The following is a 54,691-nucleotide window of genomic DNA, read 5'->3' as shown; positions in this document are numbered from 1 at the left end:
CCGACCTCGATTTCCGGGTGCAGCCCCGGAAGGATCTTGCGCAGCACCTTGAGGACCATGCGCTCGCCGAAGCGGATCGAGCTGTTGGACTGCTCCACCGAGAACGGCAGGACGTCTTCGTCGGCGATGTCGTCCATTTCCGCCAGTCCCGCCGCCGGGATGAACTGGATCTCGCCGTCGCCGTGGGCGATCACCGCCTCGGCGCGGAGTTGCGCGAGGACCTTGCGGGCGAACAGCGGCAGGCTGGCGGCGTCGGTCAGCAGGCCGACCTTGCGACCGCGCCGCAGGCGCGCCAGGGCCAGCAACTGAGGCAGGCTGTCGCCGCGCTGGTCGGCGTCGAGGAAGCCCAGCGGCAACTGGTAGCGCAGCCCGTCGATCTCCACTTCGCACAACGCACAGCGCGGCTCCGCCTCGTCCAGCGGAACGATGTAGCAGAGCCGTGGCTGGCCTTTCTCGCCGGCGAACCAGCGGCGCTTCGGCAGGTAGGCCGGCAGCGTCTCGCCTTCCAGGATGTTCCGCGATGCGCCCTGCAGCAGCTCGCCGAGGCGCTGCTTGACCACCAGGGTCGGCAGTTCCGGCAGGCGCTCGTCGGCGGCCACGTGCCAGCTCGGCATCTGCGTCGCGTCGGCCAGGTAGAACCAGTAGAAGCCGTAGGGCGGCAGGGTCAGCAGGTAGGTCAGCTCGCCGATCGGCGGGAACGACATGCCGCCGATCATCTCCACCGGCACCTTGCCGGCATGGCTGGCGAGGTCCAGTTCCACCGCCTGGGCCGCGCGCGACAGGTTGGCCACGCAGAGGATGCTGTCCTGCCGTTCGCCCTCGGCGTATTCGCGCAGGTAGGCGAGGATCCGTCGGTTGCTCGGCGCGAGCATCTTCAGGCTGCCGCGGCCGAAGGCCTTCTGCTGGCTGCGCACGGCGAGCAGGCGGCGCATCCAGTTGAGCAGCGAATGCGGGTCGCGCGCCTGCGCCTCGACGTTGATCGTCTGGTAGCCGTACAGCGGGTCGAGGATCGGCGGCAGCACCAGCTTCGCCGGGTCGGCGCGGGAGAAGCCGCCGTTGCGGTCCACCGACCACTGCATCGGGGTCCGCACGCCGTCGCGGTCGCCGAGGTAGATGTTGTCGCCCATGCCGATCTCGTCGCCGTAGTACAGGGTCGGCGTGCCCGGCATCGACAACAGCAGGCTGTGCAGCAGCTCGATGCGCCGCCGGTCACGCTCCACCAGCGGCGCCAGGCGCCGGCGGATGCCCAGGTTGAGGCGCGCGCGGCGGTCGGCGGCATAGTGGTTCCAGAGATAGTCGCGCTCGTCGTCGGTGACCATCTCCAGGGTCAGCTCGTCGTGGTTGCGCAGGAAGATCGCCCATTGGCAATTGGCCGGGATGTCCGGGGTCTGGCGCAGGATGTCGGTGATCGGATAGCGATCCTCCTGGGCGATGGCCATGTACATGCGCGGCATCAGCGGGAAGTGGAAGGCCATGTGGCATTCGTCGCCCTCGCCGCCATCCTCGCCGCCGAAGTACGGCCGGGTGTCTTCCGGCCACTGGTTGGCCTCGGCCAGCAGCATGCGGTCGGGATAGTGCGCGTCCAGCTCGGCGCGGATGCGCTTGAGCACCTGGTGGGTCTCCGGCAGGTTCTCGCTGCTGGTGCCGTCGCGTTCGATCAGGTAGGGAATCGCGTCCAGGCGCAGGCCGTCGACGCCCATGTCCAGCCAGTAGCGCATCACCCCGAGCACCTCGCGCAGGACCTGCGGGTTGTCGAAGTTCAGGTCCGGCTGGTGGGAATAGAAGCGGTGCCAGTAGTACTGTTGGGCTACCGGGTCCCAGGTCCAGTTGGACTGCTCGGTGTCGATGAAGATGATCCGCGTACCCTGGTATTTCTCGTCGCTGTCCGACCAGACGTAGTAGTCGCGGGCGCGCGACCCCTTCTTCGCGTGGCGGGCGCGGATGAACCAGGGATGCTGGTCGGAGGTGTGGTTGATCACCAGCTCGGTAATCACCCGCAGACCGCGTCGATGGGCCTCGGCGATGAACCGGCGGGCGTCGGCGAGGCTGCCGTAGTCGCTGTGCACGCCACGGTACTGGGCGATGTCGTAGCCGTCGTCGCGGCGTGGCGACGGGTAGAACGGCAGCAGCCAGAGAGTGTTCACGCCGAGGTCGGCGATGTAGTCGAGCTTCTCGATCAGCCCGGCGAAGTCGCCGATGCCATCGTTGTTGGCGTCGTAGAAGGATTTCACGTGGACCTGGTAGATCACCGCGTCCTTGTACCATTGCGGGTCGTTGAGAAAGACCGGTTTCTCGCGTCTGGCCATGGGTTTCTCCTTATGCGTCGACGCGCCGCACGCGCCAGATGCCGAACGGCAGGTGCCAGGGTTCGATGCGCATCCACTGGACCTTGCCGTGCCAGACCCAGCGATGCCCGTTCATCAGGTCCTCGCCCTGGAGGCTGGCGTCGTCGGGCAGGCCGAACTCCCACAGCGGCAGTTCGAAATGCGCCTCCTGGGCTTCGTGCGGGTCCAGGCAGACCGCCACCAGGACGAAGTTGGCGAGGTCCGCGGTGCGCTTGCCGAAATACAGGATGCGGTCGTTCCAGGCGTTGTAGGCCTGGAACCCGAGGTGCGTCTGCAATGCCGGGTTTTCCCGGCGGATGCGGTTGAGCCGGGCGATCTCGGCGACGATGTTGCCCGGCGCCTGGTAGTCGCGCGGACGCAACTGGTATTTCTCCGAGTCGAGGTACTCCTCCTTGCCCGGCAAGGCCGCCGCCTCGCACAGCTCGAAGCCGGAGTACATGCCCCACAGCCCCGACCCCATGGTCGCCAGGGCGGCACGGATGAGGAAGCCGGGGCGGCCGGAGCGTTGCAGGAACCAGGGATTGATGTCCGGGGTGTTGACGAAGAAGTTCGGCCGGTAGCAGTCGCGCCAGGGTGGCTGGTTGAGTTCGGCGAAGTACTCCGCCAGTTCCTGCTTGTCGTTGCGCCAGGTGAAATAGGTGTAGCTCTGGCTGAAGCCGACCTTGCCCAGGCGCGCCATCATCGCCGGGCGGGTGAACGCCTCGGAAAGGAAGATCACCTGCGGATGGCGGCCGCGCACCTCGGCGATCAGCCACTCCCAGAACGGCAGTGGCTTGGTGTGCGGGTTGTCGACGCGAAACAGCGTCACGCCCTGCTCGACCCAGCCCAGCACCACGTCGCGCAAGGCTTCCCACAGGCTCGGCAGGGCCTGTTCGGCGTAGAAGTCGACGTTGACGATGTCCTCGTACTTCTTCGGCGGGTTCTCCGCGTAGCGCAAGCTACCGTCCGGACGCCAGGCGAACCAGCCGGGATGCTCGCGCAGCCAGGGGTGGTCGGGGGAGCACTGGATGGCGAAGTCCAGCGCCAGTTCCATGCCGTGCTCGCGCACCGCAACGAGCAGCCGGCGGAAATCCTCGCGGTCGCCCAGTTCGGGATGGATCGCCTCGTGGCCGCCCTCCTCGCTGCCGATCGCATACGGGCTGCCGGGGTCGCCGGCCTCGGCACGCAAGGAATTGTTGCGGCCCTTGCGATGGGTGCGGCCGATGGGGTGGATCGGCGGGAAATAGAGAACGTCGAAGCCCATCGCGGCGATCTGCGGCAGGCGCCGGATCACGTCGTCGAAGGTACCGTGGCGTGTCGGGTCGCCGCTTTCCGAGCGAGGAAACAGCTCGTACCAACTGGCGAAGCGCGCCAGCGGTCGCTCCACCTCCACCGGGTATTCGCGGCTGCGCACCAGGTGCTCGCGCGGGCCGACCAGACGCAACAGTTCGCCGGTCTGCGCCGCCAGCCACAGCGCCACCCGCTCCTCGACGCTCTGGCAGGCCTGCAGGCGTTCGGCCAGCGGCGCACAGGCGGCGGCGATCTCCGGACCGCCGCGCTCGGCGCAGCGCTGCAGCAGTTCGTCGCCCTCGCGCAGCTCCAGGTCCAGCGGCAGGCGTGCGCCATGCTTGGCACGCAATTCGCGGCGGTAGCCGGCAAAACGGTCGATCCAGGCCTCGATACGGAAGTACAGGCGGCCGCAGGGCGGCGTGCGCAACTGCGCGCTCCAGAAATCGTTGCCTTCGGGCAGCAGCGGCAGGCGCCGCTCCGCGGTTTCCCCGACACGCCGCCAGACCACCTCGGCACCGAGTACCTCATGGCCATCGGCGAAGATTCGCGCGGCCAGGCGCAGGTCGCGGTCGCTCTCGGTCTTCGCGGGATAGGCACCCTCTTCCACCACAGGGCTGACCGACTCGATGGCGATACGGGGCTGCTGGATGGCGATGACCAGCGGATCATCGTCGCTGTTGCGGACAATCGAACTCATCGAGGCGCGCTCCTCCGGGACGTGGGTTCGGCGATGGGTCGCGAGGCTTCCGCCGGCCTCGAATGGCCGGCGGCGCGGACGGTCATTGATTCCGAGCCCGCCGGCGACCGATTGGTTCAGGTTGATTTACCCAGCGGCTCGCCTCAGGCCTTGCGCCGCGAACGCGAGGCACCGGACTTGGCGCGACCCTTCGCGTCGGCCCCGGCCTTTTCGCTGCCCTTGTCCTTGCCGCCGCCGGCGCGGGAACGCAGGCTGCGCTTGAGCAGGTCGGTGAGATCGATGATGTCGGCGCCCTTGCCAGCCACCTCCTCCTCTTCCTCCACCGCGTGCAGCTGGCCCTTGGCGGCCTTTTCCTCGACCAGCTTCATGATCTTGTCGCTGAAGCTGTCCTTGTATTCGTCCGGCTCCCAGTGGGAGGCCATGTCCTCCACCAGGCGCTTGGCCATCTCCAGCTCGCGCTTGTCGAGTTTCGCCTCGGTGACGCTTTCGTCCAGCTCCAGGCCATCCAGGCTGCGCACCTGCGACGGCCAGCGCAGGGTGATCAGCACCAGGGCGTCCTGCAGAGGCCGCAGGAGCGCCAGGTGCTGGCGGGTGTGCAGGACGACGTTGGCCAGGGCGACCTTGCCGGTGCGCTCCAGGGTCTCCCGGAGCAGCGCGTAGACCTTGCCTCCGCGCCGGTCGGGGGCCAGGTAGTACGGGGTATCGAAGTGCTGCAGGGGAATTTCCTGGCTATCGACGAAAGCGAAGATCTCGATGGTCTGGGTCGACTTGGGATGCGCCGCGCGGATTTCTTCCTCGCTCAGCACCACGTAGCGGCCCTTTTCGTACTCCACGCCCTTGACGATGTTCTCGCGCTCGATCTCCTTGCCGGTGACCTTGTTCACCCGCTTGTAGCCGACCGGCTCCATGCTGCGCTGGTCGAGCCAGTCGAAATCGATGCCCTGCGACGAGGTCGCCGCCGACAGGCTCACCGGTATATGCACCAGGCCGAAGCTGATCGCGCCTTTCCAGATCGCACGCGCCATGCCGGTTTCCTCCTCTTGATGGTTACAGCGTGCCGCCGTCCGCGTAACGCACGCGGCCGTCGGCGGCGATGTCGGTGATGCGCTGGAGCAGGTTGTCGGCGGCGGTCTCGGCGTCGCTCAGGCAACTGCAACCCGGGGTCACTACCCACAGCATGCGTACCGCCGCGCCACGCCGCTTGGGCTGATAGAGGATCAGGCCGACCGGCTGGCAGCGCTCCTGCATCGCGTCGGTCCAGGCGGTACAGGCGTCGAAGTCCTTGAACATGACGGAACTCTCCTCAATGGCTATCGGAAGATGGCGGCGAACGGTTCAGGCAGGCCAGGACATGCAGCACCAGTAGCGCCAGGACCGTCCCGAGCACCGCGGTACCCTGGTGACCGAGTCCGACCGCGACGCCTATGGCGGTGCTGGCCCAGAGACCCGCCGCGGTGGTCAGGCCCCTGACCCGGCTTTCCCGACCTGCCTTGAGGATGGTGCCGGCGCAGAGGAAGCCGATGCCGGCGACGGTGCCCTGGATCACCCGGCTCAGCGCGTCCGCCCCGCCACCCTGCAATTGCAGCGGCATGACGAACAGCGCCGCGCCGAGGGTTACCAGCATGTGCGTGCGCAGGCCGGCGGCCTTGCCGCTCTGCTCGCGCTCGTAGCCGAGTACCGCGCCGAGCGCCGCCGCCAGCAGCAGGCGCAACGCGGCGCGGGCGGTCTGCTCGAAGTCGGCGAGATCGGCGAACTCCTCGCCGAGGATCTTCCACAGCGTCTCCCAGGCGCTCATCGGCGTTGTATCCCGCTGTAGCGCAGGGCACCGCAACGCAGGCAGCGCTCGCAGTCGAAGGTTTCCTCACCCAGTCGCAACGCCGGTTGCCGGCACCAGTCGCAACCGCCGATCAGGCAACGCAAGGTCATCCGGGTCCTCCCGCCGAATCGCTCGGCCAGCCGCCCTTTCCAGCTGTGACCGACGAGACGACGGGAAGGTGCGATCGGATTCGCCAGCGGCGCTCCTCAGGCGGGGATCGCCTTGGTCGCCGCCTCGCGCTGCCAGATCCGGTGCTGCATCAATGCCTGGCGCAGACCGGGGAAGACATCGGTGGCCGTGGCGCCGAGCACCACGCCGGGGTCGCCAGGCAACGAAAGCTGGCTGGCCAGCGCCTGGGCATCGCCAGCGAAGGCCACTGGCTTCAGGTGCTTGTAGGCTTCCAGCAGGTAGTGCAGGCCGCGTCCGTCCGCGCCGATGGCCTGGCTGCTGGCCGCGCCACCAGGCACGAAGACCGCGTCGAAGGCTACCGACGGCAGGCCGTCCCAGGTTCCCTCCGGGATCAGTTCGGCACCGTTTTCGGCCTGCACCGGCGAAGCGCTGGGCGCGATCAGCTTGGCGTCCGCGCCCTCCTGGCGGAGCGCGTCGCGCAGGTCGCTGACGTCGCTCTCGGCGACGCCGTCGGCGATCAGGATCGCCACCTTGCGCGAACGGATATCGCCGGACAGCAGGTTCATCTGGCTCAGCGCCGGCGACGGCTTCGGCTGCGGTGTCGGGTTGGCCGGCGCGGCGAGCTGCACACCGACGTTCGCCGCGACCCTGGCGGCCAGTTGCGGATCGATGTTGAGGAGTATCTGGTTGACTTCGCGCTCACGGATCGATTGCCGCTCGACCTTGGACAGTTCGAAGCTGTAGGCGGCGACGATATGCGCCTGCTCGGCCTCGCTCATGCTGTGCCAGAACAATGCGGCCTGGCTGAAATGATCGGCGAAGGAGTCGGCACGCTTGCGCAGCTTGCTGCCGCTGACCGGCTCGTGGTAGGTGGAGAAGCCGCCGTTGCGCGCCGCCGGCGGGGTTTCCTTCGGCCAGCCGCCGTCGATCGAGTTCGGTTCATAGGAAGCCCGGCCGCGGTTGATGGTCTGCCGGTGCGGCGCGTCGCGCTGGTTGTTGTGGAACGGACACAGCGGGCGGTTGATCGGGATTTCGTTGAAGTTCGGCCCGCTCAGGCGCAGCAGTTGGGTGTCGGTATAGGAGAACAGCCGACCCTGCAACAGCGGGTCGTTGGTGAAGTCGATTCCGGGGACCACGTGGCCGACGTGGAACGCCACCTGTTCGGTCTCGGCGAAGAAATTGTCGGGGTTGCGGTTGAGTACCATCCGCCCCACCACCCTTACCGGCACCAACTCCTCGGGCACCAGCTTGGTGGGGTCGAGCAGGTCGAAGTCGAAGCTGTCCTGCTGGTTCTCCGGGATCACCTGCAGGCCCAGCTCCCATTCGGGATAGTCGCCCTTCTCGATGTCCTCCCAGAGGGTCCGCCGGTTGAAGTCGGGGTCCTTGCCGGCGAGCTTCTGCGCCTCGTCCCAGACCAGCGAGCAGGTCCCGGACTTCGGTCGCCAGTGGAACTTGACCAGCACGCTCTCGCCGGCCGCGTTGACCAGGCGGAAGGTGTGCACGCCGAAGCCCTGCATGTTGCGGTAGGCGATCGGAATGGCGCGATCGGACATCAGCCACATGACCATGTGCGCCGACTCCGGGGTCAGCGAAACGAAGTCCCAGAAGGTGTCGTGGGCAGACGCTCCGGTGGGAATCTCGTTGTGCGGTTCGGGTTTCACCGCATGGACGAAGTCGGGGAACTTGATCGCATCCTGGATGAAGAACACCGGCATGTTGTTGCCGACCAGGTCGAAGTTGCCTTCGTCGGTATAGAACTTCACGGCGAAGCCGCGTACGTCACGCACCGTATCCGCGGACCCGCGCGGCCCCTGCACGGTGGAGAAACGCACGAAGACCGGGGTACGCTTGCCCGCCTCGGCGAGGAAGCCGGCCTTGGTCAGGTCGCTGAGGTCCTCGTAGGCCTCGAAGTAGCCATGCGCCGCCGAGCCACGAGCGTGGACCACGCGCTCGGGAATGCGCTCGTGGTCGAAGTGGGTGATCTTCTCGCGCATGATGAAGTCTTCGAGCAACGACGGTCCGCGCTCGCCGGCCTTCAGGGTGTTCTGGTTATCGGCGATGCGGGTGCCGGTATTGGTGCTCAGGGCCTCTCCGGTGGCGTCCTCGCGATAGGCCTCCAGCTGTTCCAGCTTGGCGTTGCTGTTGCCACGGTCGACGGTGTCGGTGCCGGCCGCCTGGCTGCGCTGCTCGTTGTTCTGCTCGCTCATCGGTTTCCTCTCCTCATCCTGGGCATGAAAATGGGGCGGATGCCTCCCTGCTCCGCCCCATTCACTTCACTGCGCGGTTATCAGTTCCCGCCGTGGCTGCGCTGGCCACCTTTCTTGCCAGCCTCGGAGGCCCGCTGCGGATCGTTCTTGAAGTTGCCGCCGCTGGCCTGGCCGCCCTTCTTGCCGGCCTCCGAAGCACGTTTCGGGTCTTCCGCGAAGTTGCCTTTACCACCTTGATGCTGTGCCATTTCTATTTCCTCCGAATAATCTCTTCAGAACAGATTTCATGGACGCATGCGTTGCGCATGCCCTAACTCTGAGAGGGTGTTTCGCCAGTGGTTCAGATTATTTTCAGCGAATGAAAGCGAAGCGCTTTGCCAGCATGTTTCGAGCGCAATCCATAGGGTTCAAAGATCCTTGCCTTATTCCATTGCCAGCATTGACAGGAATCCCCGAATTGCGTCAGATGAAAGCCCGCACATCTCGGAGGAGCACCATGAAACCCTACGAGCATCCGGCCTACAGCGATCCCGTGGTAAGCAACGAAGAACCCGATCGCGATTGCCATGAATGGAATTTCGAACCGGGAGACAGTGATCAGGAACCCTACCCCGAATATCATGGAGCGAATACCGAAGAATGCCCAGGCGGAGGCACTTAATTATTCTTTTCTATTGCAACCCCTGACATTCCGATAGACCCATTCAATAATTAATCGTCGAACTTTAAAACAAATGGAACTCGCCATGGAAAACAGTGACGAAGTGCGATTCCAGCACTATTTCATTTCTCTCGTCGAACAGGTGGCGAAACCGCTTTTCGTCGACTCCTGCGAAGAGGCGCGCAGCTACGGCCTGGACTGCAACGTGGACCTCGACCTCGACGAGGACGGCCATCCTCGCCTGCGCCTGGAAGTCGGCGAGCCGGGAGGCGAGAAAAGCCACTACAGCCTGCTGGCGATTCCCGGCGAGCGGGTCATCCATCGCCAGTACCTGGCCGGGGCCCAGGAATGGCACAGCCTGCCGGCCGAGCTGGCGTCGATCAACCCGATGGTGCTGGACAGCGAGCTGGCGGTATTCTTCCGCCGCGCCTTCGACCTTCGCCTGGAGGGCCCCGAACGCCGTCACCCGGCCGGCTTCTGGTAAGGCCCTTCATAGCTTCCAGATATCCCGGGCGTATTCGCTGATCGTCCGGTCGGCGCTGAACCAGCCGATCCGCGCCACGTTGAGCAACGCCGAGCGCCACCAGCGATCGGGCTCGCGCCAGACTTCCTCGACCCGGCACTGCGCATGCCAGTAGGCCTCGAAGTCGGCGCAGAGCATGAAGCGGTCGTCGTGCACCAGGCCGTCCACCAGCCCTTCGTAGCGGCTGCGGTCGTCGGCCGAGAACAGCCCGCTGCGGATCGCCTCCAGGGCTTCCTCCAGCCGCGGCGAGGCCGCGATCACCCCGCCCATCTCCAGCTCCCCGGCCTGCCGGCGCTGCTCCACCTGCTGGGCGCTGAGGCCGAAGATGAACATGTGTTCCAGGCCGATCCGCTGGCTCATCTCGACATTGGCGCCGTCCAGGGTGCCGATGGTCAGCGCGCCGTTGAGGGCGAACTTCATGTTGCTGGTCCCGGAGGCCTCGAGCCCGGCGGTGGAAATCTGCTCGGAGAGGTCCGCCGCGGGAATGATCGCCTCGGCCAGGCTGACGTTGTAGTTGGGCAGGAACACCAGCTTGAGCAGGCCGCGCACGGTGGGGTCGTCGTTGATGGTGCGGGCGATGTCGTTGGCCAGCTTGATGATCAGCTTGGCCTGGTGGTAGCTGGCGGCAGCCTTGCCGGCGAAGATCTTCACCCGCGGCACGCGGTCGGCGGTCGGGTCGTTGCGGATCTCCTGGTACAGCGCCACGGTGTGCAGCAGGTTGAGCAACTGCCGCTTGTATTCGTGGATACGCTTGATATGCACATCGAACAGCGCTTCCGGTTCGATCGCCACGCCAAGGCTGTCCAGCACCAGGCGCGCCAGGGCGGTCTTGTTCTGCCGGCGCTGCTCGGCGAAGCGTGCCCGCAGCCTGGCGTCCTCGACGTGCTCCTCGAGGTCCGGCAGGCGCCGTTCCGGGGTGTCCAGCAGGTCGGCGCCGAGGGTCTCCACCAGCAGCTCGGTCAACCCCGGGTTGGCCTGGAACAGCCAGCGGCGGAACGACACGCCGTTGGTCTTGTTGCTGATGCGCTGCGGATAGAGGCGATGCAGGTCATGGAACACGGTTTCGCGCATCAGCTCGGTGTGCAATGCCGATACCCCGTTGATCTGGTGCGAACCGAGGAACGCCAGGTTGCCCATGCGCACCCGTCGGCCGTGGCCCTCCTCGATCAGGCTGACCGAACGCAACAGGTCGAAGTCGTGGATGTCCTGGGCACGCAGCGCGTCTATATGGAAGGCATTGATCAGGTAGATGATCTGCATGTGGCGCGGCAACAGGCGCTCCATCAGCGCCACCGGCCAGGATTCCAGGGCTTCCGGGAGCAGCGTGTGGTTGGTGTAGGACAAGGTCGCCACGCTCAGCGCCCAGGCGTCCGGCCAGGCCAGTTGGTGCACGTCCACCAGTTGCCGCATCAGCTCGGCGACGGCGATCGCCGGGTGGGTGTCGTTGAGCTGGATCGCCACCTGTTCCGGCAGGCTACGCAGGTCGTGATGATGGCGCAGGTGGCGGTCGAGCAGGTCCTGCAGCGAGGCTGAGACGAAGAAGTACTCCTGGCGCAGGCGCAGTTCCTGACCGGCCTCGGTGCTGTCTGCCGGATACAGCACCCGCGAGATGCTCTCCGCCTTGACCACGTCGACCACCGCGCCGATATGGTCGCCGGCGTTGAAACGGTCCAGTTGCAGGTCTTCCTCGGCGCGAGCGCGCCACAGGCGCAGGGTATTGACGCTGGCACGCCGCCAGCCGACGATCGGCGTGTCGTAGGCGATCGCCCGGATCCGCTCGTCCGGCCGCCAGATGGCTCGGCCACTGTGCTCGCTGTCGACCTGCACGCTGCCGCCGAAGTCGATGTAGTAGCTGACCTCGGGTCGTTCGAACTCCCAGGGATTGCCGAAATCCAGCCAGGTCTCGGTCTGCTCCTGCTGCCAGCCGTCGGTCAGCACCTGGCGGAACAGGCCATGCTCGTAGCGGATGCCATAGCCATGCGCGGGAATGTCGAGGCTGGCCATGCTTTCCATGAAGCATGCCGCCAGGCGTCCGAGGCCGCCGTTGCCGAGCGCCGCGTCCGGCTCCAGGGCAACGATCCGCTGCAGGTCGACGCCCAGCTCGGCAAGGGCCTGGCGGGTTTCCTCGAGCAGCCCGAGGTTGCCGAGGTTGTCCAGCAACAGGCGACCGATGAGGAACTCCAGGGACAGGTAGTAGACCCGCTTGCGCGCGGGCGCTTCACCTTGCGGGGTGGCCTCCTCCCAGTGGTCGATGATGTGGTCGCGCACCGCCAGGGCCACCGCTTCGAACCAGTCGTGCGGGCAGGCGGTGGATGGGTCGCGGCCGACGCTGTAGCGCAGTTTGGCGAGGATGCTGGCTTTCAGGGTCTGGACCGCACTTGGGGTCTGGTCTTGGCTGTCGGGCATCGCCGGGCTTCCTTCCGGCCCGCCGCTGCAGGCCGGTGCTTGCGGGGTTTTCTCAGGCGCTCTTGCGTACCGGCACGGCGGCCGCCGCGCTTTCCTGGCGCAGGCGGTCGAGCAGGTCGTGGCCGGCCAGGGTCAGGTGGTGGACCACCCATTGCTCCTGGCCGGTCCAGGAATGCTGGACGCTGCCGCAGAGCAGTTGCGCCTGGTTGAGCAACTGCAAGTGGTAGGCCACCGCCTCGCGGCAATGACCGGGTAGCTCGCGTGCTTCCCAGTGCTGGCCGAAGCCAAGGCTTTCCAGATGCTCCAGCAGATCCCTGATCAACCCCCAGTCGCGTTTCATCGGCATGCTCCTTGTCTGCGTCGCGGCCGGCCGTTCCGGCTACCTAGAAGCGGAGTCGCGGCGGCCGCGATGGTTCATTCTTTTTCGCCGGCGGCCCGCCTGTCCGCACGACGGAACCGCCGGGCGCCGGCGTCAGTCGGGAGGAATGCCGTTGCCAACGGTCGGTGTGCGGACTGGCGCGAGAGCTGGAGCGCAGCTTCACTGAGCAGTGACCTTTCCCGTATCCCGGCAGGAGCGCTCCGATGCAGGCTTTCATGGTTCATTTCTCAGACGCCGGACAACCCGGCCGGACCGTGCTCACCACTTTCGCGCCAACCCTCAGCACCAGCGAGGCGCACGTTCGCCTGCAACTCTGCTATCCCCTGCTGTTCCCGCAGCGTCTGAGCGCGGTGCGGGTCTACCCCCTGCTGCCGGCGGCGGCACGCGAGTGAACGCGGCCGCCGGGGCGCCTCAGCCGTTGACTACCGTACCGCCGTTGACGTGCAGCACCTGGCCGCTGACGTAGGACGAGTCGTTACAGGCCAGGTAGACGTAGCTGGCGGCCAGCTCTTCCGGCTGGCCGGGCCGGCCCATCGGCGTATCCGCGCCGAAGTGGGCGACCTTCTCGGCGCTGAAGGTGGACGGGATCAGCGGCGTCCAGATCGGGCCCGGGGCCACGGCGTTGACGCGGATGCCGCGGTTGACCAGGTTCATCGACAGCGACCGGGTGAACGAGGTGATCGCGCCCTTGGTCGAGGAATAGTCGATCAGCTGGGGGTTGCCCTTGTAGGCGGTGATCGAGGTGGTGTTGATGATCGCCCCGCCCTTGCCCATCAGCGGCAGGGCCGCCTTGGTCAACTGGAACATGCCGAAGATGTTGGTGCGGAAGGTCTTCTCCCACTGCTCTTCGCTGATGTCCTCCAGGCGCGCCTGCGGATGCTGCTCGCCGGCGTTGTTGACCAGCACGTCGAGGCGCCCCCATTTCTGCCTTAGCGTGTCCACAACCTGGCGGCAGAAGCCGGCGTCGGCGACGTCGCCGGCGAACGCCAGGCACTGGCGGCCGAGCGACTCGATGATCTCGCGGGTCTTCGCCGCGTCTTCGTTCTCATCCAGGTAGACCAGCACCACATCCGCCTTCTCGCGGGCGAAAGCCACCGCCACCGCGCGGCCGATACCACTGTCGCCGCCGGTGACCAGGGCCACCTTACCCTCCAGCTTGGCCGCCGGACGGTAATCGGCGGAAACGAACTCCGGCTTCGGCTGCATCTCGCTTTCGTGGCCGGGACGTTGGTCCTGGTGCTGCGCCGGCAGGGTCTGTCGCTGTTCGCTCATGGTGGTTTCCTCTCTGTCGGACGCCTCAGGCGCGTTCGCCGCGCAAGGCGCGTTGATGGAATTCGGGCAGGCGCCGCAGCGCCCAGCGGGTGGCTTCCCGGCGCATCCGCGCGGGGTCGCCGTGGAAGCGCTCGCGGCGCGAGAACAGGGCGAGGCCGGCGGGCAACCGGAAGGCCCAGGCGAAGCACACGGTACCGGGCGGGATGCCGTCCTTCGCTTCACTGCCGAGCAACCCCGTGACCGCCAGCGCGGCGCTCGCCGGACTGCGTTGCAGGGCCGCCCTGGCCATGGCCTCGGCGACCTCCACGCTGGTCAGGTTGAAACGCTCCAGCCAGTTCGGGTCGAGCCCCAGCAGGGCAAGCTTGGCCGCCGGCGAATAGACGACGAAGCCGCCTTCCATCACCTTGCCGCTGCCGGCCACCGCCGACAGTTCGGCGCTGATCTGCCCGGCAGTACAGGATTCCGCAGTGATCAGGCTGAGGTCGGCGCTACGCAGGTAGGCCACCAGGCGAGAGGCCTCGTCCGCGAGTTGCAGGTCGGGCATGGCACGCTCCTCAGGGCGAGATCGGGTCGCTGGCGGGAAAGGTCTCCTTCAACGCGTCGTCCAGCTGGCGATCCTCCGCCACCTGGGGCCGGGTGGTGCCGCCACAGGGGCAATCGGCGTCGCGACACGGCTCGCCCTGGGGGTGGCCGCTGGCGCAGGCCGCGCAGCAATAGTGCTGGCCGTCGCGTTCGACGGCATCGGCGCCGGGCTGGCAGGTGCATTTGGGACAGGCACAGGTTTCGCTGTTCATGGGCAGTCTCCAGTGGGGTTCACTTGCTGTGTTCCGGCGAGGTCACCGGGCGCAAGCCACGGGGGCCGGTCCAGCCCCAGAGGACCAGGCCGAGCACGGGCAGGAGCAGGATCAGCAGCGACCAGCCGAGCTTGCGACTGGCGGAGCTGTCGCTGCGGAGCACGCTGTTGATGGCCCAGGCATCCACCAGGAGCAACAGGACCAGCAGCGCGAGGATCAGGTAGGCGGTATCCATCGGGGGCCTCCTCGGCATCTCGTTGCACGGTGGAGGCCCTGTGCGCCGGGGGAGTTCCGCCTTTTTCGCGGACGGTCAGCCGCGCCCGAGCTGGCGCCGCATGGCCGCGCTGATGCGCTGGCGGGTGCCGGCGTAGTCGGCCCAGGGATCGTCGCCGGCGAGTTCGTCGAGGCGCTGCGGCAGACTGCGCAGGTTCCATTGGTTGGCGCCCTGCAGCGAGTCGAGTTCCTCGCGGAACACCGGTACCGACACCGGCAACCCTTCGCGGGCGCGCACCGAGTAGGCGGCCACGGTGCTGGCGCCGCGGCTGTTGCGCAGGTAGTCGACGAAGATCTTGCCGACCCGGTTGCGCGGCCCGGAAACCGCCGAGAAACGCTCCGGCATCAGGCGCGCCAAGTGCTGGGAGATGGCCTGGGCGAAATCCTTGACCTCGTCCCAGCCATGCCGGCGCTCCAGCGGCACCAGCAGGTGCATGCCCTTGCCGCCGCTGGTCTTGAGGAAGGCGCGCAGGCCCAGCTCGTCGAGCAACGTCAGGCTCAGCTGGGTCGCTTCGAGCATGCGCTTCCACGGCAGCGCCGGGTCCGGGTCGAGGTCGAGGACGAAACGGTCGGGCCGCTCCAGGTTGGCCAGGCTGGCGTTCCAGGTATGGAATTCGATGCTGCCCATCTGCACCGCGCCGACCAGCGCCTCGGCGCTGCGGATTTGCAACAGCGGCGGATGACCGGGATCGAGCGCCGGGTCGAGCTGGACGATGCCGGGGATCTTCAGGCGCGCCGCGTGCTTCTGGAAGAACAGTTCGCCGCCGATTCCGTCGGGGCCGCGCACCAGCGACACCGGGCGCTCGCGCAGGTCGCGCAGGAGCAGGTCGGCGTAGCGCGCATGGAACTCGGCGAGTTCCAGCTTGCTGGCCTGGATCGACGGGTCGATCAGCCGCTGCGGATGGCTGATGCGCACGCCGGCGGTGGCCGCCCGCGACGCACCGGCGCCGGCCTTGCGCGCGCCGCGCAGCGGCGGCGGGCCGGCGGGACGCTCGCCGGTCACCTCGCGCGCCGGCTTGTCTTCGCGCAAGCCGTGGAACACTGCCTGGCGGATGATCCCGCCACGGGTCATCTGCGCATAGGAAACCTCGCACAGCTGTTGCGGGCGCACCCACTGCACCGACCCGGTCTCGCGCGCCGGCGGCACCTTCGCCAATGGGCTGGAGCGGACCGCGAGGGGTTCCAGGCGCTCACGGACCTTCTTCAGGCTGGCCGCGGTGAAGCCGCTGCCGACCTTGCCGGCATAGCGCAGCCGGCGCTCCTCGTCAGGGCTGTAGAGGCCGAGCAGCAAGGCGCCGATATGCCGGCGAGAGCCCTTCGGCTCGGTATAGCCGACGATCACGAACTCCTGGCGCAACTGGCACTTCAGCTTGATCCAGTCGTTGCTGCGGCGCGAACGGTAGGCGCTGCCCAGACGCTTGCCGATCACGCCTTCGAGACCGAGCTTGCAGGCGCTGGCCAGCAGGTCGCGGGGGTCTTCCGCGAGCGTCGCGGAGAACCGCAGCGGGTCTTCGTCTCGCCCTTCCAGCAGCGCCTCCAGGCGCGCGCGGCGCTCCTCCAGGGCGACATCGCGCAGATCCTCGCCTTCGTGGTACGGCAGGTCGAAGAGGACGTACAGGATGTTCTCGCCGCGACCTTCCTCGAAGGCGTTCTGCAGGGCCTGGAAGTCCGGTCGACCCTCCTCGTCGAGGACGACCAGTTCGCCGTCCAGCCAACTGCGCTGCAGACCGAGCCCGGCCAAGGCCTTCTCCAGGTGCGGCAGGCGTTCGGTCCAGTCATGGCCGTTGCGGGTCAGCAGGAGCACGTGGCCGTCTTCGATGCGGCTCATCAGCCGATAGCCGTCCAGCTTGAGTTCGTAGGCCCACTCCCCTCGCGGAGGCTGCTCGACCAGGCTGGCCAGCTCGGGGGCGATCCATTCGGGCATCGGCGTCTTCCCCCCGCTCTTGCCGCGTCGCGCCGGCCTGGCCGCGGGCGTGGCGGCTTCGCCATGGCGGGGCAGCAGCGTACGCTCGCTGAGCACGCTGTCGGGACGCTCCTTCAGCACGTCGAAGCGATCCAGGCTGCGCGCCTCGCCGTCCTTGGCCTTGACCAGGAACCACTGGGGCTGCTTGCCGCGCAGGTTGGTGCGGATCAGGTGCCAACGCCCGGAGAGTTTCTCGCCATCCAGGGCGAAGCTGAGATGGCCCTTTTCCAGGCCCTCGCGCGGATCGTCCAGAGGCGTCCAGGCGCCTCGGTCCCAGACGATGACATCGCCGGCGCCGTAGTGCCCCTGGGGGATGCTGCCTTCGAAATCGGCATAGTCCAGCGGATGGTCCTCAACCTGCACCGCGAGCCGCTTCACCGCCGGGTCGAGGCACGGCCCCTTGGGCACCGCCCAGCTCTTCAGGGTGCCATCCAGCTCCAGGCGGAAGTCGTAGTGCAGGCGGCTGGCGTCGTGCTTCTGGACGCAATAGCGGAGCAGCCCGGTGCTGTCCTTGCGAGGCTTGCGGCCGCTGGGCTCCGGGGTCTGGCGGAAATCGCGCTTGCGGGCGTACTCGGCGAGCGGCTTGCTGCTGGGCATGGTGGGCTCCTCGGTGCTCAGACGCCGGGGCAGACCGGCGCGCTGTGCAGGACCATGTCGATGGCTTTCCCCAGTTCCTCCAGGGTCACCGGTTTGAGCAGCACCGGATAGGGTGCCGCCGGGTCGATGCCGACGCGAGCGCTGTCGCTGAGCAGGATCACCCGCATCCGCGGGCGCACCGGCAGGCTGGTTTCGATGAGCATGCTGCCGCTCAGAGGACCTTCGAGCTGCTCGCTGAGCAGGAACAGGTCGATCACCGCGTCCGAGGCCAGGTGGTCGAGGGCTTCGTCGCGACTCGCCGCGCTGAGCACCGCGTAGCCTCGATCGAGGAGGAATTCCTCGATCCGCCAGAGCTGGTCGGCGTGTTCTTCGAGGACCAGGACGATCTTGTTTTCTCCGTTCACCATGGTTCTCCCTGTCGGATTGTCAGGAAGGCTTCGCTGCAAGGTTCGCGCCGTCCGCCCCGCTTGCGCCGGAGCAGCGTGACCACGGCGATTGGGCGCGGATTGATCGCAAAGTGCGATCAGCAGAGTGCCCGGAAGGCGCCTGTTCATCGTGCAGATTGCCCGACCCGCGCGGACCGCTGGTAAGCCCGCCGGCACCAACCACGTCGACCGGGGTCCAGCCTGAGAGACCGCGAGCGAAGGAGCCAGCCATGCGCCCTGCCCCAGAAGACGCCGCAGACGATGCGTTCGACCAGCGCGAGTATCCGATCCCGGAGCGCCTGGAAAGCCAGCGCCGCGCCTGGCGTTTCGAACGGGCGGGCCTGTGGGTCCTGCTCGGGGTGATCCTCCTGGCGCTGACCGGGGTGTTCGCCGGCGGGCCTCTGAGTTCGCGGACGCTGGTCAGCGACAGCGGCAGGCTGACCCTGGCCTACGAGCGTTTCGAACGCAGCGGCGCCGCCAGCCGCCTGCGCATCGATCTGCGCGGCGCGCCGGGCACCGAAGTTGGCGTGCGCCTGGGCGGCGGACTGCTACAGGCGCACAGCATCCAGAGCCTGCAACCGCAACCGCTGCGCAGTCACAGCTGGCGGGGTGGCCTGGAACTGGAGGGAAGGCTCGACGAAGACGGTCGCCTGAGCCTGTTCCTGACGTTGTTGCCGAACCAGCTCGGCGAAGTCGCCAGTCGACTGGAGTTCGCCGGCGAGAGCCTGGCCTTCGACCAGTTCATCTACCCCTGAGTCATCCGTTCCGAGGAGGCGCACGATGGATTCCATACTGCGAGCCGCCGCGCTCTACCTGGTCCTGCTGGTACTCTTCCGCATCGCCGGGCGGCGTTCACTGACCGACATCACCACCTTCGACCTGCTGCTGCTGATGATCATCGGCGAAGCCACCCAGCAGGCGCTGCTGGGCGACGACTTCTCGCTGGTCAACGCGGTACTGGTGATCATCACCCTGATCGTCATCGACGTCGGTCTGTCCCTGCTCAAGCTGCGCCATCCGAAGCTCGACACCCTGATCGAGGGCTCCCCGACGCTCATCGTCGAGTACGGCAGGCCATTGCACGCACGCCTGGCCGAGGCCCGCCTGCGCGAGGAAGACATTCTCCTGGCCGCCCGCGAGACCCAGGGCCTGGAACGCATGGAGCAGATCCGCTTCGCCATCCTCGAGAAGAACGGCAAGATCTCGATCATTCCCGATCGCGGCGACTGACGCTGCGCGCGTGGCGCATCAGCAGCGGCTGGATGCTCAGGCCGTGCACGCAGATGCTCAGGGCGACGAGGCTCAGCACCAGGTCGCTGGCGGTATGCGCGAGCGCCGTAGGCAGCCCCTGGTTCAGCGCGTAGCTGAGGTAGTACAGGCTGCCGATGCCGCGGATGCCGAACCAGCCGAGCAGGCGCCGCTGCGCCGGGTGCATCAGCCGCCGGCCGACCAGCAGCCAGACCATCGCCGGCCGGCACACGCAGAACAGCAGCAGCGCCAGCGGCAGCGCGCGCCAGTCCCAGTGCTGGTAGAGCATGGCGCCGAGCAGGGTCACCAGCAGCACTTCCAGCGAGCGCTCCAGCAGGTTGCCGAAGGAGAGCACGTCGAGCATCACCGCGCCGGCCGCCACCTTCGGGTGTTCGCTGCGGTCGGCGCCGTACTCGATGGCGCCGCTGGCCTGCCCTGCCTCGCGCACGTCGGCGGCGGCCGCCTGCGCCTCGGCCGGTGCCGAGGCGCGCCCCAGCGTCGCCACCTCGGCGTGACGCAGGCCGATCCCGGCGGCGAAGCTGGCGAGGAAGCCCCAGCCGCCCAGTGCGTCGGCGCCGACATAGGACAGCGCGATCAGCGCCAGGGCGAGGAAGTCGTTGGCCGACACCGAGGTGTCGGTGTGCCGCGCCCGCAGGTGGATGGCCAGGCGGCCGAGACCATGGCCCAGGCAATAGCCCACCAGCAGGCCGAGCGGAATCGCCCAGAGCACGTCGCGCAGCAGCCAGTCCAGGCCGCTGCGGTCGAACTCCCCGGGCAGGCCGCCGCCCTGACCGATCAGCAGCAGGGCGGCGATGACGAAGGGAAAGGCGATGCCGTCGTTGAGTCCCGCCTCGCCGGATACGGCGTAGCGCAGGCGGTCGTCGTCGCCGGCGTGGTTGACCTGGATGTCGCTGGCCAGCACCGGATCGGTGGGCGCGAGGATCGCCGCGACCAGCAAGGCCAGCCCCCAGTCCAGGCCGAACAGGAAATGCGCGCCCAGGGTAAGGCCGAGGATACAGCCGAGCAGGACTGGTCCGGCCAGCAGCCAGGCAGCGGTCCAGGCCGGCGAGCGCAACGGCAGGCGCAGCTTGAGGCCGCCGATGAACAGCGAGATCAGCAACGCCGCCTCGCTGAGGTGTTCGAACCAGCCGCTGATGTCCGCCAGGCCGCTGCGCCAGGCGTGCAGCCCGGCCGGGCCGATGGCCAGGCCGAACAGCAGGTAGATGAACGACGTGCTGACCGGCAGCAGGCGCAGGTAGGCCGAGGCCAGGCCGAGCGTCAGCAGGATGCAGCCCAGTACCAGCAACCACAGGCTGAAACTCATGCCTGGCCAGGCTCCGCCCGCGGGGGCGTTACTTGGATGGGTGCGCCTTGGCCAGCGCGCGGGCCATCTCCAGGTGATGCTTCAGGGCCGGCAGATGGGTCTTGGCGAATGCCTGCAGTTCCGGGTCGGTCAGGTTGTCCGCGGCCTGGGTGAACAGTTCCACGGCTTTTTCGTGAGCCGCCACCTGGTTATTGGCGTAGGCCGGGTCGAAGGAGGCGTCGCGCAGGTCGAGCAGGGTCGCCTTGGCCTTGTCGGTCAGGCTGGCGTCGTCTTCGACCTCCAGTTTCTTGCGCTCGGCCAGGCTGCGCAGTTCGGCGTTGACCTTGCCGTGGTCGTCGATCATCTGCTTGGCGAATACCTTCACATCGGCGGCGGTGCTCTTTTCCAGCGCCATCTTGCCGGCTTCGATTTCCGCTACGCCGGCCGCCGAGGCCTCGCTGACGAAGGTCTGTGGCGCGGTCTTGTTCATGTCCTGGGCGTTGGCGAAAGGCAGGGCCAGGACCAGCAGGAGCCAGGCGGCTCCCTTGAGGGGAAGGCTGATTGCTCTGTTCATGGTCGACTCCGTTGGCGTGACAGGGAAAAAATGCCGGGACTTCGGCACAACGCACCTCGGCATCGTCGCTGCTGTGACGGCGCCGCCGGCCGACCGTTCAGATTTTTCGCCGACCGTGCCAGGCCGGGCGCCCTCCCCGGTCACCCCTGGCGGCTCGCCAGCGCCTCGATCCGCGCCCGGCTCTTCGGCCGGCGTACGGACAGCGGCGGTTCGACCCGCATCGGCGGCGCGATCGCGTTGCCCTGGAGATAGACGTCCCCGGTCGGCAGCCGGGCGAACGCATCGTCCTCCTCGAGACCTTCCAGGACCACGCAGGGCGCCAGTTCGCGGCACAGGGCCAGCAGATGGCGCAGCACTTCGGCGCCCTTCGCCGAGCGACGTGCTTCGCGGGTATACCGGCAATCGATCTTGATCACATCGGGACGGGCATCGAGAACGAAGTCCAGGTTGTTGTGCGCCGCGCCGAAGTCGTCTATCGCGATGCGCACGCCATGTTCGCGCAGGCGTCGGATGAACTCCCGGGTCGCGACTCTCTCGCCCACGGCGGTCTCGGTCAGCTCCAGCGTCAGCCTCCGTGCCACCTGCGGACGGGCGGCCAGCCATCGGCAGACCGCTTCCCACCAGGCATCCATCGCCGCGCTCTGGCGCGACAGGTTGCAGGCCAGGCGCAAGGTAGGCTCGGCGTTCAGCCGGTCGAGGACCGTGCCCAGCACGCAGCGATCGAGCAGGCGTATCAGGCCGAGCCGCTCCAGCGCCAGGATCAGTTCCTGGGTCGGCAACGGCGGCTCGCCGCTGGCGGCCGTGACCCTGAGCAGGGTTTCCCGGTAGAGCGGCTCCCATTCCGGATGCCCGGCATGCCGTACGGCCTGCCAGTCCAGGCGCACCCGACCGCGCGCCAGGGCGGCCTGGAAACGCCGGGCGAGGCGCAGGTCGCCGGCCAGGGAGGCGGCAACGGCCGGCGGGTGCTCGTGCTGGCGAGCCTGTGGGGAACCGTTCACTGTAGAGCTTTCCTTTCCTGGCGGCTGACGCCGTTGTCGTCGATCCAGTCGAACGCCACCTCGCCGCGCGTCCCGCCGTCCACCCGCCGCGGCAAGCCGAGGCGTCGTTGCGAGCGCGGAGCCAGCAGCGTTCCGGGCAGTTCCAGGCGCGTCTCCCCTATCTCCAGCGCCAGCCCCGCCAGGGACACGAAGTACGGCGTCGGGTTGTCCACCCGCAGGGTCTCGTCGCGCAGCGCGAAGCCCAGTTCGGCGGCCGCGTCCTCGGCGTGCGGATGCAGGCCGTGCGGGCGGTACAGCACCTTCATCTGGGTTCGCAGGGTGACCGTGAGCCGGGGCCGGCCAGCGGCCTCGGCGGTGGCTTGCGGGGGGATCTCGTAGATGTTCAGCCAGTACAGCGATTCGCGATCCCGTGCCTGGGCCTGGCCGGTAGCCAGCAGGCGCAGGCTGCGCTGGCGTCCCGGCTCCAGGCGGAATACGGGCGGCAGCGGCAGGAACGGAGCCAGCGCGGTATCCGGTTCGCCGTCGAGGGCACCGTCATCGACCCACGCCTGCACCAGCACCGGGTAGGGATTCTGGTTGACCAGCAGCAACGAGGCCTCGCGCTGGCCCTCCACGAACACCAGGCGGGTGCGCTCCGCGGTCACTCCGGCCTCGCTCGTCGGCGCGAGGCAAAGCATGGCCAGCAGCGCGAGCGCGCGCCTACTGGACACGGATAACCACCTGCGCCGTGGCCTCGACTCGCCCCGCCGTGACGCCGGGCTGGCTGCCGAGCGCGAGTTTCTCCAGGCGCGCGCGGAAGGTTTCGCGGTACAGGTCGATGCCGCCGCTACCGCCGTTGGCCTGGGTCGCGCCACCGATGGCGGGGTACCAGCCGGTGGCCTCGGCGTTGCTGCCGCCGGCGGAGTTCTCGTTGGCCAGGAGCGTCATCGGCGTGCCGTCGCGGTAGATGCGGATGCCGACCCCACGGGCAATGCCCGGCTCCCCGTAACGGTCGGAGAGCAGGTAGGACAGTCCGCCACTGGCGTTGACCAGGCCCAGCGCCGGGCTGGCCGCCAGGGCCCCGCTGGACACGCGGATGCCCAGCGCCGTGGCGCCGGCCCCGGTGCCGTTGGTCATGCCGCTCTGGCACTTGAAGGTGAGTTCGAAGGGCGCCTCGCGCACGCCGCCGCTATCGATCTCGGCCAGGGTGATGGACGGGAACTGCACGTGCGGGGTGACCGTCATCACCGCGCAGGTGGGATAGCGTTTCAGGGTCACGTAGCGGTACAGCCCGATGGCACCCGGCCAGTTGCTGTACCAGCCGCCCCAGTTGCCGCCCACGTGCGCCTGGCCGACGGTCGGCGCGGTCAGGCCCGGCCCCTTGATGGCGATGTAGGCCGCCGGCTGGGTGTAGGAATAGGGCTGCGAGAGGATCGTCGGCGAGTAGTAGCGGATCGCCTCCAGCGGCGCGCTGTACAGCTCGGCGCGTACCGCTGCGAGGTTCTTCGCCTTGACCAGCTGGAAGCCGCGCGAGTCGATGTCCAGCCCGGAGAGCTGGCGCTCCTTCCAGATCGGCGTGATGGTTTCCCCCGTCTCGACGTTGGTCAGGCGCAGCAGCACGTTGGGCCAGGCGGTCCGGTAGGCATCCTGCAGGCCGATGTCGTTGCCCACCGTGTCGGCGCCGGTGTAGTAGCCGCTATAGAGATCGTCGCCGTTGGTAGAAAACATCTCGTAGACGGCGTCCCCGGCGCTACAGCGGAAGAACACCCGTTCGGGGTCGTAGCCGCCGGTGGCGCCGTACTGGGTCAGCGGCGCCACCGCGCTGGCGATGAGCGTCGGATAGGGCTGGAAACTCTCGTCGCTGACGTTGACCACGCTGGGCAGGCCGAGCGAGCCATTGCAGGTGTCGCAGGCGCCGGTCCAGCTGCCGGCGGTACCTTCGCCTGGGCGGATCTGGGTGTTCGAGGTGGTCGTCTCGCTGCCTACCGAGGTGACCCGGTAGCAAGTCGCCTGGCCACTGGCGGGAAGCCCTAGCAACACGCCGAGGGCCAGCGCGGGCAGCAGGGGAAGCGTGCGGTTCATCTGGCGTTCTCCAGGTTGGAGTCGGTGGTGGCTGCCCGGCAGGTGCCGCGCAGGCGGATCAGCGCCTGGTCGCGAGACACACCGGCCAGGTCGTAGGGCAACTCGCAACGCTCCTTGCGCGCCGTTCCCCATTGCACCAGCAACCTGCCCCGCTGGTTTTCCGCGCGCGCATAGACCTGGCCGCCCTGCCCGACCATGCCGATGGCCGCCCCGCCGTCGTCGACCACCACGGCGCCGAGCGGCAGCACACTGCCGTCCTCGCGCCGCGCCTGGATCAGCAGCGGATGGCCGGTCAGCGTCCTGAACGTCACGCGCACGCTGGCACCGGCGTAGGGCGCGACCTTGCGCTCGGTTTCCAGCAGTTCGGCGTCGGGATCGATGCCAACGGGATCGAGTGAGATCGGGTTGTAGCGATAGGGCGACAGCGAGGGGGCCAGCGCATAGCCGTTGCCGTCGATGCGCGCGCCCTGCCCGCCGCGTATCGCGGCACCGCTGGCGCCCTTGGCCTCGACCAGGGCGAAGGTATCGCCGACGCTGGGGCCAAGGGTCAGCCCGTCGCGGTGGGCGACCAGCGCGCCACGGATGCCGCCACTGTATTGCCGGTAGCGATCGCCTTGGGCATAGCCGGCATTCAAGGTGGCCAGCGCCGCCTGCTTCTGCAACGTGCCGTTCCAGGTGGTGTCGGCGACCTCGCTGTCGCGGTTGGCGGACAGCGCGTAGCTCCAGGTACGCTCGTCGCCCAGCGTACCGTTCAGCCCGGTTTGCAGGCTGCCGCCACGGCTGTCGCCGGAGCGCCGGGTAGCCATGGCGCTGAGCGTCGGCGCCCGACTGGAAGAACCCAGCGGCATGGAGACGCTGAGGGTCAGGGTGTCGTTGCGCTGGCCGCTGCGCCGGTCGCGCCGGAGCAGCTCGACGCCAGGGTCCTGGTCGCCCTGCTCCTGGTAGTAGGTGGTGGTCTGCCGCGACCAGGCGAGGTTGTAGCTCAACTGCCCCCAGGTATTGGAGTAGCCGAACTGCAATTGGGTGTCGCGGCTCTTGCCGTCGTAGAAATCGCTCGAGGAGCCGGAAAGATAGAGGTTGCCGTAACCGCCGAGGGCCTGGCTCACCAGCAGGTTGAACTGGTTGCGCTGCTTGTAGCTGCCGGAATCCCAGGTGTCCCCGTGGCGCAGTGCGTCGCGCGAGCCGAGCACGTCGCCGAGTTCGCGGTAGCCTTCGGTGGAATAGCGGTAGCCGGCCAGGGTCAGGGTAGTGCCGGTGGGCTGGAAGGTCCGGCTGTAGTCGAGCCCGATGCGCCAGCCCTGCTTGCGCGCGCCATCCTCGACGCGTGCGCTGGAATAGGTGCTGTTCAGGCCGAAGGCGCCGAAGCGGGTGGCGAGGACGCCGCCGCCCAGCATGGCCAGGTAGTCGTCGGCGACACGCAGTCCCAGGTTGGCGGTCAGGGCGTTGCTCATGCCGCGCTGGTAGGTGAAGTCGGCGAACAGGTCGTCGCCGTCGCCGTACTGGCGCGCCTGGCCCAGGGTGAAGCTGTAGCGCGACAGGCCGGGACGCATGGACTCCGGGACCGAGGCGAACGGCACGCTGAAGCTCGATACGCTGCCATCGGCTTCGAACACCTGGACATCCAGATCGCCGGCATAGGCGCTGTCGTAGAGATCGTCGATGACGAACGGACCGGGGGCGACATTCACCTCGCGGATCTTCCTGCCGTTCTGGCTGATCACCACCCGCGCCGCGGTGGCCGCGGTGCCGCGCACCTGCGGCGCATAGCGGCGCAGGGACTCGGGCAGCATGCGGTCGTCGGTGGCCAGGCTCAGGCCGCGGTAGCCGATGCTGCCGAGCAGGTTGCCGGCGGTGTAGCTCTCCCCCGCCGTCAGTTCGCTGCGCCAGGCCGGCAAGGCGCGCTGGGCATAAGTGCGGATGCTGTTCCACTTGCGCCTGGCCTGCCCGTTGTAGCGGGAATAGGTGTAGTTGGACTGGTGGCGCAAACGCCACAGGCCGAGGTTGATGCCGCTGTTCAGGCCGACATAGGCGTAGTCCGATCGTCCCGATTCGCCGCCGCGGTATTCGGAGCGATAGAGGTTGGTGTCGTAGTTGACGAAGCCCATGCTGTCGCCGGCGTCCCACTCCTCGGGGCTGACGTAGCCGCGCGGCTTGAGGTCGAGCAAGGCTTGCGGCACCGAGAGAACCAGGCGCAGGCGGGCGACGTCCAGGCTGAACCGCGAGCCGGGCAGGCGTGCACCGAGAAAGGCGCAGTGGCGCCCGTCGCCGCTCTTGCGCGGATCGTCACCAGGCTTGGCGCCGAGGCGCTGGCGCAGGAAGTCTTCGTCGAGGCAGGGCTCCACCGCGCCGCTGGCGGGGTTGGCGCGGAAACTCACTTCGCTGCGGCTGGCGAAGCGCTCGTTGAGGTAGACATCGACGTGATAGCGACCCGGATCGATCCGACCGTCCTGGTTGAAGCGCGACAGGTCGCCGCCGCCCAGGGAAGAGCCGAGCAACAGGCGATCATCGAATTCGTAGCCGGGCTGGGCATGACCGAAGGCGCTCGCCGCCAGCGCCATGCCGCCCGCCATCAGGGCCGTGCCGGTGCGGCAGCGGCGTTCATGGCGATAGGTCATGACGGATATCCATATGGGCGCCGTAGTCGTTGATCAGCAGCGCGTGCAGGCGCACGCGTCCCGGCGGCAGGGCTTCTCGGGTTTCGGCCTGCCATTCGGCATGGCTGCGCGGCTCCAGCATGCCGCTGCGCAAGCGCCAGCGGCGCTGGCCGACGCTGAGCGTGGCGCTGGCGAACGAGGCGTAGTAGCCGCTCGGGTTGTCCACCCGCACCGCCCAGCCGGCGCTGCGCCGGACCAGTGCGAAACGCAGTTGCCCGGGCAGGTCCTCGGGACGGCCCTGGATGCCCGCCGGGCGGTAGAACAGCTTCAGGCGATTGCGCAGCATCAGCAGCATCTGGTTCCGATCCGCATGGCTGCTGTTGCGTGGCGGGATCTGCAGGACGTTGAGATGGAACAGCGATTCGCGATCGCCCGGCAGGCCCTGCCCGGTGTAGACGATGCGCAGCGTCTGGCCGCTGTCCGGGGCCATGCGGAATACCGCCGGGTTGACCAGGAACGGCGCGTCCGCCTGGTCCGGCGGCGCGTCCGGGGCGTCGATGTCGACCCAGGCCTGGACGACGTTGGGAAACGCATCGCGATTGCTCAGTTGCACGGTCTTCTCCCGTGCCTCGCCGGGATAGATCACCCGGGTCCCGGTCACCACCACGCTTGCCCGCGCCTGGGCGATGCTCGCCAGCAGGACGAGCAGAAGCGCCGATGTCCTGCCGGATCGGTACGAATGTCTGGGCATGCGGCTTACCTGGCCGGGCACGGTCCAGCGACCGGGCCCGGCTTTAGTGCTGGGAAAAGGAAGGGGCGGCGCATGCGCCGCCGGCATTCACTCGTAACGCAGCGTGTAGGTCACGGCGCCGAGTACCGGACCGGGCGTCACGGTCGCCGCTTCGGAGACGTACTGCACCGCGTAGTCGTAGCTGGTGCTGGTGGCTCCGTTGGCGAGCACGATGTCGCCGGCGGGCACCGCCGCGCCGCCGGCCAGGTCGACCGGGTTGCCGCCGACGCTATCGAGCAATTGCAGCGCCACGCCCGTCGCGCCGCTGGCGGCGGTGTTCACCAGGTTCCCGGCGGCGCTGGGGTTGGTGGCCTGGAACAGGGTGGTGAAATGCTCGTCGGCCGTCGGCGCGACGCAATCGGTGAGTTGCAGGGTGAAGGCGGTTTCGCCGGCGCTGCGGCCCACTGCGCCATCGAGGGCGCTCACCGGTACGCTGTCGAGGATCACCGTGGGGTCGGTGAAGCCGTTGACCGCGACCTGGCAGGTCTGGTCGGTCACTTCGCCGCTGAATGTGATAGTGTTTGCCGCCATCGCGGTTCCCGAAGCGGCAATTGCCGCAAAGGCCAATACCACTGCGCATGGGTTCGAAGTTCTGGTCATGCCTATGTTCCTTGTGTGAGGCAATAATCGTCCACCCGCCTTTTATTTCGGCCGGGAACGCGGTAAAGACTCGAACGAGTTCAAATCGATAATCAGTGGTGCGAACCACCGATATAAGTATCCCGTGCACAGGCGTCGAGGTGAACGCCGAACGGCGGACTTATAAATCCGTTCGAGTGCCCGCCATTCGGGGAATTGCCTCGTTTCGCAGGGTACCGCCGCCTCTTCGCGCTATCCGTCGACATTGCAACGCTTGTATTTCCGACTATGGAACTCTGGCATCCCGGCCTCTCTTGCTTGTCTTCGCCAGTTTGGATTTATAATAAAAACCGTCATCCGTGTAATGCATGGATGGTGCCATGCAGTTAACTTCCAAGTTGGAAGTATGCACTTCCCTGTTATTCAACGAATAATTACCGTCGACTTTTCCCGGGCAATTTCCATGTTCACCCGCAGGCGCTTCTCCTTGCGTAGCAAGCTTTTTCCGCCGCCGCTCAGAAGTCCGGTGCGCAGACGAGTGCCAACGGCGGCGTGCGCACTCTCGTTGCAAGTGGGCGCTGCGCCGATGCTGTTCGGAGAATCCGTCTTGCGACAAGTCAACAACTCGAACCACGGCTTCGCCTAGCATTGAAAAAGTTCCTGCACGACAGTTGTCGGGCCTGTTGGTCGTCGCTCTGCCAAGTGCCTGGACATATTTCCGTTATCCACTGATTCGGAGTCCAACGTCGCCGAACGTGCCGGCTGCCGCGACTCTCGAAAAAATAGCCTGGAGAAACTCCGAAACAAACATTGCACATGGACCGTCGTCGCAACGGTCTCCCTCAATAGTTATTAAAAGAAGAGGTTCGCACCCATGGCAGGCAAGCATTACCAGGATGCCGATGTGCATGCCGCAACCCTATCCCGCCTCCGACTGGTATTCCGGAACTTCGAGCGCGTCTGTGTCGCCTTCTCCGGTGGCAAGGACAGCTCGGTCACCCTGCAATTGGCGCTGGACGTGGCACGCGAGTTGGGACGCAGCCCGGTGGACGTACTGTTCATCGACCTGGAGGGGCAGTACCAGGCCACCATCGATCACGTCAGCGAGATGCTCGGGCGTCCCGACGTACGCCCCTGGTGGGTCTGCCTGCCACTCAACCTGCGCAACGCCTCCAGTCTGGAGGAACCCTACTGGTGCTGCTGGGAGCCCGGCGCCGAGGCCGACTGGGTGCGCCCGCTACCGAAGCAGCGAGGGGTGATCAGCGACCCGGCGTTCTTCCCCTTCTACCGCTACCGCATGGAGTTCGAGGAGTTCGTCGCCGGCTTCAACGCCTGGCTGGCCAGGGAAGAGCCTACCGCGTTCCTGGTCGGCATCCGTTCGGACGAATCGCTCAATCGCTACCTGGCGGTCAAGCGCAGGAGCCGGGCGAAACAATGCGCCTGGACGCCGCCGGGCGGCTCCGCGCCGCTGGCCTGGAGCGCGCGCGACCGGGCCAACCCGCAGGCGGTGAGCTTCTTCCCGATCTACGACTGGCGTTTCGAGGATCTCTGGCGTTGCGTCGCCGACCACGGCTACGCCTATAACCGCCTCTACGACCAGATGTACCGCGCCGGCGTGCCGTTCTCGCAGATGCGCATCTGCCAGCCCTATGGCGACGACCAGCGCAAGGGCCTCGACCTGTTCCACCGGATCGAGCCACGCACCTGGTTCAAGGTAGTCCGGCGCGTCGCCGGCGCCAACTATGGGGCGCGCTATTGTCGCCAGCGCTTCCTCGGCTACCGTGGCGGCCTTGGCCTGCCGCCCTCCTTCGGCACCTGGCGCGAGTACAGCCAGTTCCTCCTGCGCAGCATGCCGCCGCCTCTGCGCGGCATCTACCAGCGGCGCATCGAGCGTTTTATCCTCTGGTGGAAGCAGCACGACTATCCCCTTGCCATCTGGCCGGACGCGGGGATCCCGGCCCTGGAGAATCGTCGCAAGCAGCCTTCCTGGCGGCGTATCGCGCTATCCCTGCTGAAGCAGGACATGGCCCGCTCGCTGTCCTTCGGCTTCTCCCAGGCCGATATCGACAGACTGGTCCCCGGTCGGGAGAAGCGCTCGTGATCCGCCCGCAAGACTGCGAGATCCTGCAGTGGCGCTCGTTCGACGACGAGGCCGCCTTCTTCGCCAGCATGGGCCGCTTCTTCGCCAGCGCCCGGGTGCGCCGCGAATGCGGCGGCTACCCGCTGAGCGACGGTCCCTACCACCGCTGGTTCGTGCTCCGCCGCCAGGGGGACACGCGGATACTGGGGTTCGTCAGCCTGGAGCAACATCCCGACGTGGTTCGCCTGCGCGATGCCTACCTGCGTGCGGAAGCGCGCGGTCGCGGGCTGTTCCGCACCCTGCGCGAGCGGGTCCTCGGGCATGTCGACCAACTCGGGCTGGCCTGTACCACCCGCGCGCCCCAGGCCTGCGCGCGCCTTCTCGAACCGCACGGCTTCGCCGTGCATTCCACCCGGGGTAGCTGGGTGACGCTCATGAGGAAAGCCCATGGCACAGACAAAGACACTGACGGAGCGAGCCGAGGCGCTGTTCGGCGAACTGCACGGGTTGCCGCTTGCCGAGCGGATTGAAGCCATCAACCGGATCCGCCGGCTGCTCCACGCGCACAGTCCGTTCGCCGAAGAGCCGGTCGATTGCGTGCAGTGGGTGCGTGCCGAGCGCGTCGCCGGCAACGACTACAACCCCAATACCGTCGCGCCACCGGAGATGCGACTGCTGAGGCTGTCCATCGAGTCCGACGGATTCACCCAGCCCATCGTCGCCTATCCGCAGGCCGACGGGCGCTACGAGGTGGTCGACGGCTTTCACCGCCTGCGCGTGGGCAGCGCCAAGGGCGCGCTGCGCCAGCGTCTGCACGGCTACCTGCCGATCGCCGCGATACGCGCCGGGCGTGAAGGCGACAGCGAGCGCATCGCCGCCACCATCCGCCACAACCGAGCACGCGGCGTGCACGGCGTATTGCCGATGACGGCGATCGTGGTGACCCTGCTCAAGGCCGGCTGGAGCGAGGCCGACGTGGCCCGCGAACTGGGCATGGACAATGACGAGGTGCTGCGTTTCAAGCAGGTTTCCGGATTGCCCGAGCTGTTCCGCGAACACGTGTATTCCCGCTCCTGGGAGTAGCGGGCGGCGCCGTCGGCCGCACCGCTCGCCCAGGCTCAGGCCGCGCCGGTGGTCAGGCTGATGTGCTTGTATTCGACGAAGTCGTCCAGGGCGGCGACCCCGTTCAGCCGGCCGAGGCCGGACTGGCGGTAGCCGCCCTCCTCGAATTCGTCGTAGACCTTGGCCCAGTCGTTGATCCACACGGTGCCGGCGCGAATCTTCCGCGCCACCCGGAAGGCACGCGCGACATCGCGGGTCCAGACCCCGGCCGCCAGCCCGTACTCGCTGCGGTTGGCCAGGGCGACGCCCTCCTCCTCGTGCTCGAATACCTGCAGGGTCAGCACCGGTCCGAAGGTTTCCTGTTGCACGATGTCCAGGTCCGGATCATCGACCTCCAGCAGGGTCGGACGGTAGAAGGCGCCGGCCGCCAGCTCGCCCTCGGTTACCGGGCCGCCGCGGACCACCACCCGCGCGCCGGCGGCGATGGCCTGGCGTACGGCTCGCTCGACGCGCTCGACGTTGGCCTTGTCGATCAACGGCCCCATGTCGCTGCGCGGGTCCGCCGCCGGCCCCACGCGCAGGTTTTCCAGGCGCTGCGCCAGGCGTTCGCGTAGCCGTTCGGCAACGCCGCGCTGCACCAGCAGGCGCGAACCGGTCATGCAGAACTGCCCGGCGAACACCGTCAGCGACTTCTCCAGCACGGGCAAGGCGGCGTCCAGGTCGGCGTCGTCGAACACCAGGTGCGGTGTCTTGCCGCCCAGTTCCAGGCCGAAGCGCTTCAGGTGCCGCGCGCCGGCGGCGGAAATCGCTCGGCCGGTGGCGCTCGAGCCGGTGAAGCTGATCACCGGCACCTCGGCCGCGTCGATCAATCGCCGGGCGCCTTCGGAACCCGATTCGCTGAAGATGTTCACCGCCCCGGCAGGCAGCGACGGCGCTTCGGCGATGATCCGCGCGACCATGGCGTTGGTCTGCGCGGTCTGCCCCGGCATCTTCACCACCGTGGTGGTACCGGCGGCCAGCGCCGGCGCCAGGGAGCGGATCATCAGCACCACCGGTGAATTCCACGGCACGATGATGCCGGCGACGCCCATCGGCTCGCGCAGCACCAGCGACACCACGTCGGGGCGCGGCGTGCCGCTGGCGCCCCGTTCGCTGCGCGCCAGGCCGGCGTAGTAGCGCAGCTTGCCCGGCACCATGCCGACCTCGAAGGCAGCCTCGGGCTTGATCTTGCCGTTCTCCAGGGCAAGCAGGTCGATCAGCGCATCGGCATGCCGCTCGAAGGCCGCGGCGATTTCCTCCAGGGCTGTCGCGCGCAGCGCGTGGTCGTCCTTCCAGGGACCATCTTCGAAGGCGCGCACAGCGGCGGCGATCGCCGCATCGGCCTCGGCCCGCCCGCCGTCGGCGTAGGTGCCGATCGGCTGGCCGCTGGCCGGGTCGAAGGATTGTCCCCGCTGCGCGGAATCGAGCCATGCGCCGTCGATCCAGTGTCTGGCGTGTCCGTTCATCTGCAAGTTCTCCTGGGTCGGTCAGGCGATGCGCTGCGCGAGGTGCTCGGCAACGGCGATGGTGGTGATGTTGGTGGCCACCGAAATGGCATCGGGGAAGATCGAGGCGTCGATCACCCGCAATCCTTGCAGGCCATGCACCCTGCCCTCCAGGTCGACCACCGCCCAGCGCTCGCCGGCGCGGCCCATCGGCGCGCTGGAGGTCGGGTGGTGGTAGGTATCGAGGGTGGCGCGGATCGCCGCTTCGATCTGCGCATCGCTGCGTGCCTCGGGCCCCGGCCCGAGTTCGGCGTGGATCAGCCCGGCGAGCGGTTCGCTGCGGCCTATCCGGCGCGCCAGCTTGACCCCTTCCAGCAACCGCGCGCGGTCTTCGGCCTCGGCGAGGAAGTTCAGGTCGATCAGCGGCGCGACGGCCGGGTCGCGGCTGGCCAGGCGCACACTGCCCAGCGATTGCGGCCGGGTCAGGGCCACGGCGAGGACGAAGCCGACCCCGGTCGGGCTCATCTCGGCGGGGAACAGGTGGGTGGCGGTGATGTGCAGGTCCAGCTCGCCGTTCTGCGCCCGCGAGCTATGGGTCCAGAGCTTGGCGCCGATCACCGGCGACTGCGCGCCGATGCGCTCCGGCCGGGCGGCATAGGCGTTGTAGTAGAACGGATGGTCCGTGAGCCGGCGGCCCACCGGCAAGTCGGCAAGCAACGGGATCGACAGCGCCTTCAGCTCGTCGGCCGGGCCGACACCGGAGCGCAGCAGGATCGCCGGGCTGCCGTAGGCGCCGGCGCTGAGGATCACTTCGCCGGCGTGGATTTCCTCGCCGGAGGCCAGGCGCACGCCCACCGCGCGCTTGCCTTCGAAGAGCACCCGGTCGACCAGCGCGTCGCCGCGGATCGACAGGTTGGCGCGAGCGCGCACGGCGTTGTCGAGGTAGGCCATGCCGGTGTTGACGCGCACACCGTTGACGACATTCATCGGGTACGGCCCGACGCCGTTGGCGTCGGCGCCGTCGAAATCGGCGATGGCCTTGAAACCGTTGGCCAGGGTGGCGTCGACGAAGGCCCTCTGCATCGGCGAGAGATCGGCGCGGCTCAGTTGCCGCACCGGCAGCGGTCCGTCCCCGCCGTGCAGGGCCGGGTCGCCGCCCTGGCGGGTCTCCAGGCGGCGGAACGCCGGCAGCAGGTCGTCGTAGGACCAGCCCGGCAGGTTCCAGCGGGCGAAGTCTTCGCGCCGCGCGCGGATCGCCACCGCGCCGTTGATCGCCGAGCTGCCGCCGAGGACCTTGCCGCGGATCGCATGGATCGGGTGCCCGATCGCCCCCGGTTGGGACTGGTAGCCCCAGTCGCTGGAGGGGTCGCCGCCGACGCTGTCGCTGCTGGCGATGATCCTGGGGTAGTCCCAGGCCGGATAGGCCTGGCCGGCTTCCAGCAACAGTACCCGGCGGTCGCCGCGCTCGCTCAGGCGCCGGGCGAGGACCGCGCCGGCGGAGCCGCCGCCGACGATCAGCACATCGATCCTGCCGCCATCGAAGGCCTTGCGGGGCGTTTCCGCCGTGGCGCTGGCCACGCCGGGCGCGCCGCCGAGCAGCGAGCCCAGGGCGAGCGCGGCGGAGCCGGCGACGGTCTGCGCCAGCAAGGTGCGGCGCGCCGGGTTTTCGGGTTGGTGCATGGGGTTCTCCCGTATCCAGATCGATTGACGGGAGCAACGCTATGCCCGGCGCGCCCTCGGCGACAGACAGCGGAAGGCGAACCGCTGGTTCGGTTTTTCCGAACTCAGCCCGGCGGCAACAGGCCACGCTCGATGAGCGCGCGGTCCCAGGGTGCCGGATCGCCGATTTCCTCTTCGAGGAACTGGCCGAGGACGAGGATCTTCCGGGGCGTCCGTTGGGTCTTGCGGTAGACCACGGAAACCTGCCCGCCGTCCGGCGAGTAGCCAGGCAGGACCGGCAGCAGCTCGCCGGCCAGCAAGGCATCGGCGGCCAGGAAGCTCGGCAGGATCGCCAGGCCGAGCCCGGCGCGCGCACCTTCGAGCAACTGGTGCCCGGAGTCGGTGCGCATCCTCACCCGGATGCGGAACGAGGCCGGTTCGCCGTCCACCGGCAGACAGAGCATGCCGCCGGGCTCGCGGTTGTAGTAGACCAGCCCGTCGTGCGCCTGTAATTCCTCGGGATGCTGCGGCACGCCATGCCGCGCCAGGTAGTCGGGACTGGCGCAGAGCAGGTGGCGGTTGGCGGTGATCGGCCGCGCCACCAGGCAGGAGTCGTCCAGCCGGCCCATGCGCAGGGCCATGTCGAAGCGCGGTTCCTGGAGGTTGACGAAACGATCGTCGGCCTGCACGTCCACCCGCAATTGCGGATGGCGCTCGGCGAAGCGCGCCAGCAGCGGCGCCAGGTAGCGCGGAGTGAAGGCCAGCGGCGCGGAGAGGCGCAACTGGCCGCGCAGGTCGTCATCGGCGTCGAGCACCGAGGCTTCCGCCTGCTCCAGCTCCTGTAGCAGGCGGCAGGCATGTTCGTAGTAGGTGCGACCGGGGTCGGTGAGGCTCAGCGGCCGGGTGCGGTTCAGCAGCACCCGGCCCAGGCGCCTCTCCAGTTGCTGGATACGCTGGCTGACTTGCGACTTGGTGGTGCCCAGGCGGCGGGCGGCCTCGGAGAAGCTATGGGCGTCGACCACGCTGACGAAGGTGGTCATTTCGGCAAACTTGTTCATCGGTGTCCTTCTGCGATCCGCCCCCGCGGACCCCGATCATACGCTTTCCGCCGCCGCTATCCGCGCCTCGGCGACCCGACGCAGGCGGTGCATGGACTCCTCCGACTCGCGTTCGATGCGACGGCGCAGCAGGAACAGGTTGGCCAGGCGCATCGACCAGCCGTCGAAGCGGTATTCCAGGGTGCGCACGAAGCGGGTGCCGGCCGCGCTCGGCTGGCATTCGTAGCTCAGGCGCAGGTGCAGACCCCGGTCGCCACGGGCGTTGGCGCGCCACAGGTGTCCCGGCTGGTACTCGACCACCGTCCAGGACAAGTGCCCGGCGCGGCCGCCGGCGTGAATGTCCTCCTCGAAGCGCGCGCCGGCCGGCAGCGGGCCAGCGGCGCCGTCGACCCGCAACGACGAGGGATGCCATTCCGGCCAGAGCCCCGGGCTGGCGGCGTAGGCGAGGGTCGCCTCGGGCCCGCGGGCGATCTCGATTCGGTGCTGCATGCGGGTCATGGCGTGCTCCTCGGCGGTTTCCGCTTCCCAGTGGAGGGTACCGTAGCACCAGTCCATCAACGGGAAGACCAGGTTGAAGTTGTGCGTCTGCATCAGCTCGCGACGGTGATGCAGTTCGTGCAGGCGGCGCATGTGGCGGATCCACGGCAGACGGCTGAGCGGATGCTCCGGCGGCAGGTGTTCGCAGGCGTGGAAGATCTCGTAGCTGAGGTAGCCCAGCAGCAGGGTCGCGGCGAACAGCGCGGCGAGGTTGTCGTTCAGCAGGCCGAGCAGGCTCCAGGCGAGCAGCGCGCCGAGGCTGAAGACCACCACCAGCCAGGCCGGGAACAGGATCACCCGCCAGTCGCGGGCCTGTTCGTAGCGCATCTGGCCGGCGACGAAGAAGCTGTGGTGGTCGCCGGTATGGCGCTTGTAGAACATCCGCCCCAGCGGGTGCTTGTGGTGGCCGAGGGACTTGTGGATGCGGTACTCGCCCCAGTTGAAGAACACCAGCGCGGCCGGCACCGTCAGCCATTCCAGCAGGCTCGGCTGCTCGAGTCGGGAGAGGAAGAAGACGATCCAGGCGCCGCCGTAGGCGAGGACGAAGCCGGCGTGCAGCCAGGGGTTGTAGCCGGGCCGGATGGCCGCGCGGTACTGCTGGCGAAAGGGTTGGGGATCGAAGGACATGGTCGGCATCTCGCGTGTGATTGTTATTGGCTGGGCCGCGAACCGGGCCGATCCGCCGGGGCGGAAGGGCTTGCATTCGAGTGTAGCGATGCCAGTCTTATCAGGGTAATGGATAAATAGAATGAGGATTATTCATGAAGCTGAACTTGCAGCAGCTCGACCTCAACCTGCTTCTGGTCTTCGATGCCCTGATGCGCGAACGCAACCTGTCGCGCGCGGCGATCCGCCTGCATCGCAGCCAGCCGGCGGTGAGCAACGCCCTCGCCCGCCTGCGCGAACAGCTCGACCAGCCGCTGTTCCGGCGCACCGCCAAGGGCCTGGAACCCACCGCCGCCGCCCTCGCCCTGTACGTGCCGGTGCGCCAGGCCCTGCATCTGCTGCAGGCCGGCCTTGGCTCCCAGGAAACCTTCGATCCGCACACTGCGCGGACCTTTCGCCTGACGATGAACGACTATGCCCAGTTGCGCCTGCTGCCGGGCCTGGTGACCCGCCTGAAGACCCTGGCCCCGCGGGTGACGCTGGAGGTACGTCCCGACGAAGGCGCCTCGATCCCGGCGCAACTGGCCAGCGGCGAACTCGACCTGGCGATCGACTACCTGTACTTCGACGAGCCCGAGCTGGCCTACCGGCCGGTCGGCGAGGAACGCCTGGTGGTGATCGCCCGGCAGGGCCATCCGGCCTTCCGCGGCGGCCTCGACCGCGCGGCCTACGAGGCCGCGCAGCACGTCTCGATCCTGCCGCGGGTCGGGCGCGGCAGTCCGCTGGAGATCGTCCTCGGCTCGGCCAGGGTACAGCGCCAGGTGCAATTGCTGGTGCCTCACTACCTGACCATCCCGGCCATCGTCGCCAGCACCGAGCTGCTCGGCACCGTGCCACGCCGCCTGGCCGAGCGCTTCGCCGGCAGCCATGGTTTGCAACTGGCGGACGTCCCCTTCGAGATGGCCCCGGTGCAGGTCAACCTGATCTGGCATCGCCAGCAGGAAGCGACGCCCGGCCTGCAATGGCTGCGCGAGCAGATCGTGCAGATCGAACAGGGCTGAGTCATAGGTTGCGCGCGAGGATCAGTCTTCCGTCACTTTCGATCATTGAGCGAGGCCTTTCCCGCAACCTATGGTGAGGCTCCGCCCCGCAACCGGCCCCAGGCCGCCCCGGGGATACAGTCCAGCACCCGCCAGAGGAGCCACCGTATGACCAGCCTGCCGCTCGAAGCCAACGCCGCCGCCACCCTCGCCGAATGGCACGGGCTGATCGCCCGCCGCGACCTCTCCGGGTTGCCGCGCCTGCTGCACCCCGATGCCGTGTTCCGCTCGCCGATGGCGCACAAGCCGTATGCCGGCGCACCGGTGGTCTCGATGATCCTGAATACCGTGCTCACGGTCTTCGAGGATTTCGCCTATCACCGCCAGTTGGCCAGCGCCGACGGCCGCAGCGTGGTGCTGGAATTCAGCGCACGGGTCGGCGAACGCGAACTGAAAGGCATCGACATGATCCGCTTCGACGACGACGGCCGGATCGTCGACTTCGAAGTGATGGTCCGTCCCATGAGCGGCCTCCAGGCCCTCGGCGAGGAGATGGGCCGGCGCCTGGCCTCCTATCTGGCCGCGAGCGAGGCCTGAGGCGATAGCCTTTGGGCCAAGGCCCGACGCTGCCTTTGCCAAGAGCGCAGCGTCGGCCCGCCGCGGCGAACTCCCGACATGGGTGCAACGCCCCCGCCCTCCCGCGTTCAGCGTCGACCCAAGCCACAGCGAAGGGGCTTGGCTAGTTCCGCAGCGAACCGGGCGAGGACATTTCCCAGCAAAAACGCCAGGTCGGTACTTCGCGAACCCGCGTCCATCGCGGCCATGACCCATATCAAGGACATCGGACGGCAATTCCGCCACTGTCCTGGCATCCGTCCGTTCTTTCCTGCCCCGTGCCGCCCCAGGGCCTCCACCCGTGAGGATGCTCCATGAGCAAGATGATGAAAGCCGCCGTATTCATCCAGCCCGGCCGTATCGAGCTGGTCGACAAGCCGATTCCCGACGTGGGGCCGAACGATGCATTGGTGCGCATCACCACCACCACGCTCTGCGGCACCGACGTGCACATCCTCAAGGGCGAGTATCCGGTCGCGCCCGGCCTGACGGTGGGCCACGAGCCGGTCGGGATCATCGAAAAGCTCGGCAGCGCGGTGGTCGGCTACCGCGAAGGCCAACGCGTGATCGCCGGTGCCATCTGCCCCAACTTCAACTCCTATGCCGCCCAGGACGGCGTACCGTCGCAGGACGGCAGCTACCTGGTGGAATCCGGCCGTTGCGCCTGCCATGGCTACAAGGCGACCGCCGGTTGGCGCTTCGGCAACCTGATCGACGGCACCCAGGCCGAGTATGTGCTGGTTCCCGACGCTCAGGCCAACCTTGCCCCCATACCCGATGGTCTCAGCGACGAACAGGTGCTGATGTGTCCGGACATCATGTCCACGGGCTTCAAGGGCGCGGAGAACGCCAACATCCGCATCGGCGATAGCGTGGCGATCTTCGCCCAGGGTCCCATAGGCCTGTGCGCCACCGCCGGCGCCCGGCTGCTGGGCGCCAGCACGATCATCGCCATCGACGGCAACGCCCATCGCCTCGATATCGCCCGTGGAATGGGCGCCGACGTCACGCTGAACTTCAGGGAGTGCGACGTGATCGAGGAAATTCTCAAACTCACCGGCGGGCGCGGCGTGGATGCTTCGATCGAGGCACTCGGTACGCAATCGACCTTCGAGACCGCCCTGAGGGTGCTCAAGCCCGGCGGCACCCTTTCCAGCCTCGGGGTCTATTCGGAAGACCTGACGATTCCGTTGTCGGCCTTCGCCGCCGGCCTCGGCGACCACCGGATCAATACCGCGCTGTGCCCCGGCGGCAAGGAGCGCATGCGCCGACTGCTCAATATCGTGGCTTCGGGCCGGGTCAACCTCGGGCCTTTGGTCAGCCACGAATACCGCCTCGACGACATCGTCGCCGCTTACGACCTGTTCGCCAACCAGCGTGACAACGTACTGAAGGTGGCGATCAAGCCGCACTGAGACCGTCATCCTATACTGCTGGACGGAGGTGGCGAACCCGTCGCGAACGACGAAGCGGGTTCCACCCATGGCGTCGGCGGCGCCCTTGCGCCGTCGCTTCGCGGGGGAATGGAGAGAAACCGTCCATGAACCGAGCCAGGCTCTACCTCTGCTGCGTCACGCTGCTGGCGCCGGTCATCGCCGGCGCGGCGACTGCCGACTACGTCTACGGCATGCCGCTGGACGTGGCCAGGGTGCTGAGCGTCGACGAGGCGCCCAGCGATACCTGCCAGGTGGTGCGCGCCACCCTGGTATACCTGGACTCCCACGGCGAGCGCCAGGTGTTGCACTACCTGAAGCAGGCGCGTGCGTGCAGCAACGAATGAAACCACGATAGGAAAGGACGAACGGTCAGGGTTGTCGTTTCATTTCACGAAATTTTCACCCCTGACATGGATACTGGAACCAGCTGAAGGACCAGCGCCCCATTGCATAGAGCCCACCATCGAGTGGGCTTTTTGCATTCCGGGCCGCGTATCGCCTGGCCTTGGGTTCAATCCCGCTCTTCCCTGCGCAGCAGTTCGCGCTTGCGCTCCACGCCCCAGCGGTAGCCGGAAATGTCGCCGTCGCGACGTACCACCCGGTGGCAGGGAATCGCCACCGCGATCCGGTTCGCCGCGCAGGCCTGGGCCACCGCACGCACCGCTCGCGGCGCGCCGATCCGTTCGGCGATCTGCGCATAGCTCGCCGTGCTGCCCGGCGGTATTTCCCGCAGTGTCTGCCAGACCCGTTCCTGGAACGCCGTACCGCGTACGTCCAGCGGCAGGTCCAGTCCCAGTTGAGGCGACTCGACGAAGCCCACCACCTGCGCCACCAGCCGTTCGAAGTCGGCGTCGCCGCCGAGTAGCTGGGCGCGCGGGAACTGGTCCTGCAACTCGCGCAGCAATGGCTCCGGCTCCTCGCCGAGGAGGATCGCGCAGATGCCGCGCTGGCTCTGCGCCACCAGGATCGCGCCCAGCGAGCATTGGCCGATGGCGAAACGGATCGCCGCGCCGGCGCCGCCATCGCGGTAATCGCGCGGGCGCATGCCGAGGCGTTGCGACGAGGACTCGTAGAAGCGGCTGTTGGAGTTGAAACCGGAGTCGTAGATCGCCTCGGTCACCGAGGCGGACGCCTGGCCCAGGCGCTCGCGCAGGCGCCGGGCACGATAGGCCGAGGCATAGGCCTTGGGCGTCAGGCCGGTTTCGGCCTTGAACAGACGATGGAAGTGGAACGGACTCATGCCCAGTCGGGCGGCCAGCGCCTCCAGTGCCGGCGGCGTCTCCGCCGTCTCGATCATCCGGCAGGCCTGCGCCACCCGCTCGGCGCGCTGCTCCGCCGCCAGGCTGCGGTCGCCGGCGGCGCGCCGGCTGGGCCGATAGCCGGCGGCCTCGGCGGCCTCGGCAGTGGCGAAGAACTCGACGTTCTCGCGCCTGGGCCGACGCGCCGAGGAACTCGGGCGGCAATAGACCCCGGTGGTCTTCACCGCATAGACGAACGCCCCGTCCGCCGCCGCGTCGCGCGCCAGCACGGCGGCCCAGCGCTGTTCGTCGGTGTGGTAGGCGTTGCAAGGATCGAGCTGCTGGCTCATGGCGTTTCCCCTGTGGGAGCGGATGATGCCCGCAGACTAATTCGCCATTCAAGCGCAAGAACTCCGGTTCTTGCGCTTGAATTCGAGCAAGGCCATGTGCCCGGCTTCGGCAGGTGCGGAAGGCCGTCGGCTTGCCTACCCATCGCCACGCGCCATAATGGCCCGCTCGAACCGGCGGAAGGATTGGGAACATGGCGTTCAAACGGATAGCACTGGCCTACTGCGTGCAACTGGATCGGGTGATCTCCATCGCCAGCGCCCGCCGCGAATACTTCTCCCAGGCCGAGCCGCGCAAACGCTTCGATTTCCTCTGCTCCAGCGAAGGGTGCCGGGCACAGGGGATCAAGGTATCGGCGAGCAACTACGACAAGCTGCCGCAGGACACCCGCAAGGCCGCGCACTTCAGCAAGTTCCCGCACTCCACCCACCTGCCGAACTGCGAGTGGTTCGTCGAGGACGACGAGGACGCTCTGCGCCCGGGCGAGTCCGCCGAGGATGCCGGCCAGCGGCGCATCCGCGACAAGCTGGATGCCTACGTCGAGGAGTTCGACCCGGCCATTGCCGAGGAGGCCGCGCCGCCGCAAGCGGACCCGGACACCGAGGAACACCCGCCGGCCTCCGCCGCAGTGCGCACCGACGCTCCCGCCGCGCCTCGGCAGAGAACGCAACGGCCACGGCGCACCCGCGATTTCGAACTGCTCGTCGACACCTTCCGCCAGGCCCGCGCCGAGCTGCCGGCGGAAGAGTTCAAGCAACTGGACATCCGCATCAGCGGCCTCGGCCGGATACCGCTGCGCGCCTATTTCCAGCACATCGGCTATGCCACCCCGGGCAGCGCCGGCAAGGTATTCTACGGCGGCGCCGACCTGGTCCGGCGCTACGGTGCGCCGAGCCGGCCGCAGGGCTTCCGCTTCAAGTTCCGCGACCGCATCGACGGCAAGCCGGTATTCCTCTACGTCGCTCCGGAAACCTTGCAGGGCTATCCGCATCGGCGCTACCTCGAAGACATCCTCGGTTGCGCCGAAACGGTGCGCTACTTCACCCTCTACGCCCTCGGGCGGCTCATCGAAGCGCCGAGCGGCAAGAGCTACAGCCTGGAGCCGGATGCCCTGCGCCACCTGGCGATCATCCCCGGTCCGGCGAAGGACGACGCCTCTCAGAGCTCGTCGTAGAGTCGGTCGCTGACCAGCATGTGCCCCGGCGCGTGACTGATGTACAGCTCCGGCTGAACCTCGGCGAGCACCGCCTGGGGCGTGACCCCGCAGGCCCAGAACAGCGGGATCTCGTCCGCCGCGAGCGGCACCGGGTCGCCGTAGTCGGGCCGCGCCAGGTCGCGGATGCCGATCAGCGCCGGATCGCCCAGGTGCAGCGGTGCGCCATGGGTCATAGGGAAGCGGCTGGTGACCTAGATCGCCCGGATCGCCTCGGCGGCCTTCAACGGCCGCATCGATACCACCGTGGGCCCGGCCAGGCGACCGCTCGGCCGGGTAGCGATGGAGCTGCGGTACATCGCCACGTTGCGCCCCAGCTCGAGGTGGCGCAGGCCGATGCCGGCGTCGAGCAACGCCTGTTCGAAGGAGAACGAGCAGCCGATGGCGAAGGCGACGAAATCCGCCTCCCAGAAGGTGCCGATGTCGCTCACCTCGACGGGCTCCTGACCGCGTCGATGCACCCTGTAGCGCGGCAGGTCGCTGCGCACGTCGATATCCGCGCCGAGCCTGGCGAAGTGCGGCGAGCCGGGTTCGCTGACGTCGAGCAGCGGGCAGGCCCGGGGGTTCAGGGCACAGAAGCGAAGGAACTCGTCGGCCCAGGATTTCTGCAGGATCACCAGGTTGGCCTGCAGGTGGCGCTGGCCGAGGCCGCTGGTATGGCCGGTGTAGTCGCCGCGGCGGATCAGTTGGCGCAGGACCGGCGGCGGCAGTTGCGCGAGTTCGTGGAAGGTCGGTTCGGGCATGGCGGCTCCGTGCGCTGGCGGACGTCGTTGTTGGCAGGTTTGTAGAAGCGGACGGCGGTCAGCGTCCAACGAGATTTTTCCGCCAGGGGCGATCGGAAAATCCGAATCAGCGCGAACGCAGCCGCCCCACTCCTTTCTTCAGCGGCGCCAGGAGCATGCACTCCGGGCCGACGTTGGCCGCGTAGTCGGCCAGCACCGCCTTGCTCAGCTCCACCACTTCGTCCACCAGTTCCAGGCCGGTGCCGCCGCGCCAGGACACCACCACCGGCAGGTTCGGCGGCGGCGGGCCGAGGCGCAGCAGGGTCAGTTCGCCGCGTTCCAGTTCCTGGCTGACCAGCGCCGGCGGCAAGGCGCCGACGCCGAAGCCGTCGCGCAGCAGGCGGGTCATCGCCGCCACCGAGTTCACGCAGTTCAGGCGCGGCGCCGCGACGCCGTTGGCGTGCAGCAGGCCGAGTACGTCCTGGTGCGGCCGCGAGTGCTTGGAGAAGGTCACCACCCGCTCCCGCGCCAGGTCCGCCAGCGAGGCGTAGTCGCGGTGGTAGATCGAGCCGGTGGAAACGATCCAGCGCAGCGGATAGCTGCCCAGTTCGAGGTTCAGCACCGACTCGTGGCGCAGCGAGTCGGTCTGGAAGATCAGGTCCAGGTAGCCCTTCTGCAACTGCTCGGAGAGGTTGCGCGCGGTGTCCGCCATCAGCTCGATCTCCACCGCCGGGAAGGTTTCCGTGACCCTGGCCACCAACGGGCTCAGCCAGGTGTGGATGACCGTGTCCATGGCGCCGATACGAATCCGTCCCTGGGTGCTGGCGCCGGTGTCGAGCGACTGCTTCAGCGCGTGCATGGTGTCCATCATCCGCTCGGCGTAGGCCAGTACCTTGTCGCCTTCCGGGGTCAGGGTCACGCCGCGCGAGTCGCGGACGAACAGTTTCACGCCAAGTTCGTCCTCCAGCACGGCGATCCGGCTGGAAATGGAAGCCTGGGTGCTGAACAGCTTCTCCGCGGTGAGGCGGAAGCTCTTCAGGCGCGCGACCCAGACGAAGGTCTCGAGGAATTTCAGGTTCATGTGGCGGGTACCGACGGGCAAGGGACACAAGGTGGCGGGAGCGAGCAGCTTCCATGCCAGCGCCCACCTTCCGGCGGCACATGATCGACGCATGACGGCCTGCTCCGCCATCGAAATTTCTTATCCCCGGCGGCCGCATAAATTAGTTGGACGCTCGCTGGCCAGCCTCGAAGAATGCGACCACCGGGTGCGACGGCGCCCACCGAATCTTCATAACACCAATAACGACGATCGGTGCCCCCATGGAAAAACACATGACCCTCGACGCCGGCCCGGACGCTTCCCGGGACGGTCATTTCGGCTGGTATCGCGCCCTCGACAAGCAGGAACGCCGGGCCTTCTGGAGCTGCAAGATCGGCTACGGCCTGGACGGCATGGACACCCAGATGCTCAGCTTCGTGATCCCTACCCTGATCGCCCTGTGGGGGATCGGCACCGGCGAAGCCGGCTTCATCCACACCATGACCCTGCTCGCCTCCGCCGCCGGCGGCTGGATCGCCGGGATCCTCTCCGACCGCATCGGCCGGGTGCTGACCCTGCAACTGACGGTGCTCTGGTTCGCCTTCTTCACCTTCCTCTGCGGCCTCGCGCAGAACTACGAGCAGTTGCTGGTCGCACGGACCCTGATGGGCTTCGGCTTCGGTGGCGAATGGACCGCCGGCGCGGTACTCATCGGCGAAGTGATCAAGGCCCGCGACCGCGGCAAGGCGGTCGGCCTGGTGCAGTCCGGCTGGGCCATCGGCTGGGGCCTCACCGCCATCCTCTACTCGCTGATGTTCAGCCTGCTGCCACCGGAAGAGGCCTGGCGCGCGCTATTCATGCTCGGCCTGTTGCCGGCGCTGTTCGTCCTGGTGGTACGCCGGCTGGTCAAGGAACCGGAGATCTACCGCGAGGCCAGGCAACGCAACCAGGGCGCCGACAAGGTCAGCTTCTACGAGATCTTCGCCCCCGGGATGCTCAGCATCACCCTGCGCGCCTCGCTGCTGACCACCGGCGCGCTCGGCGGCTACTACGCCATCACCGCCTGGCTGCCGACCTTCCTCAAGACCGAACGCGGGCTGACCGTGCTCGGCACCAGCGGCTACCTGGCGATGGTGATCCTCGGCTCCTACGTCGGCTACGTGGTCAGTGCCTTCCTCACCGACCTGATCGGGCGCAAGAAGAACTTTGTCCTGTTCGCCGTCGGCTCCTTCACCGTGGTCCTGCTCTACACCCAGTTGCCGGTGAGCAACGGCGCCATGCTCTGGCTCGGCTTCCCGCTCGGCTTCTTCGCCTCGGGCATCTTCAGCGGCATGGGCTCGTTCCTCACCGAACTGTTCCCAACCCGCATCCGCGGCTCCGGCCAGGGCTTCTGCTACAACGCCGGGCGCGCCATCGCCGCGCTGTTCCCGATGCTGATCGGCATGCTCGGCCAGAAGCTCTCGCTGGGCCTGGGGATCGGCGCCTTCGCCGCGGTCTCCTACGGCGTGGTGATCCTCGCCGCCCTCAGCCTGCCGGAAACCCGCGGCAAGCAACTGGAACTCTGAGCCGTCGACCGAGGAAATCCCAGCATGCATCCCACTCCCCGCCTGGCTGCCGCGCTGCTCGCCGGCAGCGGGCTGGGCTGGCCGCTGCTCGCCCAGGCCGACCTGGTCGAGGACAGCCACGCCAGCCTCGAACTGCGCAACTTCTACTTCAACCGCGACTTCCGCCAGAGCGGCGCGCGCGACAACGCCGACGAATGGGCGCAGGGCTTCCTCCTGCGCCTGGAGTCCGGCTTCAGCGAAGGCACCGTCGGCTTCGGCGTCGACGCCATCGGCCTGCTCGGCCTCAAGCTCGACTCCGGCGGCGGCAGCGGCGGAACCGGGCTGCTGCCGGCCGACGGCTCCGCCGGGGGTTCCCAGGACGACTACGCCAAGCTCGGCCTGACCGCCAAGGCGCGGGTCTCCAACAGCCTGCTCAAGGTCGGCGCGCTGCACTTCAAGAGCCCGCTGGTCTCGGCCAACGACACCCGCCTGCTGCCGGAACTGTTCCGCGGCGCGCTGCTCGACGTGCAGGAGATCGACGGCCTGACCCTGCGCGGCGCGCACCTGGACCGCAACAAGCTGAACAGCTCCAGCGACTACCAGGTGTTCAGCGCCAACCGCATCGGCGGGCGCAGCGATGCCTTCGACTTCGCCGGCGGCGACTATCGCCTGACCCCGGCGCTGACCGCCAGCCTGCACCAGGGTCGGCTCAAGGACATCTACCGACAGACCTTCGCCAGCCTGGTACACACCCTCGACCTCGGCGGACAGCGTTCGCTCAAGAGCGACCTGCGCTTCGCCCGGGCCAGCGAGGACGGCGGCTTCCGCGAACTGGACAACCGCGCCTTCGGCGCCCTCTTCAGCCTGCGCCTGGGCGCCCACGCGGTGGCCGCCGGCTACCAGCGGATCAGTGGCGACGATCCCTATCCCTACATCGCCGGCAGCGACCCGTACCTGGTCAACTTCATCCAGATCGGCGACTTCGGCAACGTCGACGAGCGTTCCTGGCAACTGCGCTACGACTACGATTTCGGCGCGCTCGGCCTGCCCGGCCTGAGCTTCATGAGCCGCTACGTCTCCGGCGACAACGTCGCCCGCGGCGCGGCCAACGACGGCAAGGAATGGGAACGCGACACCGACCTCGGCTACGTGGTGCAGAGCGGGCCGCTGAAGAACCTCGGGGTGAAATGGCGCAACGCCACGGTGCGTTCGAATTTCGCCAACGACCTCGACGAAAATCGCCTGATCCTCAGCTACAGCCTGGCGCTGTGGTGAGGTCCGGCGAGCAATGACCTGAAGGAACCTGCATGAACAACCTGTTGTTGAACTGCGATATCGGCGAGAGCTTCGGTGCCTGGCGCATGGGCCTGGACGCCGAGGTGATGCCGCTGATCGATTGCGCCAACATCGCCTGCGGCTTCCACGCCGGCGATCCCGGCACCATGCGCCGCACCGTGGCCCTGGCGGTGGAGCATGGCGTGCGCATCGGCGCGCACCCCGGCTACCCCGACCTGGTCGGCTTCGGCCGGCGCTCGCTGGCCTGCTCGGCGCAGGAAGTGGAAGACCTGCTGCTCTACCAGATCGGCGCCCTCGACGGACTCTGCCGCGCCCAGGGCACGCGGGTACGCTACGTCAAGCCGCATGGCGCGCTGTACCAGGACATGATGCGCGACCCGGCGATCCTCGCCGCCGTGCTGCGCGCACTGGCGGCCTACGACCGCACCCTGCCGCTGATGCTGATGAGCACCCGCGACAACACCGCGGCGCGCGCGCTGGGCGAGGCCCACGGCATCGAGCTGTGGTTCGAGGCGTTCGCCGACCGCGCCTACGACGGCGCCGGCTACCTGGTCTCGCGCAGCCAGCCCGGCGCGGTACACCACGACGCCGAGACGGTGCTCGCCCAGGCCCTCCTGCTGGCCCGTGGCGCGGCGCTGCGAGCCAGCGACGGCAGCGCCCTGGCGCTGGAGGCGCAGACCCTCTGCGTACACGGCGACAATCCCGCCTCGCTGGCTGCGGTGCGGCGCATCCGCGACGCCCTGGAGGCGGCATGAGCCAACCGCAACCGCGCATCGAGGTGGCCGCCATCGACAGCTTCGTCCTGCGCCTGTTCGAGCGCATCGACGAAGCCAACATGCCCTGGCTGCTGGCGGCGGAGGAAAACCTGCGGGCGGCGTTCGGCGCCGCCCTGCTCGACCTGGTGCCGTCCTACACCACCCTGCTCCTGCAATACGACCTGCTCCAGCTCGACCCTGGCGAGGCCCGCGCGCGGATCGCCGCGGCGCTGTCCGACTTGCGCCCGAAACGCCAGGACGGCGGCCGTCTGCACATCCTGCCGACCTGGTACGACCCGCGGGTCGGCCCCGACCTGGAACCCCTGGCGCGGCGCAAGCAGCTCGGCGTCGCCGAGCTGATCCGCCGCCACAGCCAGCGCGAGTATCGGGTCTTCGCCCTCGGTTTCAGCCCCGGCTTCGCCTTCATGGGGCTGGTCGAGGAAGCCCTGGCGGCACCCCGCCTGGCGACTCCCCGGCAACGCATCGCCGCCGGCAGCGTCGGCATCGCCGAGCGCCAGACGGCGGTCTATCCGCAGGCCTCGCCAGGCGGTTGGAACCTGCTCGGGCGCTGCCCGGTGCGCCTGTTCGACCTCACCCTGGACGGCTACAGCCTGCTGCGCGCCGGCGACCGGGTGCGTTTCGAACCCATCGGACACGCCGAATTCGTCCGTCTCGGCGGCGACGACACGCCCCTGGAGGTCCAGGCATGAACGACTCCATCCACGGCGGCCTGCGGGTGTGCCAGAGCACCCCGCTGGTCCAGTTGCAGGATCGCGGCCGCTTCGGCTGCCGCCATCTCGGCGTGACCCAGGGCGGCGCCCTCGACTGGCTGTCCATGGGCTGGGCCAACTGGCTGCTGGGCAATCCCCTGGACGCCGCGGTGATCGAGATCGCCCTCGGCGGTTTCGTCGCCGAATGCCGTGCCGACGGCTGGTTGGCCCTGGCCGGCGGCGATCTCGGCGCGACCCTCGATGGCCAGCCGCTGCCGGCCTGGGGCGCGTTCGCCGTGCGCGACGGCCAGCGCCTGGCCTTCGCCCACCCGCGCCAGGGCGCCCGCGCCTACCTGGCGGCGCCCGGCGGCTTCGCCGGCGAGCGCCAGTTGGGCAGCCTGGCCACGGTGGCCCGCGAAGGCCTGGGCGGCCCCCGCGCCGACGGCAAGGCCCTGGCCGCAGGCGACAGCCTCGGCTGGCTGGCCGATGGCGCACGGCCACGCACGCTGCCGATGCCCAGCGAACGGATCATGGACTGCACCGGCGAAGCGCGCCTGGAGCTGATCCTCGGCGCGCAGATCGGCGACTTCCCGGCGATGAGCCTGTTCGATGCGTTCAACGGCGACTGGCAGGTGGATACCCGCGCCGACCGCATGGGCGTACGTCTGCTCGGCCCGCGCCTGGAATGCCGGCAGCAATCGATGATCTCCGAAGGCATCGCCCTCGGCGCGGTGCAGGTGCCGCCGGACGGCCAGCCGATCGTCCTGCTCAACGACCGCCAGACCATCGGCGGCTATCCCCGTCTCGGCGCCCTCGCCCCGCTGGCGCTGGCGCGCCTGGCGCAATGCCTGCCAGGCCAGCGGGTACGGCTGCTGCCGACGGTGCAGGAGGCGGCGCACCGCGAGCATCGACGCCTGCTGGCGGCCTGGGACGCATAGGCGGTTTTTTTGAACGGCGCCGTATGGCGAGCGTCCACCGCACACTCGTCCCGTCCGGAGGTCCGCCATGCCCAGTCGCCTGTCACTGATCGCCGCCCTGCTGTTGCCCCTGGTCGTCCAGGCCGAACCCGCTGATACCCGCGCCCTGCTCGCCGACAGCCTGGCCGACAGCCAGGCCCAGGTGGAGGCAGCCGAGCAAGCCATGCGCCGTTCCGAAAACAAGGCGGTGCAGCTCTATGCCAAGCGCGTACTCACCGAACAGCAGGAGTTCGACCACCAGTTGCGCGCCCTGGCCGGGGAAAAGGCCTTGGCGCTGCCCTCGCCGCGCCAGACCGAACGGCAGGCCGCCGCTCCCGGCGGCTTCGACGAGCGCGGTTTCCTCGACGCGCAGATTCGCCAGCAGGACCGTCTGGTTGCACGCTTCGAGGGAATCGCCCGGGACTCCGCCGATCCTGACCTGCGCCGCTTCGCCGACGAATGGCTGGCGCGCTTCTACCACCACCGCGAACTGGCCGACCAGTTGCGTAGCGGCCGCGCCGACTGAGCGCCGCGACCGCCTTGCTCAGTGCCGCGCGAGGACCTGCCGGGCGCTCTGGCGAATCACCCCCCAGCGCTTGGGATCGTCCTGCAGCATGGCGCCAAGCAGGTGCTTGGCCTGCTCGAAACTGATGTGCGGCGGCAGCGGCGGCACGTTCGGGTCGGTGACCACCTCCAGCAGCACCGGGCGGTCGGCGGCGAAGGCCTCGGCCCAGGCGGCGTCGATGTCCTCCGGGCGATCCACGCGGATGCCCTTGAAGCCGAGCATGTCCGCATAACGCGCGTAGGGGAAATCGATCACTTCCTGCGCCGGGCTGAACTCCGGGTCGCCGGCCAGGGCACGCTGCTCCCAGGTCACCTGGTTGAGATCGCCGTTGTTCAGCACCAGCACGATGAAGGTCGGCGAGTCCCAGCGCTGCCAGTACTGCTGCACGGTGACCAGTTCGGCGTTGCCGTTCATCTGCATGGCGCCGTCGCCGACCATCGCCACCACCGGCCGCTGCGGATAGGCGAGCTTGGCGGCGATGGCGTAGGGCACGCCGCTGCCCATGGTCGCCAGCTTGCCCGACAGCGAGCCGAGCATGCCCGGGCGCATGCGGATGTCGCGGGCGTACCAGTTGGTATGCGAGCCGCTGTCGCCGCAGAGAATCGCATCGTCCGGCAGTTGCTCCGACAAGGAACGGAATACCCGCTGCGGGTTGATCGGGTCGGCTGGCTCTTCGGCCTGGCGCCGGGCTTCCTCGCGACTGGCCGTCACCGCCCGCTCGACCCGGCGGCGCCAGGCGCCGTGCTTTTTCTGCTCGAGCAGCGGCAGCAGGCGCTCCAGGGTTTCCCCTGCATCGCCGAGCAAGGCCTGGTCGATCGGATAGCGGATACCGATGTTGCGCGGATACAGGTCGATCTGCACCGCCCGCGCCTGGCCGGCCTTGGGTAGGAACTCGCTGTAGGGGAAAGTGCTGCCGACGATCAGCAGGGTGTCGCAATGCGACATCAGCATGCTGCTGGCGCGGGTGCCGAGCAGGCCGATGGAGCCGGTCACGTACGGCAGGTCGTCGGAAACCGCCGCCTTGCCCAGGAGCGCCTTGGCCACTCCGGCGGCCAGGCGCTCGGCGACCGCTTCCAGTTGCCGGTGCGCGCCCAGGGCCCCGGCACCGGCGAGGATCGCCACGCGCCGGCCGCGATTGAGGATCGCCGCGGCGGCTTCCAGGTCGGCGTCGCGCGCGTAGGGTCGCGGCTGGACGAAGCCCACCGCCGACATCACGTGGCCGTGCTCGTGGGGCTGGCGCTTCGGGGCCGCCATCTGTTGCACGTCGTTGGGCACGATCACCGTCGCCACCTGCCGCTCGCCGACCGCCACGCGCAGGGCTCGGTCCAGCACATGGAGCAGTTGTGCCGGGCTGACCACGGTCTCGACATAGGCGGAAACGTCCTTGAACAAGCTCTGCAGATCGACTTCCTGCTGGTAGTCGCTGCCCAACGCGGTAGCCGCCTGCTGGCCGACGATGGCCAGCACCGGCTGATGATCCATGCGCGCGTCGTAGAGCCCGTTCAGCAGGTGGATCGCGCCCGGCCCCGAGGTGGCCAGGCACACCCCGACCTCTCCGGTGAACTTGGCGTGGGCGCCGGCCATGAAGGCCGCCATCTCCTCGTGGCGCACGCGGATATAGTCGAATGCCTCGGCGCGCCGGCCCATGGCGCCCATGATCCCGTTGATGCCATCGCCGGGGTAGCCGAAGACGCGCTTCACCCCCCACTGGCTCAAGCGTTCGAGCAATTGATCGGCAACCGTGCTGGACATTCTCGCCTCCTGGTCGTGTCTGGGGTCGTACCAGTGAGGACTGGCGCCGCGGGCGAGGGTTCAAGGCAATCGAGCGGCGGTGCCGACGGCGAAATCGACTGAACTGTCGGCATCGTCGACCGGCCCAAGGAACAGGGCCCGCATGGGCGCAATCGCCAGGAGGTGCCGCCATGACCCGCGCCATCAACGATCCCGGAAACGAAGACCCCGGCTCCCTGCTGGAAACCGACGCCGACGCCCTGCTCGGCGGTGCCGCCGTCCAGGCGCCGGAAGAGCGCTGCCGGCTCGCGTCCCAGGACTGCATCCGCGCGTGCGAGCGCTACCTGGCGCTCTGCACCGAGTCCAGCAGGGAACAACGCCAGCACGCCGGCGACTGCGCCGACCTCTGCCGCCTCGCCGCCCTGCTGCTGGAGCGCCGCAGCCCATGGGCGCCGGCCGCCTGCGAGCTGGCGGCGCGCTATGCCCTGGCATGCGCCGAGCGTTGCGATGGCGACGAGCCGCTGGAGCGCGAATGTGCGGGTGCCTGCCGGCGCTTCGTCGAAGCCTGTCGGCCGTTGTTGCCGGCCTGAGGCCCTCTGGCATTGCATGGAGCTGCCGGGCGTGGCGAGGGTGACCTGTGGCGTAGAATGGGAAACCGACGGCCATGTCGACGGTAGTCGCTCAACCCAGTACCAGTACCACCCTACGGGTGCGCGCTGATTTCTTCTCCATCTTGGAAACGCGCACCACCCCAACCTCTTCGGTATTCGCCACATGGGTTCCACCGCAAGGCTGCAGGTCGGTGTCTTTAATACTCACCAACCGAACCTGCCCGGCGCCCATCGGAGGTTGGACACTCATGGTGCGCACCAGATCTGGCCTAGCCCGCAGTGCATCGTCGCTCATGGTGTCGATCGAAACCGGATGTGCTGCCTCGACCATTGCCGCCAAGGCGCTATCAATGGCCTCGCGGGACAGCGGTTCACTCGTCACGAAGTCCAGGCGCGCATGCTCATCAGTGATGCTGCACCCATTGACCGGATAGGGCAGGACAGCACAGAGCATGTGCGCTGCGGTATGCAGTCGCATGTGCCGGTAACGACGCACCCAATCGATCTGCGCAAGAACCACCTCGCCAGGCTTCATTGCTCGGAGAACGGTTGCCTGGCCTTCAGCTGGGATATGCAGGATGGCATCCCTGCCAGCACCTGCTTCTGTCCCCTTGCGTGTATCGGCGATCCGGAGCCGCGTGCCATCAGCCAGCGTCAGCCAACCACTGTCTCCAGCCTGGCCACCCCCCTGGGGATAGAAAACGGTCTGGTCGAGCAGCAGGCCATCTTCAACGACATCGGTGATTCTCGCCAAACACTCTTCCCGGTAGGAGTCCTGGAGAAAAAGGGAGGCGGTCTGCGTCATGATGCCTCCATTGGTTGAATTTGGGTCTGCGTGGCTGCCGGCTGTAGTTGCTGAACTATGTGGGGGCCTCGGATGACCTGTAGTTCAGAACGCAGGGTTACGACTGAACCGACAGGGATGTCGTCCTTGATGACACAATGCGGACCGACAAACACATCGTCGCCGATAGCGATGTCACCCAGTACACGCGTGAAGGCCCCGATTTGGACGCGGCTCCCTATGGTGGGGTGACGCTTACCGGCGGGATTAGCCGATATGCCAGTTGCCCCCAATACCACACCTCCGAGGATGTAACAGTCATCACCGATTACCGCTGTCTCGCCAATGACCGTGCCATGCCCATGGTCCAGGATGAATCGACTGCCAATCTTGCATCTTGGGTGGATTTCCGCGCCCGACAGGAGCTTTCCACGAGAGGAGACCAGGAGCGCGGTAGCCTCCAACGCTCTCTCAGGATCGCCTTCAGATGTGCTTCGCAGACACAGCATGTGGGAAAGCCGGTAGTGCAGCACTGCCTTGAACGAGCTGTAGCCAAACGCAATGTCGGATGTCCGTCCCTGTGCGGCTGGATCCTTGCTGGCGAATGCCTGCAGGTCTTCCTCGCACCAACGTCTGGCTTCTTCGAACATCGAATGAGCGACTATCCGCTCCACCAGTTGGGGTGAGCAGCACTCCATCAATGCCGCGCGCATCAGATTACCTACCAGTTTGTCCATCGCATGCGACCTCATTTCGACCATGCAAGCGTTATCGCCGTGCTCTGCTCTACAACTTCATCGAAAAGCGTCCATGTATGACTCGACGCCATCGTAGATCATCGTCAGTACACGAGCGCCTGACGGCATGGCAGATGCCATGTTCAGCACCGCGACCAGGTTGGCTGCGGAGGACAACCCCATGCTCACAGAGTCGTTTTGCAGGACTTCCCGGATCATCGACAAGCAGGCAGATTTCGACACCCCGACCATGCCAGTAACAATGCCGAGGTTGCAGACTTCCGGCACGATACCAATGGAAAGTCCCTGAATCTCATGCGATGCGTGCCTATCGTCGAGCAAGTCGCACTGCTCTGGCTGCACGCCATAGATGGCCATATCCGGCCAGTGGTTCCTCAGCACCTCTCCAACACCCGTGATATGTCCACCAGTTCCAATGCCAGCGAAGAAGAAGTCCGGGGGTGGCTGGCCTGCAAAGTCCCTCAGGATTTCCAGGGCTGTAGCTTCGCGATGGGCTTGCGGGTTGGCTGGATTGCGCTGCTGGTTGAGCATGACGAACTCCGGATGTTCCAGCAGTATCTGGATTGCCAGCTCGCCATGCGAGTTGTTCCCTTTTCTGCTATCCGACAGCACGACGTGAGCGCCATACAGCTCGAGCAATTGTCTCTTGTCAGGGCTGTAGTTGTCGGGAACCACCAGGGACACGCGGTACCCCAGGATGTTCCCCGCCATTGCCAGTCCAATCCCCGTATTTCCCCCGCTCGGCTCGAGAATGGTCTGCCCTTTCCCGCGCACCAGGATTCCTTTGCGTTCGGCATCCAGAATCATCCAGAGCGCGATACGCGCCTTATGACTTCCTCCTGGATTGAAGGATTCCAGCTTGGCGAATACGCTCACCCCCAGGCGAGCAGACAATTTGCTCAGCCGTATCACCGGCGTCCCGCCAATTAAATCGAGTA

Annotated in this window: 52 protein-coding genes and 2 pseudogenes (2 of these 54 only partly in view); 19 read left to right on the top strand and 35 right to left on the bottom strand. The window is 67.7% G+C overall.

Translation table 11 applies throughout. The annotated features are described in order from the left end of the window. From treS to HMPREF1224_RS41535, 8 genes are all read right to left on the bottom strand, one after another. A protein-coding gene (gene treS, locus HMPREF1224_RS41570; RefSeq protein ID WP_003088929.1) for a maltose alpha-D-glucosyltransferase crosses the window boundary here: on the bottom strand, positions 1-2,306 show its 5' portion. It extends 997 nt beyond the left edge of the window; the window shows 2,306 of its 3,303 coding nt (coding positions 1-2,306); the start codon lies at positions 2,304-2,306; its stop codon lies beyond the left edge, outside the window. 10 nt (positions 2,307-2,316) lie between these two features. After that, a complete protein-coding gene (locus HMPREF1224_RS41565; protein ID WP_003113645.1) occupies positions 2,317-4,311 on the bottom strand; it encodes an alpha-1,4-glucan--maltose-1-phosphate maltosyltransferase in 1,995 nt (664 codons plus the stop codon). Between the two features lie 143 nt (positions 4,312-4,454). Further along, positions 4,455-5,336, bottom strand: a complete 882-nt coding sequence (locus HMPREF1224_RS41560) for a non-homologous end joining protein Ku (RefSeq protein ID WP_003100825.1) — start codon at positions 5,334-5,336, stop codon at positions 4,455-4,457. A gap of 22 nt (positions 5,337-5,358) precedes the next feature. Further along, positions 5,359-5,601 (bottom strand): hypothetical protein, encoded by a 243-nt coding sequence (locus tag HMPREF1224_RS41555; RefSeq protein WP_003088922.1) that lies wholly within the window; start codon positions 5,599-5,601, stop codon positions 5,359-5,361. A gap of 13 nt (positions 5,602-5,614) precedes the next feature. After that, complete coding sequence (locus tag HMPREF1224_RS41550) at positions 5,615-6,106, bottom strand: MgtC/SapB family protein (protein WP_003088919.1); 492 nt, start codon at positions 6,104-6,106, stop codon at positions 5,615-5,617. Then, positions 6,103-6,237, bottom strand: a complete 135-nt coding sequence (locus tag HMPREF1224_RS46030) for a PSPA7_2676 family Cys-rich small protein (RefSeq protein WP_003088917.1) — start codon at positions 6,235-6,237, stop codon at positions 6,103-6,105. The genes HMPREF1224_RS41550 and HMPREF1224_RS46030 overlap by 4 nt, the downstream gene beginning before the upstream one ends. Before the next feature lie 96 nt (positions 6,238-6,333). Beyond that, positions 6,334-8,463: a catalase HPII gene (gene katE, locus HMPREF1224_RS41540; RefSeq protein ID WP_010794145.1), complete on the bottom strand. Its 2,130-nt coding sequence runs from the start codon at positions 8,461-8,463 to the stop codon at positions 6,334-6,336. Between the two features lie 80 nt (positions 8,464-8,543). Beyond that, positions 8,544-8,711 carry a con-10 family general stress protein gene (locus HMPREF1224_RS41535; RefSeq protein ID WP_003088912.1) on the bottom strand — a complete coding sequence of 56 codons (168 nt, stop codon included), beginning with the start codon at positions 8,709-8,711 and terminating at the stop codon, positions 8,544-8,546. 498 nt (positions 8,712-9,209) lie between these two features. Between HMPREF1224_RS41535 and HMPREF1224_RS41530 the strand changes: the two genes are divergently transcribed. Continuing rightward, positions 9,210-9,608 (top strand): hypothetical protein, encoded by a 399-nt coding sequence (locus HMPREF1224_RS41530; RefSeq protein ID WP_003100818.1) that lies wholly within the window; start codon positions 9,210-9,212, stop codon positions 9,606-9,608. Between the two features lie 6 nt (positions 9,609-9,614). Here HMPREF1224_RS41530 and HMPREF1224_RS41525 read toward each other — a convergent pair whose 3' ends face one another. Next, positions 9,615-12,053 (bottom strand): glycogen/starch/alpha-glucan phosphorylase, encoded by a 2,439-nt coding sequence (locus tag HMPREF1224_RS41525; protein ID WP_003100816.1) that lies wholly within the window; start codon positions 12,051-12,053, stop codon positions 9,615-9,617. 52 nt (positions 12,054-12,105) lie between these two features. Further along, positions 12,106-12,393 carry a DUF2513 domain-containing protein gene (locus HMPREF1224_RS41520; RefSeq protein WP_003100808.1) on the bottom strand — a complete coding sequence of 96 codons (288 nt, stop codon included), beginning with the start codon at positions 12,391-12,393 and terminating at the stop codon, positions 12,106-12,108. 242 nt (positions 12,394-12,635) lie between these two features. Here HMPREF1224_RS41520 and HMPREF1224_RS41515 point away from each other — a divergent pair, with 242 nt between their 5' ends. After that, positions 12,636-12,824 carry a hypothetical protein gene (locus HMPREF1224_RS41515; protein WP_003088902.1) on the top strand — a complete coding sequence of 63 codons (189 nt, stop codon included), beginning with the start codon at positions 12,636-12,638 and terminating at the stop codon, positions 12,822-12,824. A 19-nt stretch (positions 12,825-12,843) separates the two neighbouring features. On the opposite strand, the gene HMPREF1224_RS41510 is transcribed toward HMPREF1224_RS41515, so the two are convergent. From HMPREF1224_RS41510 to HMPREF1224_RS41485, 6 genes and pseudogenes are all read right to left on the bottom strand, one after another. Beyond that, positions 12,844-13,704: an SDR family oxidoreductase gene (locus HMPREF1224_RS41510; RefSeq protein ID WP_003100806.1), complete on the bottom strand. Its 861-nt coding sequence runs from the start codon at positions 13,702-13,704 to the stop codon at positions 12,844-12,846. Further along, positions 13,701-14,248, bottom strand: a pseudogene (locus HMPREF1224_RS41505) (CinA family protein). Before HMPREF1224_RS41505 ends, HMPREF1224_RS41510 begins: the two are co-directional and overlap by 4 nt. Positions 14,249-14,258: 10 nt before the next feature. Then, positions 14,259-14,498 carry a metallothionein gene (locus tag HMPREF1224_RS41500; protein ID WP_003100805.1) on the bottom strand — a complete coding sequence of 80 codons (240 nt, stop codon included), beginning with the start codon at positions 14,496-14,498 and terminating at the stop codon, positions 14,259-14,261. Positions 14,499-14,517: 19 nt separating this feature from the next. Further along, positions 14,518-14,733 carry a PLDc N-terminal domain-containing protein gene (locus tag HMPREF1224_RS41495; RefSeq protein ID WP_003088893.1) on the bottom strand — a complete coding sequence of 72 codons (216 nt, stop codon included), beginning with the start codon at positions 14,731-14,733 and terminating at the stop codon, positions 14,518-14,520. 75 nt (positions 14,734-14,808) lie between these two features. After that, positions 14,809-17,331 (bottom strand): DNA ligase D, encoded by a 2,523-nt coding sequence (ligD, locus tag HMPREF1224_RS41490; protein ID WP_010794144.1) that lies wholly within the window; start codon positions 17,329-17,331, stop codon positions 14,809-14,811. A 17-nt stretch (positions 17,332-17,348) separates the two neighbouring features. Beyond that, entirely contained in the window at positions 17,349-17,738 is a 390-nt protein-coding gene (locus tag HMPREF1224_RS41485; RefSeq protein ID WP_003102170.1) for a response regulator, read from the bottom strand. 248 nt (positions 17,739-17,986) lie between these two features. Between HMPREF1224_RS41485 and HMPREF1224_RS41480 the strand changes: the two genes are divergently transcribed. Beyond that, positions 17,987-18,511 (top strand): hypothetical protein, encoded by a 525-nt coding sequence (locus tag HMPREF1224_RS41480; protein ID WP_003088874.1) that lies wholly within the window; start codon positions 17,987-17,989, stop codon positions 18,509-18,511. A 25-nt stretch (positions 18,512-18,536) separates the two neighbouring features. Then, positions 18,537-18,986, top strand: a complete 450-nt coding sequence (locus tag HMPREF1224_RS41475) for a DUF421 domain-containing protein (protein WP_003102168.1) — start codon at positions 18,537-18,539, stop codon at positions 18,984-18,986. On the opposite strand, the gene HMPREF1224_RS41470 is transcribed toward HMPREF1224_RS41475, so the two are convergent. From HMPREF1224_RS41470 to HMPREF1224_RS41435, 8 genes are all read right to left on the bottom strand, one after another. Beyond that, positions 18,964-20,328, bottom strand: a complete 1,365-nt coding sequence (locus HMPREF1224_RS41470) for a cation:proton antiporter (protein WP_003113638.1) — start codon at positions 20,326-20,328, stop codon at positions 18,964-18,966. The genes HMPREF1224_RS41475 and HMPREF1224_RS41470 overlap by 23 nt on opposite strands. A 28-nt stretch (positions 20,329-20,356) precedes the next feature. Then, on the bottom strand, positions 20,357-20,881 hold the full coding sequence (locus tag HMPREF1224_RS41465) for a DUF4142 domain-containing protein (RefSeq protein ID WP_003088871.1): 525 nt from the start codon (positions 20,879-20,881) through the stop codon (positions 20,357-20,359). A 140-nt stretch (positions 20,882-21,021) separates the two neighbouring features. After that, entirely contained in the window at positions 21,022-21,879 is an 858-nt protein-coding gene (locus tag HMPREF1224_RS41460; RefSeq protein ID WP_010794143.1) for an EAL domain-containing protein, read from the bottom strand. Then, complete coding sequence (locus HMPREF1224_RS41455; protein WP_004343433.1) at positions 21,876-22,589, bottom strand: fimbrial biogenesis chaperone; 714 nt, start codon at positions 22,587-22,589, stop codon at positions 21,876-21,878. Before HMPREF1224_RS41455 ends, HMPREF1224_RS41460 begins: the two co-directional genes overlap by 4 nt. Beyond that, positions 22,579-23,940, bottom strand: a complete 1,362-nt coding sequence (locus tag HMPREF1224_RS41450) for a fimbrial protein (RefSeq protein ID WP_003113634.1) — start codon at positions 23,938-23,940, stop codon at positions 22,579-22,581. The genes HMPREF1224_RS41455 and HMPREF1224_RS41450 overlap by 11 nt, the downstream gene beginning before the upstream one ends. After that, positions 23,937-26,555, bottom strand: coding sequence for a fimbria/pilus outer membrane usher protein (locus tag HMPREF1224_RS41445; protein ID WP_010794141.1), 2,619 nt, complete (start codon positions 26,553-26,555; stop codon positions 23,937-23,939). The genes HMPREF1224_RS41450 and HMPREF1224_RS41445 overlap by 4 nt, the downstream gene beginning before the upstream one ends. Continuing rightward, a complete protein-coding gene (locus tag HMPREF1224_RS41440) occupies positions 26,539-27,285 on the bottom strand; it encodes a fimbrial biogenesis chaperone (protein ID WP_003088863.1) in 747 nt (248 codons plus the stop codon). Before HMPREF1224_RS41440 ends, HMPREF1224_RS41445 begins: the two co-directional genes overlap by 17 nt. A gap of 87 nt (positions 27,286-27,372) precedes the next feature. Further along, positions 27,373-27,924, bottom strand: coding sequence for a fimbrial protein (locus HMPREF1224_RS41435; protein ID WP_003120281.1), 552 nt, complete (start codon positions 27,922-27,924; stop codon positions 27,373-27,375). Between the two features lie 853 nt (positions 27,925-28,777). On the opposite strand from HMPREF1224_RS41435, the gene HMPREF1224_RS41430 reads away from it, so the two are divergent. The 3 genes from HMPREF1224_RS41430 to HMPREF1224_RS41425 are packed head-to-tail and all read left to right on the top strand — an operon-like array spanning position 28,778 to position 31,066. Then, the gene (locus HMPREF1224_RS41430; RefSeq protein WP_003113632.1) at positions 28,778-30,004 is read left to right on the top strand and encodes a phosphoadenosine phosphosulfate reductase; all 1,227 of its coding nucleotides are present in this window, start codon (positions 28,778-28,780) and stop codon (positions 30,002-30,004) included. Then, positions 30,001-30,513 carry a GNAT family N-acetyltransferase gene (locus tag HMPREF1224_RS0112515; protein WP_003102153.1) on the top strand — a complete coding sequence of 171 codons (513 nt, stop codon included), beginning with the start codon at positions 30,001-30,003 and terminating at the stop codon, positions 30,511-30,513. Before HMPREF1224_RS41430 ends, HMPREF1224_RS0112515 begins: the two co-directional genes overlap by 4 nt. Next, positions 30,431-31,066 (top strand): IbrB-like domain-containing protein, encoded by a 636-nt coding sequence (locus HMPREF1224_RS41425; protein ID WP_003088853.1) that lies wholly within the window; start codon positions 30,431-30,433, stop codon positions 31,064-31,066. Before HMPREF1224_RS0112515 ends, HMPREF1224_RS41425 begins: the two co-directional genes overlap by 83 nt. 35 nt (positions 31,067-31,101) lie before the next feature. Here HMPREF1224_RS41425 and HMPREF1224_RS41420 read toward each other — a convergent pair whose 3' ends face one another. From HMPREF1224_RS41420 to HMPREF1224_RS41405, 4 genes are all read right to left on the bottom strand, one after another. Next, positions 31,102-32,550, bottom strand: coding sequence for an aldehyde dehydrogenase family protein (locus HMPREF1224_RS41420; protein WP_003160203.1), 1,449 nt, complete (start codon positions 32,548-32,550; stop codon positions 31,102-31,104). A gap of 21 nt (positions 32,551-32,571) precedes the next feature. Continuing rightward, positions 32,572-34,209: a GMC family oxidoreductase gene (locus tag HMPREF1224_RS41415; protein WP_010794140.1), complete on the bottom strand. Its 1,638-nt coding sequence runs from the start codon at positions 34,207-34,209 to the stop codon at positions 32,572-32,574. A 104-nt stretch (positions 34,210-34,313) separates the two neighbouring features. Next, positions 34,314-35,246, bottom strand: a complete 933-nt coding sequence (locus HMPREF1224_RS41410) for a LysR family transcriptional regulator (RefSeq protein WP_003102145.1) — start codon at positions 35,244-35,246, stop codon at positions 34,314-34,316. 36 nt (positions 35,247-35,282) lie between these two features. Next, positions 35,283-36,419: an SRPBCC family protein gene (locus tag HMPREF1224_RS41405; RefSeq protein ID WP_010895600.1), complete on the bottom strand. Its 1,137-nt coding sequence runs from the start codon at positions 36,417-36,419 to the stop codon at positions 35,283-35,285. 125 nt (positions 36,420-36,544) lie between these two features. Here HMPREF1224_RS41405 and HMPREF1224_RS41400 point away from each other — a divergent pair, with 125 nt between their 5' ends. From HMPREF1224_RS41400 to HMPREF1224_RS41385, 4 genes are all read left to right on the top strand, one after another. After that, positions 36,545-37,450: a LysR family transcriptional regulator BsrA gene (locus tag HMPREF1224_RS41400; RefSeq protein ID WP_003102141.1), complete on the top strand. Its 906-nt coding sequence runs from the start codon at positions 36,545-36,547 to the stop codon at positions 37,448-37,450. Positions 37,451-37,597: 147 nt separating this feature from the next. Further along, positions 37,598-38,026 carry a nuclear transport factor 2 family protein gene (locus HMPREF1224_RS41395; protein WP_010794139.1) on the top strand — a complete coding sequence of 143 codons (429 nt, stop codon included), beginning with the start codon at positions 37,598-37,600 and terminating at the stop codon, positions 38,024-38,026. 332 nt (positions 38,027-38,358) lie between these two features. Further along, positions 38,359-39,459, top strand: a complete 1,101-nt coding sequence (locus tag HMPREF1224_RS41390) for an NAD(P)-dependent alcohol dehydrogenase (RefSeq protein WP_003113628.1) — start codon at positions 38,359-38,361, stop codon at positions 39,457-39,459. 125 nt (positions 39,460-39,584) lie between these two features. Continuing rightward, a complete protein-coding gene (locus HMPREF1224_RS41385; RefSeq protein WP_003117330.1) occupies positions 39,585-39,824 on the top strand; it encodes a DUF2790 domain-containing protein in 240 nt (79 codons plus the stop codon). A 167-nt stretch (positions 39,825-39,991) separates the two neighbouring features. On the opposite strand, the gene ada is transcribed toward HMPREF1224_RS41385, so the two are convergent. Then, entirely contained in the window at positions 39,992-41,068 is a 1,077-nt protein-coding gene (gene ada / locus HMPREF1224_RS41380; protein ID WP_010794138.1) for a bifunctional DNA-binding transcriptional regulator/O6-methylguanine-DNA methyltransferase Ada, read from the bottom strand. 191 nt (positions 41,069-41,259) lie between these two features. Between ada and HMPREF1224_RS41375 the strand changes: the two genes are divergently transcribed. Continuing rightward, positions 41,260-42,240, top strand: a complete 981-nt coding sequence (locus tag HMPREF1224_RS41375) for a hypothetical protein (RefSeq protein ID WP_003160193.1) — start codon at positions 41,260-41,262, stop codon at positions 42,238-42,240. Here HMPREF1224_RS41375 and HMPREF1224_RS0112510 read toward each other — a convergent pair. Together HMPREF1224_RS0112510 and HMPREF1224_RS41370 are read right to left on the bottom strand one after the other, a co-directional pair. Continuing rightward, positions 42,225-43,022 (bottom strand): annotated as a pseudogene (locus tag HMPREF1224_RS0112510) (putative hydro-lyase). The gene HMPREF1224_RS41375 and the pseudogene HMPREF1224_RS0112510 overlap by 16 nt on opposite strands. 106 nt (positions 43,023-43,128) lie before the next feature. Then, positions 43,129-44,082 carry a LysR family transcriptional regulator gene (locus HMPREF1224_RS41370; RefSeq protein WP_003102114.1) on the bottom strand — a complete coding sequence of 318 codons (954 nt, stop codon included), beginning with the start codon at positions 44,080-44,082 and terminating at the stop codon, positions 43,129-43,131. Between the two features lie 254 nt (positions 44,083-44,336). On the opposite strand from HMPREF1224_RS41370, the gene HMPREF1224_RS41365 reads away from it, so the two are divergent. The 6 genes from HMPREF1224_RS41365 (at position 44,337) to HMPREF1224_RS41340 (ending at position 49,830) form a co-directional block, all read left to right on the top strand. Further along, positions 44,337-45,608, top strand: coding sequence for an MFS transporter (locus HMPREF1224_RS41365; RefSeq protein WP_003102111.1), 1,272 nt, complete (start codon positions 44,337-44,339; stop codon positions 45,606-45,608). 24 nt (positions 45,609-45,632) lie between these two features. Continuing rightward, the gene (locus HMPREF1224_RS41360) at positions 45,633-46,862 is read left to right on the top strand and encodes an OprD family porin (RefSeq protein WP_010794135.1); all 1,230 of its coding nucleotides are present in this window, start codon (positions 45,633-45,635) and stop codon (positions 46,860-46,862) included. A 32-nt stretch (positions 46,863-46,894) separates the two neighbouring features. Then, a complete protein-coding gene (locus HMPREF1224_RS41355) occupies positions 46,895-47,638 on the top strand; it encodes a 5-oxoprolinase subunit PxpA (protein WP_003113623.1) in 744 nt (247 codons plus the stop codon). Continuing rightward, entirely contained in the window at positions 47,635-48,348 is a 714-nt protein-coding gene (locus HMPREF1224_RS41350; protein WP_003102104.1) for a 5-oxoprolinase subunit B family protein, read from the top strand. Before HMPREF1224_RS41355 ends, HMPREF1224_RS41350 begins: the two co-directional genes overlap by 4 nt. Next, positions 48,345-49,286, top strand: coding sequence for a 5-oxoprolinase subunit C family protein (locus tag HMPREF1224_RS41345; protein ID WP_010794134.1), 942 nt, complete (start codon positions 48,345-48,347; stop codon positions 49,284-49,286). Before HMPREF1224_RS41350 ends, HMPREF1224_RS41345 begins: the two co-directional genes overlap by 4 nt. A 67-nt stretch (positions 49,287-49,353) precedes the next feature. Further along, positions 49,354-49,830: a DUF4142 domain-containing protein gene (locus HMPREF1224_RS41340; protein WP_010794133.1), complete on the top strand. Its 477-nt coding sequence runs from the start codon at positions 49,354-49,356 to the stop codon at positions 49,828-49,830. A gap of 18 nt (positions 49,831-49,848) precedes the next feature. On the opposite strand, the gene HMPREF1224_RS41335 is transcribed toward HMPREF1224_RS41340, so the two are convergent. Then, entirely contained in the window at positions 49,849-51,621 is a 1,773-nt protein-coding gene (locus HMPREF1224_RS41335) for a thiamine pyrophosphate-requiring protein (protein ID WP_010794132.1), read from the bottom strand. Positions 51,622-51,791: 170 nt separating this feature from the next. On the opposite strand from HMPREF1224_RS41335, the gene HMPREF1224_RS41330 reads away from it, so the two are divergent. Further along, entirely contained in the window at positions 51,792-52,190 is a 399-nt protein-coding gene (locus HMPREF1224_RS41330; RefSeq protein WP_003106156.1) for a four-helix bundle copper-binding protein, read from the top strand. Positions 52,191-52,281: 91 nt separating this feature from the next. On the opposite strand, the gene HMPREF1224_RS41325 is transcribed toward HMPREF1224_RS41330, so the two are convergent. The 3 genes from HMPREF1224_RS41325 to HMPREF1224_RS41315 all read right to left on the bottom strand — a co-directional run. Further along, the gene (locus HMPREF1224_RS41325) at positions 52,282-53,016 is read right to left on the bottom strand and encodes an alanyl-tRNA editing protein (RefSeq protein WP_003106155.1); all 735 of its coding nucleotides are present in this window, start codon (positions 53,014-53,016) and stop codon (positions 52,282-52,284) included. Beyond that, the gene (locus HMPREF1224_RS41320) at positions 53,013-53,708 is read right to left on the bottom strand and encodes a serine O-acetyltransferase (RefSeq protein ID WP_003120270.1); all 696 of its coding nucleotides are present in this window, start codon (positions 53,706-53,708) and stop codon (positions 53,013-53,015) included. Before HMPREF1224_RS41320 ends, HMPREF1224_RS41325 begins: the two co-directional genes overlap by 4 nt. An 81-nt stretch (positions 53,709-53,789) precedes the next feature. Further along, positions 53,790-54,691, bottom strand: the 3' portion of a protein-coding gene (locus HMPREF1224_RS41315) for a cysteine synthase family protein (RefSeq protein WP_003113282.1). It continues 16 nt past the right edge of the window; only the last 902 of its 918 coding nucleotides appear in the window; its start codon lies beyond the right edge, outside the window; its stop codon occupies positions 53,790-53,792.

The sequence above is a fragment of the Pseudomonas sp. P179 genome (assembly GCF_000478485.2).
Classification (GTDB): domain Bacteria; phylum Pseudomonadota; class Gammaproteobacteria; order Pseudomonadales; family Pseudomonadaceae; genus Pseudomonas; species Pseudomonas aeruginosa.
Note: the sequence above shows the minus strand (reverse complement) of the source record. Positions and strands in the feature narration are given on the sequence as shown.

What these genes read in the sequence shown, in the direction of transcription:
- HMPREF1224_RS41565 (WP_003113645.1), bottom strand. Translation starts at nt 4,311, where the DNA reads ATGAGTTCGATTGTCCGCAACAGCGACGATGATCCGCTGGTCATCGCC.
- HMPREF1224_RS41560 (WP_003100825.1), bottom strand. Translation starts at nt 5,336, where the DNA reads ATGGCGCGTGCGATCTGGAAAGGCGCGATCAGCTTCGGCCTGGTGCAT.
- HMPREF1224_RS41555 (WP_003088922.1), bottom strand. Translation starts at nt 5,601, where the DNA reads ATGTTCAAGGACTTCGACGCCTGTACCGCCTGGACCGACGCGATGCAG.
- HMPREF1224_RS41550 (WP_003088919.1), bottom strand. Translation starts at nt 6,106, where the DNA reads ATGAGCGCCTGGGAGACGCTGTGGAAGATCCTCGGCGAGGAGTTCGCC.
- HMPREF1224_RS46030 (WP_003088917.1), bottom strand. Translation starts at nt 6,237, where the DNA reads ATGACCTTGCGTTGCCTGATCGGCGGTTGCGACTGGTGCCGGCAACCG.
- katE (WP_010794145.1), bottom strand. Translation starts at nt 8,463, where the DNA reads ATGAGCGAGCAGAACAACGAGCAGCGCAGCCAGGCGGCCGGCACCGAC.
- HMPREF1224_RS41535 (WP_003088912.1), bottom strand. Translation starts at nt 8,711, where the DNA reads ATGGCACAGCATCAAGGTGGTAAAGGCAACTTCGCGGAAGACCCGAAA.
- HMPREF1224_RS41530 (WP_003100818.1), top strand. Translation starts at nt 9,210, where the DNA reads ATGGAAAACAGTGACGAAGTGCGATTCCAGCACTATTTCATTTCTCTC.
- HMPREF1224_RS41525 (WP_003100816.1), bottom strand. Translation starts at nt 12,053, where the DNA reads ATGCCCGACAGCCAAGACCAGACCCCAAGTGCGGTCCAGACCCTGAAA.
- HMPREF1224_RS41520 (WP_003100808.1), bottom strand. Translation starts at nt 12,393, where the DNA reads ATGAAACGCGACTGGGGGTTGATCAGGGATCTGCTGGAGCATCTGGAA.
- HMPREF1224_RS41515 (WP_003088902.1), top strand. Translation starts at nt 12,636, where the DNA reads ATGCAGGCTTTCATGGTTCATTTCTCAGACGCCGGACAACCCGGCCGG.
- HMPREF1224_RS41510 (WP_003100806.1), bottom strand. Translation starts at nt 13,704, where the DNA reads ATGAGCGAACAGCGACAGACCCTGCCGGCGCAGCACCAGGACCAACGT.
- HMPREF1224_RS41500 (WP_003100805.1), bottom strand. Translation starts at nt 14,498, where the DNA reads ATGAACAGCGAAACCTGTGCCTGTCCCAAATGCACCTGCCAGCCCGGC.
- HMPREF1224_RS41495 (WP_003088893.1), bottom strand. Translation starts at nt 14,733, where the DNA reads ATGGATACCGCCTACCTGATCCTCGCGCTGCTGGTCCTGTTGCTCCTG.
- ligD (WP_010794144.1), bottom strand. Translation starts at nt 17,331, where the DNA reads ATGCCCAGCAGCAAGCCGCTCGCCGAGTACGCCCGCAAGCGCGATTTC.
- HMPREF1224_RS41485 (WP_003102170.1), bottom strand. Translation starts at nt 17,738, where the DNA reads ATGGTGAACGGAGAAAACAAGATCGTCCTGGTCCTCGAAGAACACGCC.
- HMPREF1224_RS41480 (WP_003088874.1), top strand. Translation starts at nt 17,987, where the DNA reads ATGCGCCCTGCCCCAGAAGACGCCGCAGACGATGCGTTCGACCAGCGC.
- HMPREF1224_RS41475 (WP_003102168.1), top strand. Translation starts at nt 18,537, where the DNA reads ATGGATTCCATACTGCGAGCCGCCGCGCTCTACCTGGTCCTGCTGGTA.
- HMPREF1224_RS41470 (WP_003113638.1), bottom strand. Translation starts at nt 20,328, where the DNA reads ATGAGTTTCAGCCTGTGGTTGCTGGTACTGGGCTGCATCCTGCTGACG.
- HMPREF1224_RS41465 (WP_003088871.1), bottom strand. Translation starts at nt 20,881, where the DNA reads ATGAACAGAGCAATCAGCCTTCCCCTCAAGGGAGCCGCCTGGCTCCTG.
- HMPREF1224_RS41450 (WP_003113634.1), bottom strand. Translation starts at nt 23,940, where the DNA reads ATGAACCGCACGCTTCCCCTGCTGCCCGCGCTGGCCCTCGGCGTGTTG.
- HMPREF1224_RS41445 (WP_010794141.1), bottom strand. Translation starts at nt 26,555, where the DNA reads ATGACCTATCGCCATGAACGCCGCTGCCGCACCGGCACGGCCCTGATG.
- HMPREF1224_RS41440 (WP_003088863.1), bottom strand. Translation starts at nt 27,285, where the DNA reads ATGCCCAGACATTCGTACCGATCCGGCAGGACATCGGCGCTTCTGCTC.
- HMPREF1224_RS41435 (WP_003120281.1), bottom strand. Translation starts at nt 27,924, where the DNA reads ATGACCAGAACTTCGAACCCATGCGCAGTGGTATTGGCCTTTGCGGCA.
- HMPREF1224_RS41430 (WP_003113632.1), top strand. Translation starts at nt 28,778, where the DNA reads ATGGCAGGCAAGCATTACCAGGATGCCGATGTGCATGCCGCAACCCTA.
- HMPREF1224_RS41425 (WP_003088853.1), top strand. Translation starts at nt 30,431, where the DNA reads ATGGCACAGACAAAGACACTGACGGAGCGAGCCGAGGCGCTGTTCGGC.
- HMPREF1224_RS41420 (WP_003160203.1), bottom strand. Translation starts at nt 32,550, where the DNA reads ATGAACGGACACGCCAGACACTGGATCGACGGCGCATGGCTCGATTCC.
- HMPREF1224_RS41415 (WP_010794140.1), bottom strand. Translation starts at nt 34,209, where the DNA reads ATGCACCAACCCGAAAACCCGGCGCGCCGCACCTTGCTGGCGCAGACC.
- HMPREF1224_RS41410 (WP_003102145.1), bottom strand. Translation starts at nt 35,246, where the DNA reads ATGAACAAGTTTGCCGAAATGACCACCTTCGTCAGCGTGGTCGACGCC.
- HMPREF1224_RS41405 (WP_010895600.1), bottom strand. Translation starts at nt 36,419, where the DNA reads ATGCCGACCATGTCCTTCGATCCCCAACCCTTTCGCCAGCAGTACCGC.
- HMPREF1224_RS41400 (WP_003102141.1), top strand. Translation starts at nt 36,545, where the DNA reads ATGAAGCTGAACTTGCAGCAGCTCGACCTCAACCTGCTTCTGGTCTTC.
- HMPREF1224_RS41395 (WP_010794139.1), top strand. Translation starts at nt 37,598, where the DNA reads ATGACCAGCCTGCCGCTCGAAGCCAACGCCGCCGCCACCCTCGCCGAA.
- HMPREF1224_RS41390 (WP_003113628.1), top strand. Translation starts at nt 38,359, where the DNA reads ATGAGCAAGATGATGAAAGCCGCCGTATTCATCCAGCCCGGCCGTATC.
- HMPREF1224_RS41385 (WP_003117330.1), top strand. Translation starts at nt 39,585, where the DNA reads ATGAACCGAGCCAGGCTCTACCTCTGCTGCGTCACGCTGCTGGCGCCG.
- ada (WP_010794138.1), bottom strand. Translation starts at nt 41,068, where the DNA reads ATGAGCCAGCAGCTCGATCCTTGCAACGCCTACCACACCGACGAACAG.
- HMPREF1224_RS41375 (WP_003160193.1), top strand. Translation starts at nt 41,260, where the DNA reads ATGGCGTTCAAACGGATAGCACTGGCCTACTGCGTGCAACTGGATCGG.
- HMPREF1224_RS41370 (WP_003102114.1), bottom strand. Translation starts at nt 44,082, where the DNA reads ATGAACCTGAAATTCCTCGAGACCTTCGTCTGGGTCGCGCGCCTGAAG.
- HMPREF1224_RS41365 (WP_003102111.1), top strand. Translation starts at nt 44,337, where the DNA reads ATGACCCTCGACGCCGGCCCGGACGCTTCCCGGGACGGTCATTTCGGC.
- HMPREF1224_RS41360 (WP_010794135.1), top strand. Translation starts at nt 45,633, where the DNA reads ATGCATCCCACTCCCCGCCTGGCTGCCGCGCTGCTCGCCGGCAGCGGG.
- HMPREF1224_RS41355 (WP_003113623.1), top strand. Translation starts at nt 46,895, where the DNA reads ATGAACAACCTGTTGTTGAACTGCGATATCGGCGAGAGCTTCGGTGCC.
- HMPREF1224_RS41350 (WP_003102104.1), top strand. Translation starts at nt 47,635, where the DNA reads ATGAGCCAACCGCAACCGCGCATCGAGGTGGCCGCCATCGACAGCTTC.
- HMPREF1224_RS41345 (WP_010794134.1), top strand. Translation starts at nt 48,345, where the DNA reads ATGAACGACTCCATCCACGGCGGCCTGCGGGTGTGCCAGAGCACCCCG.
- HMPREF1224_RS41340 (WP_010794133.1), top strand. Translation starts at nt 49,354, where the DNA reads ATGCCCAGTCGCCTGTCACTGATCGCCGCCCTGCTGTTGCCCCTGGTC.
- HMPREF1224_RS41335 (WP_010794132.1), bottom strand. Translation starts at nt 51,621, where the DNA reads ATGTCCAGCACGGTTGCCGATCAATTGCTCGAACGCTTGAGCCAGTGG.
- HMPREF1224_RS41330 (WP_003106156.1), top strand. Translation starts at nt 51,792, where the DNA reads ATGACCCGCGCCATCAACGATCCCGGAAACGAAGACCCCGGCTCCCTG.
- HMPREF1224_RS41325 (WP_003106155.1), bottom strand. Translation starts at nt 53,016, where the DNA reads ATGACGCAGACCGCCTCCCTTTTTCTCCAGGACTCCTACCGGGAAGAG.
- HMPREF1224_RS41320 (WP_003120270.1), bottom strand. Translation starts at nt 53,708, where the DNA reads ATGCGCGCGGCATTGATGGAGTGCTGCTCACCCCAACTGGTGGAGCGG.